The sequence below is a fragment of the uncultured Sphingomonas sp. genome (genome assembly GCF_937871615.1).
Classification (GTDB): domain Bacteria; phylum Pseudomonadota; class Alphaproteobacteria; order Sphingomonadales; family Sphingomonadaceae; genus Sphingomonas.
The window spans coordinates 278,052-331,387 of sequence record NZ_CALMPA010000046.1; the positions used below are offsets into that span (position 1 = coordinate 278,052).

66 protein-coding genes and 2 other RNA genes (2 of these 68 cut by a window edge) are annotated in these 53,336 nt (G+C 66.3%); 44 read left to right on the top strand and 24 right to left on the bottom strand.

Annotated features, from left to right (window positions below):
- Both truA and fmt read right to left on the bottom strand, forming a co-directional pair.
- Window positions 1-673, bottom strand: the 5' portion of a protein-coding gene (gene truA / locus Q0316_RS14300; protein WP_298673648.1) for a tRNA pseudouridine(38-40) synthase TruA. The gene continues 74 nt to the left of window position 1, outside the view; only the first 673 of its 747 coding nucleotides appear in the window; its start codon is at window positions 671-673; its stop codon lies beyond the left edge, outside the window.
- Window positions 670-1,575: a methionyl-tRNA formyltransferase gene (fmt, locus tag Q0316_RS14305; protein ID WP_298673649.1), complete on the bottom strand. Its 906-nt coding sequence runs from the start codon at window positions 1,573-1,575 to the stop codon at window positions 670-672. Before fmt ends, truA begins: the two co-directional genes overlap by 4 nt.
- Before the next feature lie 56 nt (window positions 1,576-1,631).
- Here fmt and recR point away from each other — a divergent pair, with 56 nt between their 5' ends.
- The 3 genes from recR to alaS all read left to right on the top strand — a co-directional run bounded on the left by recR (window position 1,632) and on the right by alaS (window position 5,526).
- Entirely contained in the window at window positions 1,632-2,228 is a 597-nt protein-coding gene (recR, locus tag Q0316_RS14310; RefSeq protein ID WP_298673651.1) for a recombination mediator RecR, read from the top strand.
- A 31-nt stretch (window positions 2,229-2,259) separates the two neighbouring features.
- A complete protein-coding gene (gene def, locus Q0316_RS14315; protein WP_298673652.1) occupies window positions 2,260-2,799 on the top strand; it encodes a peptide deformylase in 540 nt (179 codons plus the stop codon).
- A gap of 63 nt (window positions 2,800-2,862) precedes the next feature.
- On the top strand, window positions 2,863-5,526 hold the full coding sequence (gene alaS, locus Q0316_RS14320; RefSeq protein ID WP_298673653.1) for an alanine--tRNA ligase: 2,664 nt from the start codon (window positions 2,863-2,865) through the stop codon (window positions 5,524-5,526).
- 46 nt (window positions 5,527-5,572) lie between these two features.
- Here the strand turns inward: alaS and Q0316_RS14325 are convergent, their stop codons facing one another.
- Entirely contained in the window at window positions 5,573-6,109 is a 537-nt protein-coding gene (locus Q0316_RS14325) for a hypothetical protein (protein ID WP_298673655.1), read from the bottom strand.
- 160 nt (window positions 6,110-6,269) lie between these two features.
- Here Q0316_RS14325 and Q0316_RS14330 point away from each other — a divergent pair, with 160 nt between their 5' ends.
- The 6 genes from Q0316_RS14330 (at window position 6,270) to Q0316_RS14355 (ending at window position 11,597) form a co-directional block, all read left to right on the top strand.
- Complete coding sequence (locus Q0316_RS14330; protein WP_298673657.1) at window positions 6,270-6,974, top strand: glutathione S-transferase C-terminal domain-containing protein; 705 nt, start codon at window positions 6,270-6,272, stop codon at window positions 6,972-6,974.
- Window positions 6,975-7,101: 127 nt separating this feature from the next.
- Window positions 7,102-8,475 (top strand): DNA repair protein RadA, encoded by a 1,374-nt coding sequence (radA, locus tag Q0316_RS14335; RefSeq protein WP_298673659.1) that lies wholly within the window; start codon window positions 7,102-7,104, stop codon window positions 8,473-8,475.
- A 35-nt stretch (window positions 8,476-8,510) separates the two neighbouring features.
- Window positions 8,511-9,080 (top strand): CvpA family protein, encoded by a 570-nt coding sequence (locus tag Q0316_RS14340; RefSeq protein ID WP_298673661.1) that lies wholly within the window; start codon window positions 8,511-8,513, stop codon window positions 9,078-9,080.
- Entirely contained in the window at window positions 9,077-9,505 is a 429-nt protein-coding gene (locus tag Q0316_RS14345) for an iron-sulfur cluster assembly scaffold protein (protein WP_298673664.1), read from the top strand. The genes Q0316_RS14340 and Q0316_RS14345 overlap by 4 nt, the downstream gene beginning before the upstream one ends.
- Entirely contained in the window at window positions 9,502-11,268 is a 1,767-nt protein-coding gene (locus Q0316_RS14350) for a cation:proton antiporter (protein WP_298673666.1), read from the top strand. The genes Q0316_RS14345 and Q0316_RS14350 overlap by 4 nt, the downstream gene beginning before the upstream one ends.
- The gene (locus Q0316_RS14355; protein ID WP_298673669.1) at window positions 11,265-11,597 is read left to right on the top strand and encodes a DUF423 domain-containing protein; all 333 of its coding nucleotides are present in this window, start codon (window positions 11,265-11,267) and stop codon (window positions 11,595-11,597) included. The genes Q0316_RS14350 and Q0316_RS14355 overlap by 4 nt, the downstream gene beginning before the upstream one ends.
- 18 nt (window positions 11,598-11,615) lie before the next feature.
- Here the strand turns inward: Q0316_RS14355 and aroB are convergent, their stop codons facing one another.
- Both aroB and Q0316_RS14365 read right to left on the bottom strand, forming a co-directional pair.
- Window positions 11,616-12,710: a 3-dehydroquinate synthase gene (gene aroB, locus Q0316_RS14360; protein ID WP_298673671.1), complete on the bottom strand. Its 1,095-nt coding sequence runs from the start codon at window positions 12,708-12,710 to the stop codon at window positions 11,616-11,618.
- Window positions 12,707-13,249 (bottom strand): shikimate kinase, encoded by a 543-nt coding sequence (locus tag Q0316_RS14365; protein ID WP_298673674.1) that lies wholly within the window; start codon window positions 13,247-13,249, stop codon window positions 12,707-12,709. Before Q0316_RS14365 ends, aroB begins: the two co-directional genes overlap by 4 nt.
- An 80-nt stretch (window positions 13,250-13,329) precedes the next feature.
- Between Q0316_RS14365 and Q0316_RS14370 the strand changes: the two genes are divergently transcribed.
- From Q0316_RS14370 to Q0316_RS14390, 5 genes are read left to right on the top strand one after another with little or no spacing between them, the layout of a single operon-like run.
- Window positions 13,330-13,467, top strand: a complete 138-nt coding sequence (locus Q0316_RS14370; protein ID WP_298673676.1) for a hypothetical protein — start codon at window positions 13,330-13,332, stop codon at window positions 13,465-13,467.
- 16 nt (window positions 13,468-13,483) lie between these two features.
- Window positions 13,484-15,229 carry a hypothetical protein gene (locus tag Q0316_RS14375; protein WP_298673679.1) on the top strand — a complete coding sequence of 582 codons (1,746 nt, stop codon included), beginning with the start codon at window positions 13,484-13,486 and terminating at the stop codon, window positions 15,227-15,229.
- A gap of 11 nt (window positions 15,230-15,240) precedes the next feature.
- Window positions 15,241-16,140, top strand: a complete 900-nt coding sequence (locus Q0316_RS14380; protein ID WP_298673680.1) for a tyrosine recombinase — start codon at window positions 15,241-15,243, stop codon at window positions 16,138-16,140.
- 10 nt (window positions 16,141-16,150) lie between these two features.
- The gene (locus tag Q0316_RS14385; RefSeq protein WP_298673682.1) at window positions 16,151-17,101 is read left to right on the top strand and encodes an acetyl-CoA carboxylase carboxyltransferase subunit alpha; all 951 of its coding nucleotides are present in this window, start codon (window positions 16,151-16,153) and stop codon (window positions 17,099-17,101) included.
- Window positions 17,102-17,114: 13 nt separating this feature from the next.
- Window positions 17,115-17,303 (top strand): hypothetical protein, encoded by a 189-nt coding sequence (locus Q0316_RS14390; RefSeq protein WP_298673684.1) that lies wholly within the window; start codon window positions 17,115-17,117, stop codon window positions 17,301-17,303.
- A 40-nt stretch (window positions 17,304-17,343) separates the two neighbouring features.
- On the opposite strand, the gene Q0316_RS14395 is transcribed toward Q0316_RS14390, so the two are convergent.
- Window positions 17,344-18,000, bottom strand: a complete 657-nt coding sequence (locus tag Q0316_RS14395; protein ID WP_298673687.1) for an alpha/beta hydrolase — start codon at window positions 17,998-18,000, stop codon at window positions 17,344-17,346.
- Between the two features lie 97 nt (window positions 18,001-18,097).
- Between Q0316_RS14395 and Q0316_RS14400 the strand changes: the two genes are divergently transcribed.
- From Q0316_RS14400 to Q0316_RS14430, 7 genes are all read left to right on the top strand, one after another.
- Window positions 18,098-19,159: an aminotransferase class V-fold PLP-dependent enzyme gene (locus Q0316_RS14400; RefSeq protein WP_298673690.1), complete on the top strand. Its 1,062-nt coding sequence runs from the start codon at window positions 18,098-18,100 to the stop codon at window positions 19,157-19,159.
- Complete coding sequence (locus Q0316_RS14405; protein ID WP_298673968.1) at window positions 19,156-20,226, top strand: cysteine desulfurase family protein; 1,071 nt, start codon at window positions 19,156-19,158, stop codon at window positions 20,224-20,226. The genes Q0316_RS14400 and Q0316_RS14405 overlap by 4 nt, the downstream gene beginning before the upstream one ends.
- Window positions 20,223-20,558: a 2Fe-2S iron-sulfur cluster-binding protein gene (locus Q0316_RS14410; protein ID WP_298673692.1), complete on the top strand. Its 336-nt coding sequence runs from the start codon at window positions 20,223-20,225 to the stop codon at window positions 20,556-20,558. The genes Q0316_RS14405 and Q0316_RS14410 overlap by 4 nt, the downstream gene beginning before the upstream one ends.
- A 42-nt stretch (window positions 20,559-20,600) precedes the next feature.
- Window positions 20,601-20,867: a hypothetical protein gene (locus Q0316_RS14415; protein WP_298673695.1), complete on the top strand. Its 267-nt coding sequence runs from the start codon at window positions 20,601-20,603 to the stop codon at window positions 20,865-20,867.
- Window positions 20,868-20,905: 38 nt separating this feature from the next.
- Window positions 20,906-21,003, top strand: an RNA gene (gene ffs / locus Q0316_RS14420) — signal recognition particle sRNA small type.
- A 124-nt stretch (window positions 21,004-21,127) separates the two neighbouring features.
- Window positions 21,128-22,744: a DNA polymerase III subunit gamma/tau gene (locus Q0316_RS14425; protein WP_298673697.1), complete on the top strand. Its 1,617-nt coding sequence runs from the start codon at window positions 21,128-21,130 to the stop codon at window positions 22,742-22,744.
- Window positions 22,741-23,064 carry a YbaB/EbfC family nucleoid-associated protein gene (locus Q0316_RS14430; protein WP_298673699.1) on the top strand — a complete coding sequence of 108 codons (324 nt, stop codon included), beginning with the start codon at window positions 22,741-22,743 and terminating at the stop codon, window positions 23,062-23,064. The genes Q0316_RS14425 and Q0316_RS14430 overlap by 4 nt, the downstream gene beginning before the upstream one ends.
- Before the next feature lie 27 nt (window positions 23,065-23,091).
- Here Q0316_RS14430 and Q0316_RS14435 read toward each other — a convergent pair whose 3' ends face one another.
- The 4 genes from Q0316_RS14435 to Q0316_RS14450 form a co-directional block, all read right to left on the bottom strand.
- Window positions 23,092-23,631 (bottom strand): DUF3617 domain-containing protein, encoded by a 540-nt coding sequence (locus tag Q0316_RS14435; RefSeq protein ID WP_298673702.1) that lies wholly within the window; start codon window positions 23,629-23,631, stop codon window positions 23,092-23,094.
- A 102-nt stretch (window positions 23,632-23,733) separates the two neighbouring features.
- Window positions 23,734-24,411, bottom strand: coding sequence for a monofunctional biosynthetic peptidoglycan transglycosylase (mtgA, locus tag Q0316_RS14440; RefSeq protein WP_298673704.1), 678 nt, complete (start codon window positions 24,409-24,411; stop codon window positions 23,734-23,736).
- Window positions 24,412-24,469: 58 nt separating this feature from the next.
- Window positions 24,470-25,372 carry an RNA polymerase sigma factor RpoH gene (gene rpoH, locus Q0316_RS14445; RefSeq protein WP_298673707.1) on the bottom strand — a complete coding sequence of 301 codons (903 nt, stop codon included), beginning with the start codon at window positions 25,370-25,372 and terminating at the stop codon, window positions 24,470-24,472.
- Window positions 25,373-25,438: 66 nt separating this feature from the next.
- Window positions 25,439-26,386, bottom strand: coding sequence for an RluA family pseudouridine synthase (locus tag Q0316_RS14450; protein WP_298673708.1), 948 nt, complete (start codon window positions 26,384-26,386; stop codon window positions 25,439-25,441).
- A 10-nt stretch (window positions 26,387-26,396) separates the two neighbouring features.
- Here Q0316_RS14450 and Q0316_RS14455 point away from each other — a divergent pair, with 10 nt between their 5' ends.
- From Q0316_RS14455 to Q0316_RS14505, 11 genes are all read left to right on the top strand, one after another.
- Window positions 26,397-26,819 (top strand): Mov34/MPN/PAD-1 family protein, encoded by a 423-nt coding sequence (locus tag Q0316_RS14455; RefSeq protein WP_298673709.1) that lies wholly within the window; start codon window positions 26,397-26,399, stop codon window positions 26,817-26,819.
- Between the two features lie 61 nt (window positions 26,820-26,880).
- Complete coding sequence (locus Q0316_RS14460) at window positions 26,881-27,525, top strand: histidine phosphotransferase family protein (protein WP_298673710.1); 645 nt, start codon at window positions 26,881-26,883, stop codon at window positions 27,523-27,525.
- 39 nt (window positions 27,526-27,564) lie between these two features.
- A complete protein-coding gene (locus tag Q0316_RS14465; protein WP_298673711.1) occupies window positions 27,565-29,871 on the top strand; it encodes a chemotaxis protein CheW in 2,307 nt (768 codons plus the stop codon).
- Window positions 29,868-30,293, top strand: coding sequence for a chemotaxis protein CheW (locus Q0316_RS14470; RefSeq protein ID WP_298673712.1), 426 nt, complete (start codon window positions 29,868-29,870; stop codon window positions 30,291-30,293). The genes Q0316_RS14465 and Q0316_RS14470 overlap by 4 nt, the downstream gene beginning before the upstream one ends.
- A 64-nt stretch (window positions 30,294-30,357) precedes the next feature.
- Entirely contained in the window at window positions 30,358-30,723 is a 366-nt protein-coding gene (locus tag Q0316_RS14475) for a response regulator (protein ID WP_298673713.1), read from the top strand.
- A 55-nt stretch (window positions 30,724-30,778) separates the two neighbouring features.
- On the top strand, window positions 30,779-31,795 hold the full coding sequence (locus tag Q0316_RS14480; RefSeq protein WP_367179698.1) for a chemotaxis protein CheB: 1,017 nt from the start codon (window positions 30,779-30,781) through the stop codon (window positions 31,793-31,795).
- Window positions 31,792-32,658, top strand: coding sequence for a protein-glutamate O-methyltransferase CheR (locus Q0316_RS14485; protein ID WP_298673718.1), 867 nt, complete (start codon window positions 31,792-31,794; stop codon window positions 32,656-32,658). The genes Q0316_RS14480 and Q0316_RS14485 overlap by 4 nt, the downstream gene beginning before the upstream one ends.
- 47 nt (window positions 32,659-32,705) lie before the next feature.
- On the top strand, window positions 32,706-33,395 hold the full coding sequence (locus Q0316_RS14490) for an N-acetylmuramoyl-L-alanine amidase (protein ID WP_298673720.1): 690 nt from the start codon (window positions 32,706-32,708) through the stop codon (window positions 33,393-33,395).
- A gap of 12 nt (window positions 33,396-33,407) precedes the next feature.
- An RNA gene (gene rnpB, locus Q0316_RS14495) (RNase P RNA component class A) lies at window positions 33,408-33,784 on the top strand.
- A gap of 133 nt (window positions 33,785-33,917) precedes the next feature.
- Window positions 33,918-34,454 (top strand): J domain-containing protein, encoded by a 537-nt coding sequence (locus Q0316_RS14500; RefSeq protein WP_298673722.1) that lies wholly within the window; start codon window positions 33,918-33,920, stop codon window positions 34,452-34,454.
- Window positions 34,451-34,750 carry a (2Fe-2S) ferredoxin domain-containing protein gene (locus Q0316_RS14505; RefSeq protein WP_298673724.1) on the top strand — a complete coding sequence of 100 codons (300 nt, stop codon included), beginning with the start codon at window positions 34,451-34,453 and terminating at the stop codon, window positions 34,748-34,750. The genes Q0316_RS14500 and Q0316_RS14505 overlap by 4 nt, the downstream gene beginning before the upstream one ends.
- A 7-nt stretch (window positions 34,751-34,757) precedes the next feature.
- Here Q0316_RS14505 and Q0316_RS14510 read toward each other — a convergent pair whose 3' ends face one another.
- From Q0316_RS14510 to Q0316_RS14550, 9 genes are all read right to left on the bottom strand, one after another.
- Window positions 34,758-35,171 (bottom strand): SufE family protein, encoded by a 414-nt coding sequence (locus tag Q0316_RS14510; RefSeq protein WP_298673725.1) that lies wholly within the window; start codon window positions 35,169-35,171, stop codon window positions 34,758-34,760.
- A gap of 69 nt (window positions 35,172-35,240) precedes the next feature.
- A complete protein-coding gene (locus Q0316_RS14515; protein WP_298673728.1) occupies window positions 35,241-35,480 on the bottom strand; it encodes a hypothetical protein in 240 nt (79 codons plus the stop codon).
- Between the two features lie 15 nt (window positions 35,481-35,495).
- Window positions 35,496-35,741 carry a hypothetical protein gene (locus tag Q0316_RS14520; RefSeq protein WP_298673729.1) on the bottom strand — a complete coding sequence of 82 codons (246 nt, stop codon included), beginning with the start codon at window positions 35,739-35,741 and terminating at the stop codon, window positions 35,496-35,498.
- Between the two features lie 50 nt (window positions 35,742-35,791).
- A complete protein-coding gene (locus tag Q0316_RS14525) occupies window positions 35,792-36,127 on the bottom strand; it encodes a hypothetical protein (RefSeq protein ID WP_298673732.1) in 336 nt (111 codons plus the stop codon).
- Window positions 36,128-36,145: 18 nt separating this feature from the next.
- Window positions 36,146-36,448: a hypothetical protein gene (locus tag Q0316_RS14530; RefSeq protein WP_298673734.1), complete on the bottom strand. Its 303-nt coding sequence runs from the start codon at window positions 36,446-36,448 to the stop codon at window positions 36,146-36,148.
- A 32-nt stretch (window positions 36,449-36,480) separates the two neighbouring features.
- A complete protein-coding gene (gene pspC / locus Q0316_RS14535) occupies window positions 36,481-36,864 on the bottom strand; it encodes an envelope stress response membrane protein PspC (RefSeq protein ID WP_298673735.1) in 384 nt (127 codons plus the stop codon).
- Window positions 36,864-37,151 carry an envelope stress response membrane protein PspB gene (pspB, locus tag Q0316_RS14540; protein ID WP_298673738.1) on the bottom strand — a complete coding sequence of 96 codons (288 nt, stop codon included), beginning with the start codon at window positions 37,149-37,151 and terminating at the stop codon, window positions 36,864-36,866. Before pspB ends, pspC begins: the two co-directional genes overlap by 1 nt.
- Before the next feature lies 1 nt (window position 37,152).
- Window positions 37,153-37,833 carry a phage shock protein PspA gene (pspA, locus tag Q0316_RS14545; RefSeq protein ID WP_298673741.1) on the bottom strand — a complete coding sequence of 227 codons (681 nt, stop codon included), beginning with the start codon at window positions 37,831-37,833 and terminating at the stop codon, window positions 37,153-37,155.
- Between the two features lie 82 nt (window positions 37,834-37,915).
- Window positions 37,916-38,263: a hypothetical protein gene (locus Q0316_RS14550; RefSeq protein ID WP_298673743.1), complete on the bottom strand. Its 348-nt coding sequence runs from the start codon at window positions 38,261-38,263 to the stop codon at window positions 37,916-37,918.
- On the opposite strand from Q0316_RS14550, the gene pspF reads away from it, so the two are divergent.
- Window positions 38,234-39,283 carry a phage shock protein operon transcriptional activator gene (gene pspF, locus Q0316_RS14555; RefSeq protein WP_298673747.1) on the top strand — a complete coding sequence of 350 codons (1,050 nt, stop codon included), beginning with the start codon at window positions 38,234-38,236 and terminating at the stop codon, window positions 39,281-39,283. The two genes, Q0316_RS14550 and pspF, sit on opposite strands and share 30 nt — an antisense overlap.
- 62 nt (window positions 39,284-39,345) lie before the next feature.
- Entirely contained in the window at window positions 39,346-39,957 is a 612-nt protein-coding gene (locus tag Q0316_RS14560; protein ID WP_298673750.1) for a superoxide dismutase, read from the top strand.
- A gap of 65 nt (window positions 39,958-40,022) precedes the next feature.
- Here Q0316_RS14560 and Q0316_RS14565 read toward each other — a convergent pair whose 3' ends face one another.
- The 3 genes from Q0316_RS14565 to Q0316_RS14575 all read right to left on the bottom strand — a co-directional run bounded on the left by Q0316_RS14565 (window position 40,023) and on the right by Q0316_RS14575 (window position 42,832).
- Window positions 40,023-40,631 carry a septation protein A gene (locus Q0316_RS14565; protein ID WP_298673753.1) on the bottom strand — a complete coding sequence of 203 codons (609 nt, stop codon included), beginning with the start codon at window positions 40,629-40,631 and terminating at the stop codon, window positions 40,023-40,025.
- Between the two features lie 78 nt (window positions 40,632-40,709).
- Window positions 40,710-41,645 (bottom strand): signal recognition particle-docking protein FtsY, encoded by a 936-nt coding sequence (gene ftsY / locus Q0316_RS14570; protein WP_298673756.1) that lies wholly within the window; start codon window positions 41,643-41,645, stop codon window positions 40,710-40,712.
- Window positions 41,642-42,832 carry a MiaB/RimO family radical SAM methylthiotransferase gene (locus Q0316_RS14575; protein WP_298673758.1) on the bottom strand — a complete coding sequence of 397 codons (1,191 nt, stop codon included), beginning with the start codon at window positions 42,830-42,832 and terminating at the stop codon, window positions 41,642-41,644. The genes ftsY and Q0316_RS14575 overlap by 4 nt, the downstream gene beginning before the upstream one ends.
- A 16-nt stretch (window positions 42,833-42,848) precedes the next feature.
- On the opposite strand from Q0316_RS14575, the gene Q0316_RS14580 reads away from it, so the two are divergent.
- Window positions 42,849-43,406 (top strand): DUF924 family protein, encoded by a 558-nt coding sequence (locus Q0316_RS14580; RefSeq protein ID WP_298673761.1) that lies wholly within the window; start codon window positions 42,849-42,851, stop codon window positions 43,404-43,406.
- On the opposite strand, the gene Q0316_RS14585 is transcribed toward Q0316_RS14580, so the two are convergent.
- A complete protein-coding gene (locus Q0316_RS14585; RefSeq protein WP_298673764.1) occupies window positions 43,381-44,760 on the bottom strand; it encodes a GGDEF domain-containing phosphodiesterase in 1,380 nt (459 codons plus the stop codon). The two genes, Q0316_RS14580 and Q0316_RS14585, sit on opposite strands and share 26 nt — an antisense overlap.
- 255 nt (window positions 44,761-45,015) lie before the next feature.
- Here Q0316_RS14585 and ffh point away from each other — a divergent pair, with 255 nt between their 5' ends.
- The 9 genes from ffh to Q0316_RS14630 all read left to right on the top strand — a co-directional run bounded on the left by ffh (window position 45,016) and on the right by Q0316_RS14630 (window position 53,322).
- Window positions 45,016-46,500, top strand: a complete 1,485-nt coding sequence (gene ffh, locus Q0316_RS14590; RefSeq protein WP_298673768.1) for a signal recognition particle protein — start codon at window positions 45,016-45,018, stop codon at window positions 46,498-46,500.
- An 84-nt stretch (window positions 46,501-46,584) separates the two neighbouring features.
- Window positions 46,585-47,019: a 30S ribosomal protein S16 gene (gene rpsP / locus Q0316_RS14595; protein ID WP_298673769.1), complete on the top strand. Its 435-nt coding sequence runs from the start codon at window positions 46,585-46,587 to the stop codon at window positions 47,017-47,019.
- Window positions 47,020-47,076: 57 nt separating this feature from the next.
- Complete coding sequence (gene rimM, locus Q0316_RS14600) at window positions 47,077-47,571, top strand: ribosome maturation factor RimM (RefSeq protein ID WP_298673772.1); 495 nt, start codon at window positions 47,077-47,079, stop codon at window positions 47,569-47,571.
- Window positions 47,572-47,584: 13 nt separating this feature from the next.
- Window positions 47,585-48,304, top strand: coding sequence for a tRNA (guanosine(37)-N1)-methyltransferase TrmD (gene trmD, locus Q0316_RS14605; protein WP_298673774.1), 720 nt, complete (start codon window positions 47,585-47,587; stop codon window positions 48,302-48,304).
- A gap of 12 nt (window positions 48,305-48,316) precedes the next feature.
- Window positions 48,317-48,700 (top strand): 50S ribosomal protein L19, encoded by a 384-nt coding sequence (gene rplS / locus Q0316_RS14610; RefSeq protein ID WP_298673777.1) that lies wholly within the window; start codon window positions 48,317-48,319, stop codon window positions 48,698-48,700.
- Window positions 48,701-48,844: 144 nt separating this feature from the next.
- Window positions 48,845-51,070, top strand: coding sequence for a DPP IV N-terminal domain-containing protein (locus Q0316_RS14615; RefSeq protein ID WP_298673779.1), 2,226 nt, complete (start codon window positions 48,845-48,847; stop codon window positions 51,068-51,070).
- 10 nt (window positions 51,071-51,080) lie between these two features.
- Window positions 51,081-51,797 (top strand): MgtC/SapB family protein, encoded by a 717-nt coding sequence (locus tag Q0316_RS14620; protein WP_298673781.1) that lies wholly within the window; start codon window positions 51,081-51,083, stop codon window positions 51,795-51,797.
- A gap of 60 nt (window positions 51,798-51,857) precedes the next feature.
- Window positions 51,858-52,886, top strand: coding sequence for an aspartate-semialdehyde dehydrogenase (locus Q0316_RS14625; protein ID WP_298673782.1), 1,029 nt, complete (start codon window positions 51,858-51,860; stop codon window positions 52,884-52,886).
- A 1-nt stretch (window position 52,887) separates the two neighbouring features.
- A complete protein-coding gene (locus tag Q0316_RS14630; protein WP_298673783.1) occupies window positions 52,888-53,322 on the top strand; it encodes a GFA family protein in 435 nt (144 codons plus the stop codon).
- Window positions 53,323-53,333: 11 nt separating this feature from the next.
- Here Q0316_RS14630 and Q0316_RS14635 read toward each other — a convergent pair whose 3' ends face one another.
- On the bottom strand, window positions 53,334-53,336 hold the final stretch of the coding sequence (locus tag Q0316_RS14635) for a DHA2 family efflux MFS transporter permease subunit (protein WP_298673784.1). It continues 1,569 nt past the right edge of the window; 3 of the gene's 1,572 nt are visible here — the last part of the coding sequence; its start codon lies off the right edge, out of view; the stop codon is at window positions 53,334-53,336.

Below are 53,336 nucleotides of genomic sequence, written 5' to 3' on the forward strand. Positions count from 1 at the left end.
CGCGGGCCTCCAGCGCGGCGCTCACATCGTCGGCGGACCATTTGCCCTGACCGACCAGCGCGAGGCAGCCGACCATCGAGCGCACCTGATGATGAAGAAACGAGCGCGCGGAGGCGAATATGTCGATCCGGGTGCCGTCCGCCACCACGTCGAGCCGATCGAGCGTTCGAAGTGGGCTGTCCGCCTGGCAATGCGCCGAGCGAAAGGTGGTGAAGTCATGCCGCCCGATCAGCCGCTCCGCCCCGGCGCGCATAGCCGCGACATCCAGCGGCGGCGCTACCCGCCACGCCAGGCCATGCTCGAACGTGAGTTGGGCGCGCCGCATCGAAATGGCGTAGCGATAGTGGCGCGCGACGCAGGAGAAGCGCGCGTGCCAGTCGTCCGCCACCTGCTCCACCGCGAGCACCGCGACCGGCGCCGGGCGCACCCGCGCGTTGAGGGCCTCCATCAGCCGGAACGGGGTGATCGCTTTGCCAATATCGACATGCGCGCGCATCGCCGTGGCGTGGACGCCGGCATCGGTGCGACCAGCGGCGTGGACCACGGCCTGCTCGCCGGTGACCGCGAACACCGCTTCCTCCAGCGCCTGTTGAACACTGGGGCCGTGCGCCTGTCGCTGCCAGCCCATGAAGGGGCGGCCATCGAATTCGATCGTCAGCGCGAATCGCGTCACAATATCGTACCCGCCGGTATCGCGAAGCCGCGCAGCAGTTCCTCAGCGGTCATCACACCGCGACCGGCGCGCTGGACGAGCAACGGGCGTATCGCGCCGGTCGCGCAGGCGATGGTGAGGTTTTCGTCGAGAACGGTGCCGGGCGTGCCGGCCCGATCGTCTTCCGTCGTGGCCGCGAGCAACCGAACCCGTTCGCCGTTCACCTCGAACCACGCGCCGGGTGGATTGAACGCGCGCACCTGCCGCTCCACCGCCGCAGACTTTTGCGTGAAATCCAGTCGCGTCTCGTCCTTTGCGATTTTCGCGGCATAAGTGATACCGTCCTCCGGCTGCGCGACCGGCGGGTAAGCGCCCGGATCGGCAAGAACCTGCGCCATCAGCCGCGCGCCGAGCAGCGCCAGTTCGTCGGTCAACTCGCCCGTCGTCTTGCCATGGATCGGCGTGCGCCCCTCCAGCCGCACCGGGCCGGTATCGAGCCCGGCCTCCATCTGCATGATGCCGACCCCGGTTTCCGCGTCTCCGGCGAGGATCGCGCGCTGGATCGGCGCCGCGCCGCGCCAGCGCGGCAATAGCGAACCGTGGACGTTGAGGCAGCCGAGCCGCGGCGCATCGAGCACCGCGCGCGGCAGGATCAGCCCATAGGCCGCGACCACCGCCACATCCGCATCGAGCGCGGCAAATGCAGTCTGTTCATCCGGCGATTTCAGGCTGACCGGCGTGCGCACCGGAATCCCCCGCTCCTCCGCCCGCCGCTGGACAGGCGAGGGGATCAGTTCACGCCCGCGCCGCCCGCCGGGGCGCGGCGGCTGGCTATAGGCGGCGACGATTTCGTGGCCCGCATCGGCCAGCGCATCGAGCGTCGGCACCGCGAAGGCTGGCGTTCCCATGAAGATGATCCGCATGGGCTTGCTCTCGACACGCTGGCGGCGCGGCGCGCAACCCCCTATCTGTTCCGCTTATGGCATCGCAGGAGATCGAGGCGCTGACGAGCGCACTGGCGCGGCTTCCCGGATTGGGGCCGCGATCGGCGCGCCGCGCGGTGCTGCATCTGGTGAAGAAACGCGAGACGGCGCTGGTGCCGCTGCTCGCCGCGCTGACGCGGGTGGAGGAGCGGCTGGCGACCTGCTCGGTCTGCGGCAATGTTGATACGACCGATCCGTGCGCGATCTGCGCCGATCCGCGCCGCGATCCGCGCGCGCTGTGCGTGGTGGAGGAAGTGGCGGACCTGTGGGCGCTGGATCGCTCGCGGCTGTTTCCGGGGCGGTTCCACGTGCTCGGCGGCCGGCTCTCCGCGCTGGAAGGGGTGCGGCCGGAGGATCTGGCGATCGATTCGCTGATTCGCCGGATCGAGGCCGGGGGAATCGACGAGGTGGTGCTGGCGATGAACGCGACGTTGGAGGGCCAGACGACGGCGCATTATCTCGCCGAGCGAATCGAGCGTTTCCCGGTGCGGGTGACGCAGCTTGCCCATGGCCTGCCGGTCGGCGGCGAACTCGATTATCTCGATGAGGGTACGCTGGCGCAGGCGCTGCGCGCGCGGCGCCCGGTTGCTTGACGATCGCGCCCGGCGCTCCTAGCTCACACCTATGTCCGTATTGCCCATCGTAGAGATTCCCGATCCCCGCCTGCGCCTGGTTTGCGAGCCAGTGGAGGCGGTGGACGATGGCGTTCGCGCGCTCGTCGCCGATATGTTCGACACGATGTATGCCGCGCATGGCATCGGCCTCGCCGCCAGCCAGGTCGGGGTGATCCGCCGCGTGATGGTGGTCGATCTTCAGGAACGCGAGACCGAGGAAGAAGACGCCAAACCCGAGGCGAAGCGCGATCCGCGCGTTTTCATCAACCCGGAAATCCTGTCGGTCAGCGATGAAATGTCGACCTACAGCGAGGGATGCCTCTCGATTCCCGAGCAATATGCCGAGGTGGAGCGCCCCGCGCGCTGCCGCGTGAAATGGCTCGACGAAAATGGCGCCGCGCATGAGGACGAATTCTCCGGCCTGATGGCGACATGCGTGCAGCACGAGATCGACCATCTGAACGGCGTGCTGTTCATCGACCATATCTCGCGCCTGAAGCGCCAGATGCTGGTCAAGAAACTCGATAAGGCGCGCAAGGCAGCCGCCTGAATCCTTTGCAGCGGCGTATTTGTCTCACTTGAGCGTTCTGCCGTGCTCGCCTAAGTCGCGGGCATGACATCGACCAACGACATCCGCCGCGCGTTTCTCGACTATTTCGGCAGCAACGGTCATCAGATCGTGCCATCCGCGCCGCTCGTGCCCCAGAATGATCCGACGTTGATGTTCGTCAACGCCGGGATGGTGCCGTTCAAGAACGTGTTCACCGGGCTGGAAACGCGGCCTTATTCCACGGCGACCTCCTCACAGAAATGCGTGCGTGCTGGCGGCAAGCACAATGATCTCGATAATGTCGGCTATACCGCGCGGCACCATACGTTCTTTGAAATGCTGGGGAATTTTTCCTTCGGCGATTATTTCAAGGAACAGGCGATCACCCATGCGTGGACGTTGCTGACGAAGGATTTCGCGATCCCCGCCGATCGGCTGCTGGTCACGGTCTATCACACCGACGATCAGGCGTTCGATCTGTGGAAGAAGATCGCGGGCCTGCCCGACAACAAGATCATCCGCATCCCGACCAAGGATAATTTCTGGGCGATGGGCTCGGATGGCCCGTGCGGCCCGTGCTCGGAGATTTTCTACGATCACGGCGATCATATCCCCGGCGGCCCGCCCGGATCGCCCGACGAGGATGGCGATCGCTTCGTCGAAATCTGGAACCTCGTGTTCATGCAGCATCTGCAGGAGGCCGATCAGATCATCGGCGATCTGCCCAAGCCCTCGATCGACACCGGCATGGGGCTGGAGCGGATCGCGGCGGTGTTGCAGGGCGTCCACGACAATTACGATACCGATACGTTCAAGGCGCTGATCGCCGCCTCCGGCGCGCTGACGCATACGCCGACCGATGGCGAGATGAAGGCGAGCCATCGCGTGATCGCCGATCACCTGCGCTGTTCGGGCTTCCTCGTTGCCGATGGCGTGTTGCCCGCGAACGAGGGGCGCGGTTATGTGCTCCGCCGCATCATGCGGCGCGCGATGCGCCATGCGCATCTGCTCGGCGCGAAAGATCCGCTGATGCACCGGCTGGTGCCGGCGCTGGTGGCGGAGATGGGCGCGGCCTATCCCGAACTGGTTCGCGCGCAGCCGCTGATCGAGGCGACCTTGCAGCAGGAGGAAACGCGTTTCCGCCAGACGCTCGACAAGGGACTGAAGCTGCTCGACGAGGCGACCGCGGGGATGAAGGCCGGCGACGTGCTGTCGGGCGAAACCGCGTTCCGGCTCTATGACACTTATGGCTTTCCCTACGACCTCACCGAAGATGCGCTGCGCGCGCAGGATCTGTCGGTCGATCGCGCCGGTTTCGACAGCGCGATGGCGGAGCAGAAGCGCGCGGCGCGCGCGGCGTGGAAGGGTTCGGGGGCGAAGGCGTCGGATGAATTGTGGTTCGATCTCACCGAGGAACTGGGCGCGACCGAGTTCACTGGTTATGCGAACGATACCGGCGAAGGTATTGTTCTCGCGCTGGTAAAGGATGGCGCCAAGGTCGAGCGCGCCGGCGCGGGTGATGCGGTGGACATCATCGTCAACCAGACGCCTTTCTACGGCGAAAGCGGCGGGCAGGTTGGCGATACCGGCAGCATCACCGGCGATCATGGCTTCGCGGCGAGCGTTTCGGATACGTCGAAGCAACTCGGCAAATTGTTCGTCCACCATGCCACGGTCGGCGCGGGTGACGTGAAGGTGGGCGATCCGGTGCGCCTTGCGATCGACGTGAAGCGGCGTGATGCGATTCGCGCCAATCACTCCGCCACCCATTTGCTCCACGAGGCGCTGCGCCAGCGGCTCGGCACGCATGTCGCGCAAAAGGGATCGCTGGTCGCGCCCGATCGCCTGCGCTTCGACGTGTCGCACCCGGTGGCGATGACGGCGGCCGAGATCGCCGATACGGAAGCCGCGGTGAACGCGATGGTGCGCCAGAACGGATCGGTCACCACGCGCGTGATGACGCCCGACGAGGCGATCGAAATGGGCGCGATGGCGCTGTTCGGCGAGAAATACGGCGACGAGGTCCGCGTCGTGTCGATGGGCACCGAAAATGGTGACAAGATCTATTCGCTCGAATTGTGCGGCGGCACCCATGTCAACGCGCTGGGCGATATCGGGCTGTTCAAGGTGGTGAGCGAAGGGGCGGTTTCCTCGGGCGTGCGCCGCGTGGAGGCGCTGACCGGGGAAGCCGCGCGTGCATGGTTCGTCCAGCGCGACGAGAAATTGCGCGAGGCGGCATCGGCGCTCAAGACGACGCCCGATGAAGTGCCGGCGCGCGTCGCGGCGCTGCTTGAGGAGCGCAAGCGGCTGGAACGCGAACTGGCCGAGGCGAAGAAGGCGCTCGCCATGGGCGGCGGTGGCGGCGCCGCGCCGGTGCAGGCCGAACAGGCCGGCGGCGTGGCGTTCATCGGTCAGGTGCTCGACGGTTTCGAGGCGAAGGGCCTGCGCGGCGCGGTGGACGAGACGAAGCAGCGGCTCGGCTCGGGCGTGGCGGTGCTGGTGGCGATCAACGATGGCCGCGCGTCGGTCGCGGTGGGCGTGACGGACGATCTGGTCGCGCGGTTCAGCGCGGTGGAACTGGTGAAAAGCGCGGTCGCCGCGCTCGGCGGGCAGGGCGGTGGTGGCCGTCCCGATATGGCACAGGGCGGCGGGCCGGACGCCGCGAAAGCGCAGGATGCCGTCGCCGCGGTGCGAGCGTCGCTTGAGGCGGCGCGCGCGGACGCCTGAACCAGGGTGACGCCCCGGCGCGCTGCCGGGGCGATTTGCGTGGCGATTACTTCTGCGGCGCGGCGCCCTTGATCGCCGCCTCCAGTTGCTGGGCGGTGAGGCCGATCGTGATGCCGTTCGTTCCGGGGCCGAAACCGGCGATCGGCAGGCGGGCGTCGCCATGCGGCGTGGTGAGCGTGATGAACTGGGCGTCGGCTTCCTTGATCTTGCCGATTTCCGTGCCCCCGCTTCCGTAAACCGCCGCGCCCGGCACCAGCTTGGCCCTGAATTCGGCTGAGTTCGGTTGCTGCTGCGATGCGGCGGCGTCCAGTTGCGCCTTGGTCATGCCCAGCGTCGGGCCTTTCGGGCTCGTGCCGAACGCGCTGAGCGCGAGCGCGGCCTTCACGGTGCCGGTGTCGACCACGGCGTTGGTGCCGTCGGTCGATACGATCGTGCCGACAACGTCGCCCTGCGCGTCATATACAATTGCCCCGGCGGCCACGCCGTGCGCGGCGCTGGCGGCAGGGGCCGGTGCGGCGGTTTGCGCAACGGCGGGGTTGGCAAGCATCGCGCTCGCCGCGATCAGAAACGCCTTTCGATACATGGTCACTCCTCGGTTCTGTCTTAGGACAACGATCCTGTCTGAAGCCTGACCCGCAAGCCTTGGGCGACGGATCGAGCCGGGGAGGGGACGAAAAGCCGGTTGAACCGCGCAATCGCGCACCTAATTGCAAATGGTCCCCAATTTGCCGGAGCAACCCCAGATGCGTGACCTTTCCGCCTTTCCGATCACCCGGCGTTGGCCGGCGACCCACCCGGATCGCATCCAGCTCTATTCGCTGCCGACGCCCAATGGCGTGAAAGTTTCGATCATGCTGGAAGAAACCGGCCTGCCTTATGAACCGCATCTGATAGATTTCGGCAAAAGCGATCAGAAAACATCTGAATTCCTGTCGCTAAATCCGAACGGAAAAATTCCGGCGATCATCGATCCCGATGGCCCAGGCGGGCAGGCGCTGGGCCTGTTCGAGAGCGGCGCGATCCTGCTCTATCTCGCCGACAAGACGGGCCGGTTCATCCCCGCGGACCCGGCCGCGCGCTGGCAAGCGGTGCAGTGGGTGATTTTTCAGATGGGAGGCATCGGGCCGATGTTCGGGCAATTGGGCTTCTTCAACAAATTCGCGGGCAGCGAATGGGAGGACAAGCGCCCGCTCCAGCGCTACACGGACGAGGCGAAGCGTCTGCTCGGCGTTATGAACGGCGCGCTGAGCGGCAAAAGCTGGTTCCTCGGCGACGAATATACGATCGCGGATATTTCGATGCTTGGCTGGGTGCGCAATCTCATCACATTCTATGAGGCGCGCGAACTGGTGGGGTTCGACGATTACCCCAATGTGGCGGCGTGGCTGGAGCGCGGACTGGCGCGCCCGGCGGTGCAGCGCGGACTCACGATACCCGCACGCGAATGACGCTTGGCAGCCGCGCCTGGTCGCGACGTTTCTTCGCGGCGATGGAGCGGCACGGGGCGATTGCCCGCAAGGTTAACGGTTCGTCACCGCTGTTCCCCTATCGTTCCGGCAATGCTACCGATGCGCGATGGCCAAGATCCAGAAGCGTTTCGTCTGCCAGTCCTGCGGCTCCGTCACCTCGCGATGGCAGGGGCAGTGCCTCGATTGTTCGGAATGGAACACGCTGGTCGAGGAAACGCCCGTGATCGTCACGCCGTTTCAGGCGAAGCATAATCTGCAAGGCGGCGGGCGCGCGATCACATTGGTGGGGCTGGATGCCGAGGTTGCGCTGCCCGCCCGGCTGGCGAGCGGAATCGCGGAGCTTGATCGCGCGCTGGGCGGCGGCTTCGTCGAGGGCTCCGCCACGCTGATCGGCGGCGATCCGGGGATCGGCAAGTCGACACTCCTGTTGCAGGCGGCGGCGAAGATGGCGCTTGCCGGCGCACGCGTGGCTTATGTTTCCGGGGAGGAGGCGGCGGATCAGGTGCGGCTGCGCGCGCGGCGACTCGGGCTGGGCAATGCGCCGGTGCAACTCGCCGCCGCCACCTCCGTCCGCGATATCCTGACGACCCTGGGGCAGGAGCGCCCGCCCGCCCTGCTCATCATCGATTCGATCCAGACGATGCATTCCGACCTGATCGAGGGCGCGCCGGGCACGGTCAGCCAGGTGCGCGCCTCCGCGCAGGAACTGATCCGTTTCGCAAAGGAACGCGGCACCGCGTTGGTGCTGGTCGGCCATGTCACCAAGGACGGCACGATCGCCGGCCCGCGCGTGCTTGAGCATATGGTCGATACCGTGCTCGCCTTCGAGGGTGAGCGCAGCCATCAATATCGCATCCTGCGCGCGATCAAGAACCGTTTCGGCGGCACCGACGAGATCGGCGTGTTCGCGATGCAGACGGAAGGGCTGGCCGAAGTTTCGAACCCGTCCGCCCTGTTCCTGACGCAGCGCGAACAGGGCGTGACCGGCACCACCGTCTTCCCAGCACTTGAAGGGACGCGCCCCGTGCTGGTCGAGATACAGGCGCTGGTCGTGCGGCTGGCGAGCGGGGCGACACCGCGCCGCGCCGTGGTCGGCTGGGATTCGGGGCGCCTCGCGATGATCCTTGCCGTGCTGGAGGCACGATGCGGGCTGAGTTTCTCCTCGGCGGAAGTCTATCTGAACATCGCGGGCGGCTATCGCGTGCAGGATCCCGCGGCTGATCTGGCGGTGGCGGCGGCGCTCGTTTCCGCGCTGAGCGAAAGGCCGGTGCCGGCGGAGGCGGTGGCGTTCGGCGAGATCGCGCTGTCAGGCGAGGTTCGCGCCGTCGCTCATGCCGGGCTACGCCTCAAGGAGGCGGGTAAACTGGGGTTCGAACGCGCGCTCGTGCCGGTGGCGATCGCGCGGGAGAAAAGCGAGTTGCAGCTTGCGGGCTTCCGCACGCTCGGCCAGTTCGTTGACCATATGCTGGGGCGCGGGTAGCGGCTGATGCACACCTTATTCTCGAAGCGGACCCGATGAACCTTAACGGCGTTGATATCCTCGTTCTGATCGCGGTGGGAGGAAGCGCCCTGCTCGGCATCAAGCGCGGCTTTGTGACGGAGGTTCTGGCGCTGTTCGCCTGGGTGGCGATGGTTTTCGCGCTGAAACTCTTTCACCTTCCGCTCGCCAAAGCGATGACCGGGCTGATCGGCACCGAATCGGGGGCGGCGGTGCTGGCGTTCGCGGTGCTGGCCGGGCTCACCTATTTTCTTGGCCGCGTCGTCGCCAATGCGATCGGCGCACGGGTGCGGACTTCGGCGATCGGCCCGATCGACCGTGCGCTAGGCTTTGGCTTTGGCGCACTCAAGGGGCTGATCCTGTCCAGCCTCGCGTTTCTCCTGATCGTGCTGGTGCTCGATACGATCAGCGGCGGCCCGGCGCATCGCCCGGCCTGGCTGGCGAAGGCGCGCACTTATCCGTTGCTCAACGCGACAAGCGCCGGGATCGCCGATTTCGTCGAGCGGCGCAGGCGTGGGGAGGCGGTGTTCGGCGATTTGCTTCCGGCGACAGGGAATGGAAGCGCGGCCAAGGACGGGAGCCTTTGAACGCCCCGCTATACAATGACGCTATTCTCCGGCTGACCACCCAGGTGCCGGATCGCCGGCTCGATGCGCCGATGGCATCGAGCGAAAAGCGTTCGCCGATCTGCGGCAGCCGCGTGACGGTGGATATCAATCTGGGATCGGACGGTCGGGTCAGCGAGATTGGAATGCTGGTGCGGGCCTGTGCGCTGGGGCAGGCTTCATCGGCGCTGCTCGCCGCCAGTATTATCGGTCGATCTCCGCACGAACTTCGCACCGCGCGCGATGAACTGGCCGCATGGCTGGCGGGCGCGGGCGCTCAGCCGGGTTGGCCCGGCATTGAGGTATTCCTCCCCGCGCTGGCTTATCATGCCCGCCATCCGTCGATCCGTCTCGCCTTCGAGGCGGCGGCTGAGGCGGCTGAGCGGGCGGGAGAAGTGCCGCGATGAGCGATCCCGGCGCGGCCACCTCGCTGCTGCGCGATGGCTTCATCCTGCTGGGTGCCGGGCTTGGCTTCGTGCTGCTTTTCCGTCGGTTGCGGCTGGGCGCGACGCTGGGCTTTCTCGTCGCGGGCGCGGTGGTCGGGCCGCAGATGCTCGGGCTGGTCGGGGATGCCGAATCGCGGCTGGGGATCGCTGAACTTGGCATCACGCTGCTGCTGTTCATCGTCGGGCTGGAGTTGAACCCGGCGCGGCTGTGGCGGATGAAGCAGGATATCTTCGGGCTGGGGCTGATCCAGGTCGCGGTGTGCGGGATCGCGATCAGCGCGATCATCGCGATATTCGCGCATTTCTCCATCCCGGCGGCGCTGGCGCTGGGGCTGCCGCTCGCGCTTTCGTCGACCGCGCAGGTGCTGCCGATGCTGCAATCGGCCGGGCGGCTGCGCACGCCGTTCGGTGAACGCGCCTTCTCGATCCTGTTGTTTCAGGATCTGTCGATCATCCCGCTCATCACGATCATCGCCGCGATGAGCCGTAATCCGGCGGATACCGGCGGCCCGCCGGGCTGGGTGCTGGTGATCTATACCATCGCGGCGATCGTCGGCCTGATCGCGGCGGGGCGTTTCGTGCTGCGGCCGTTGTTCCGGGGCATCGGCAATCTGGGTGAGCGCGAGATGTTCGTGTTCGCCGCTTTGTTCACCGTGATCGCCAGCGCGGCGCTGATGGAGGCGCTGGGCCTTTCCACCGCGCTGGGCGCGTTCGTCGCGGGGGTGATGCTGGCGGACAGCCCGTATCGCCATGAGCTGGAGGCGGATGTCGAGCCGTTCCGCTCGATCCTGCTTGGCCTGTTCTTCCTCACGATCGGGATGATGCTCAACCTGCACGCGATCGCCGAGCGCCCGCTGTTCGTGGCGGCGATGGCGGCGGCGCTGATCGCGACGAAGACGTTGGTGATCTTCCTCATCGCGCTCGCCTTCCGCATGAACTGGCGCGGCGCGCTGGCGCTTGGCGTGCTGCTCAGCCAGGGCGGCGAATTCGGCTTCGTGCTGTTCGCGCAGGCGACCAACGCCTATCTCATCGCGCCCGATGCGGCTTCGCTGTTCGGCGCGATCATCACTTTGTCGATGGCGACCACGCCGTTCCTGATGATGGCGACGCGGCGGCTGCGCGAGCAGCCCGCCCGCGCTGATGAGGAGCGCGAGGGGCCGAGCGCGGACGGCGCCAACGCGCTGGTGGTGGGTTATGGCCGGTTCGGCCAGACGGTCGGGCAGATTCTGTTGGCGAGCGAGATCCCGGTGACGCTGATCGACACCGATATCGAGATGATCGACGTTGCCGCGGAATTCGGCGCCAAGGTCTATTACGGCGACGGCACCCGGCTGGACGTGTTGCGACAGGCGGGCGCGGCGGACGCGGAACTGATCCTGTTCTGCATCGACGGGGACCAGATTTCGCCCGATATCATGGAGGGCGTGCACAAGGCGTTTCCCGATGCCGCCATCTATGTTCGTGCTTACGATCGCCGCGCGCTGGTGAAGCTCAAAGGCGGGCCGGCCAAACTGGTGGTCCGCGAGGTGCTCGAATCCGCGGTGACGATGGCCCGGCGCGCGCTGGGCGAGCTGGGCGTCGCCAATGAGGAGATCGACCGCGCCGAGGCGATGTATCGCGCGCGTGACAAGGAGCGGCTGCGTATCCAGATCGAAGCCGGTGACATTCGCGCGGCGCGCACGCTTACCGCGCAGCAGGTGCCATGGGGGAGCAACGATAAATGAATCTGCTGATGATCCTCGCTGCGCTGTCCGGCGCGATGGCGGTTGCCGCCGGTGCGTTCGGCGCGCATGGCGCGAGCGGCGCGGCGGCGGAATGGCTCAAGACGGGCGCGCATTATCAACTCATCCACGCGGTGGCCGCGCTTGTCGCGCTGCGGCTTGATCTGCGCGGGCCGGCATGGCTGTTCATCGCGGGCGGCGGATTGTTCGCCGCCACGCTCTATTTGATGGCGATCGGCGCGCCGCGCTGGTTCGGCGCGATCACGCCGATCGGCGGCGCATTGCTGATCGGCGCGTGGCTGTGGCTCGCGTGGAGCGGTCTGCGCGGTTGAAATCGCGCTGAGCCGCCGTCAACCCGCCGCGAGGAACGCCTCGACCGCGCCGAGATCGACATCGCGATCAAGATAGGTCTGGCCGATCCCGCGCGCGAGCAGGAACGGGATGCGCCCCGCGCTCGCTTTCTTATCATGGCGCATATGCTCGATCAGCCGCGCCGCTGGCGCGTTGATTCCAGCGGCGGCCAAGCCATCGGGCAGCCCGCTCGCCCGCCAATGCGCCGCGACGCGTTCGGCGTCCTCCCTCGTGCACAGCCCCTGCGCGGCGGAAAAGCCGAACGCCAGCGCGCAGCCCGCTGCCACACCCTCGCCGTGCAGCAGCCGCTCCGAAAAGCCGGTTTCCGCCTCCAGAGCATGGCCGAAGGTATGGCCGAGGTTGAGCAGCGCGCGGCGCCCGGATGTCTCGAACTCGTCGTCGCCCACGATCCGCGCCTTGGCCGCGACGGCGTGGGAAATCGCATAGGTCCGCGCTTCCGCATCCCCGGCGAGCAGCTTCGCGCCATTCGCCTCGCACCAGGCGAAGAAACCGGCGTCGTCGATCAGCCCGTATTTCACCACTTCGGCATAGCCGGCGCGAACCTGCCGCGCGGGCAGGGTATCGAGCACGTCGGGGTCGATCAGCACCATTTTCGGCTGGTGGAAGGCGCCGATCAGATTCTTGCCCGCGCGCGTGTTGATCCCGGTCTTGCCGCCGACCGACGAATCGACCTGCGCGAGCAAGGTGGTCGGCACCTGCACGAAGCCGCAGCCGCGCTTCAGGATCGCGGTGGCGAAGCCGACGAGATCGCCGATCACCCCGCCGCCAAGTGCTATGACATGATCGCCGCGCTCCACGCCGAGATCGAGCAGCCGGTCGGTGAGCGCCTCCAGCGTCGCCCAGCTTTTCGAGCCTTCGCCGGCGGGCAGGACGATCGCTTCGCTGCGCAGCCCCGCGGCATCGAGCGAGCCGCGCAGCACCGCGAGATGGCGCGCGACATTCTCGTCCGCCACGATCACGATCGGGCGTCCGCGCGCGATCGGCGAAAGATGCTCGCCCGCGCGGGCCAGCAGCCCGGATTCGATCGTCACGGGATAGCTGCGCGCACCCAGTTCCACCTTCACCACGCTCACTTGCCGATCGCCTCCAATATCGCCCGCACGGTCACATCATGCGGCACATTGTTGCTCGGCACGCGGACGGGCGCCTGCGCGTAGAGCGGGTTGCGGAGCGCGGCCAGTTCCCGCAGCACCTTTTCGGGGTCTTTCCCGGTCAAGAGCGGGCGATGGTCGCGCTTGCGCACCCGCTCCACCAGCACCTCGATCGAGGCATCGAGCCAGATCGCAAGCGCCTCCGCCAGGATCAGCGCGCGCGTCTCATCGTTGACGAACGCGCCGCCGCCGGTCGCGATCACCTTTGGCGCACCGTCCATCAGCCGCGCGATCACGCGGCGCTCCCCGGCGCGGAAATATTGCTCGCCATATCGCGCGAACATCTCGGCGATGGTCATGCCCGCCGCCTGTTCGATCTCGTTATCCGCATCGACGAAGGGCAAGCCGAGCCGGATCGCCAGCCGCCGCCCGACGGTGGATTTGCCCGCGCCCATCAGCCCCACCAGCACGATCGGCTGGCCGGTCCATATCGGTGAAGCGGGGGCGGGGCTTTGCAACATCGTCAGCGCGGCTATACAGCGCAGCGACGCGTAGGCCATAGTCGAGTGGTCGGGTTCTCGCGTCGGACAGGATGGGTTTGATGTCTCGGTTGATCGTCTCGCTGGTGGTGCTGCTGCTGATCGTGATCGGCGCGCTATACTTCTTCGCCGGTCGAGCGGGTGAAAAGCCGATGACGCGGATCGAAAAGGCGGTCGAGCTTGGCAATCTCGCGGGTTAAGGCCGCCGCGGCCGCGTTGACGGCCGCCACGCTCGCCGCCGCTGCGGTCGCCCAGAACAACAAATCCCCCGAATCGCTGCTGCCGCCGGGCTTCGGTGAGCCGGTGGCGCAACCGACCGCCGCGCCGCCGCCGAGCGCGCCGCCGCCTGCCGCAGGGGCGCCGGTGTCCGCCGCGCAACAGACGCCGATCGGGCTTCCCGACAACGGCATCGCGCCAGCGCCAACCCCGATCGCGATCCCATCGCCCGACGCGGCGACACTGGCGCAATATGAGATGCCCGCCTTCGCGCGCCGTTCGCTCGCGCTGGTCGGACCGACTGGCACCGCCGAGGGCGGTTTCGCGCGGAACGCGTGGGGCAATGCCGACGGTCGTTTCCTGGAAGTGCTGATGCGGCGGCTTTCCGCGCCGCTCCCGTCGCGCTGGTTGTCGATCGCGCTCCGTCGTGCGCTGGTTTCGCAGGTCGATACGCCATATGGGCTGAACGGCGCCGATTTCGCGGCGGAGCGCGCATGGTTGTTGCTGCGCATGGGCGAATCGGTTTCCGCGCGCGCGCTGGTTCAGTCGGTCGATATTCGCAACGCCACGCCCAAGCTGCGCGACGTGTGGATGCAGGCGGCGCTGGCGACGGCCGATCCAGGCGCGCTTTGCCCGCTGACGGATGCTGCGCTGCGCAATGACAATCAGCCGGGATGGATGCTGGCGCAAGCGATGTGCGCCGCGCTGGTCGGCGAACCGGGCGCCGCGCAGCCGCTGATCGCACAGGCACGCCGCGCCCGCGTGGCGAGCGGTATTGATCTGCGGCTGGCGCAGAAGGTGATCGGCGCTGGCGCGGATAGCCGAGAGGCGATCACGATCGAATGGGGGCCTGTTGTCCAGCTCAACGCATGGCGCTTCGGCCTCGCCACCGCGACCGGCATCGCGGTGCCCGATTCGCTGTACGAAACGGTCGGGCCGCAAGTCACCGGCTGGCGCGCGCTTACGCCCGCGATCCCGCTCGCCGATCGCGCCGCACCCGCCGAACGCGCGGCGGCGATGGGGGTGTTGTCGAACCTCGCGCTGGTCGATCTTTACGGAGCGATCGACGCGGCGGACGACATGCCGGCGGCGCTTTCCGCCACCGCATCCGATCTGCGCAGCGCATATGCCGGCGCGGACGTGCCGACCCGGCTCGGCGCGCTGCGGCAATTGTGGGAAGGTGCGACGACGAGGCAGGGCGAATATGCCCGGCTGATCCTCACCGCGCGCGCCGCCGCCCGCGTCCGCCCCGGCGACGGCAAAAGCGAGGCGGATCGCATCGTCGCCGCGATGCTTTCGGCGGGCATGGATCGCACCGCGATGCGCTGGCGCGACACCGTGGCGCAGGGTAGCGATGGCTGGGCGATGCTGATGCTCGCCGATCCCGATGGCGCCACGCGGCTCGGCTACGGGCAGGTTTCTGGCTATGCCAGCGCGCGCAAGCAGCAATTGTTCTTCGCCGGCCTTGCCGGGCTGGGGCGCCTTTCGCCCGGCGATATCGAACGCGGCGCGCAGGAATTCAACGTCACGATCGGCGCGGACAACCCGTGGACGCGCGCGCTCGATCGCGCCACCCGCGATCGTCAGCCGGCGACCGTGCTGCTGCTCGCCGCGATCGGGATGCAGACCGGGGACTGGCGCGGGGTGCCGCCGGACATGCTCTATCGCATCATCACCGCGCTGCGCGTCGTCGGGCTGGGCGGCGAGGCACGGATGATCGCGGTTGAAGCGTTGACCCGCGCCTGACGCGCGCCGCGATGGCATCCGATCGCGCCCTGATCGACCGATTTCTGGAGATGATGGCCGCGCAGGCGGGGGCCGCGCGCAATACCATCGCCGCCTATCGCAGCGATCTGCTGCTCGCCTCGGAGGTGCTGGGTGGCGAACTGGCGCGCGCCGACGAAGCTGCGCTCGCGCGCCTGGGGGAAAGCTGGCTGCCGCTTTCGCGGGCGAGCGTGGCGCGCAAATCGGCTGCCTTGCGCCGCTTCTACGCCTTTCTTGTCGATGAAGGGATGCGCGGCGACGATCCCGGCATTGCGCTGCCGCGCCCCGGCGCCCGTCGCGCGTTGCCGAAGACGCTGTCGCACGCCGATATCGAGCGGCTGTTCCGGGCACTCGCCGCGCGATTGGCGCGCGACCCGCCCGATCCCAGCGACAGCCGGATGGAGGCGCTGCTTGAGCTGCTCTACGGCTCCGGCCTGCGTGCGACCGAACTGGTTTCGCTGCCGCGCAACGCGATCCAGCCCGATCGCCCGTTCCTGATCCTGCGCGGCAAGGGCGGGCGTGAGCGGCTGGTGCCGGTTTCCGATCGCGCGCGCGCGGCGGTCGCGCGGTGGCGGGAGCATGTCGCTGCGGATCGGCCGTTCCTGTTTCCTTCGGGCAAGGGGCATTTGTCGCGCGTTCGCCTCTATCAGTTGATTCGCGCGCTGGCCGCGGATGCCGGCATTCCGCCCGATCGCATCAGCCCGCATGTGCTGCGCCACGCCTTTGCCACGCACCTGCTGGAAGGCGGCGCGGATTTGCGCGCGCTCCAGTCGATGCTGGGCCATGCAGACATCGCCACGACCGAAATTTACACCCATGTCGACAGTCGGCGGCTGGTAGAACTGGTCAACGAATACCATCCGCTCGTTGACGTGGCGAAGCGCGCGCCCTAGCGCCCATACCATGCCGACTTTCCTCGATTTCGAGAAGCCGATCGCCGAACTGCAAGCGCGAATCGACGAACTACGCGAAACTGGCGCCGATGGCGGCGTCAACATCGACGCGGAGGTCGCCAAATTGCAGGCGAAATCCGATAAGCTGCTGCGCGACACGTTCGCGAAGCTGACCGCCTGGCAGAAGACGCAGATCGCGCGCCATCCCGAACGGCCGCATTTCAAGGATTATGTCGCCGGGCTGTTCGATGAATTCGTTCCCCTTGCCGGCGATCGCGGCTTTGCCGACGATCAGGCTATCCTTGGCGGCTTTGCCACTTTCCGTGGCCGCCGCGTGCTCGTGCTTGGCCATGAGAAGGGCGACGATACCGCGTCGCGCCTGCGTCACAATTTCGGGATGGGTAAGCCCGAAGGCTATCGCAAGGCGGTGCGCCTGATGGAACTCGCCGATCGCTTCGCGCTGCCGGTGGTAACCTTGGTCGATACGTCGGGCGCCTTCCCCGGCCTTCAGGCCGAGGAGCGCGGGCAGGCGGAAGCGATCGCGCGTTCAACCGAGACAAGTCTCGCGCTTGGCGTGCCGATGGTTGCGGCGGTGGTGGGCGAGGGCGGCTCGGGCGGCGCGGTCGCGCTGGCCTGCGGCAATCGGGTGCTGATGTTCGAGCACGCCGTCTATTCGGTGATCTCGCCGGAGGGTTGCGCCTCGATCCTGTGGCGCACCGCCGACAAGGCGGCAGAGGCGGCAGAGGCGATGAAGGTGACGGCGCAGGATCTGAAATCGCTCGGCGTGATCGACGCGATCGTGCCCGAGCCGGTTGGCGGCGCGCATCGTGATCGCGCGGCGGCGATCGCTGTGCTCGGCGACGCGATCGAGCGTTCGCTCAACGAACTGGCCTCGCTCTCGCCGGAGGCGCTGCGCAAGGATCGCCGCGTGAAATTCCTGGCGATGGGGCGGGTGAACTGATCCGCCGCCGGCCATGAACGACGCGCTGCTCGGCATCGCTCAGGCCGCGCCGTCGATCGGGATGATCGCCGCCTTCGCGTGTCTGATCGGCGGGCTGTATCTGGTGAGCAAGGGGCGGGATCGGCGCAAGGGCGTGCTGCTGCTCGTCATGTCGGCGGTGCTGATCGCCAACGTCCTGATCTGGACGCTTCCTTCGGCCTGAAGAAGAAGGGGCGCCCATTTCGGAGCGCCCCTTTTGCCATTCAGCGGATCGGCGAATCCGGCGCGAGCCGCATATCGAGATAATTATCGACCGACTTCATCAGGTCGTCCATCTCATGCTCGAAGAAATGGTTGGCGCGCGGGATCACGTCATGGTGGATCGTGATGTGGCGCTGCGTGCGGAGCTTATCCACCAGCTTCTGCGTCGCACCGGGCGTCGCCACCTCGTCCTGCTCGCCCTGGATGATGATGCCGGACGACGGGCAGGGCGCGAGGAAGGTGAAATCATAAAGGTTCGCCGGCGGCGCGATCGAGATGAAGCCGCGAATCTCCGGACGGCGCATCAGCAATTGCATCCCGATCCACGCGCCGAACGAGAAGCCGGCGATCCAGGTGGTGGATGCTTCCGGGTGGAAGCTCTGCACCCAGTCGAGCGCGCTCGCGGCATCCGAAAGCTCGCCGATGCCGTTGTCGAACGTGCCCTGGCTTTTGCCGACGCCGCGGAAATTGAAACGCAGCGTGGCGAAGCCGCGTCGCTGGAACGTCTTGTACAGCGCCTGCACGATATGATTGTTCATCGTGCCGCCCGCATTGGGATGCGGATGCAGGATCATCGCAACGGGTGCGCGCGGCTTGGGAGCGGGGACGAAACGCCCCTCAAGGCGGCCTTCGGGGCCGGGGAAGATCACTTCAGGCATTGTTTCTCGTTCTTTGGGGGCGCGGGTGTAGCGCCGGGCGATGCGCGCTATATAGGGCACGTCAGCGGATTTGGAACGAGTTTTGCCGGAACAAGCTGTGCAGTCGCGTCTATATCTCGATCATGCCGCCACCACGCCGATGACGGCGGGGGCGATCGCCGCCGTCGCGCGGGGGCAGGGAATGTGGGCGAACCCGTCTTCCCCCCATGCGGAGGGGCGCGCCGCGCGCGCCGCGCTGGAGGAGGCGCGCGCCGCGATCGCCGCCGCTTATGGCTGGCGATACGAGACCTTGCTGACGAGCGGCGCGAGCGAATCGCTTGAGATCGCGCTCGGGCGATCCCTGGTCGAGCGGCGGATCGTGTCGGCGGTGGAGCATGATGCGGCGATCCGCGCGGGCGGATTGGCGCTCTCGGCGGCGGTGAAAGCGGATGGCGTGATCGACCTAGACGCGCTGTCGGCAGCGGTTTCGGGCGCGCCTGCACTCGTCTGCCTGCAATGGTGCAACAGCGAAACCGGGGTGCGCCAGCCGATCGCGGCGGCGGGGAGAATCGTTCATGCCGCTGGCGGGCTGCTGCTGGTCGATGCGGCGCAAATGCCCGCGTCCGGCGAGCTTGCGGAGCACGCGGATTTCGTGGCGCTTTCCGCGCACAAGCGCGGCGGGCCGCCGGGGATCGGCGCGCTCTTGGTGCGCGATTTCGCCACGCTCCGGCCCACCGGCGGGCAGGAGCGCGGCTATCGTCCGGGGACGGAAAACCTGCCCGCGGCGCTCGGCTATGCCGCCGCGCTGGCGGAGCCGGAGCCGGATCATTCGGCGTTGCGCGCGCGGCTCGACGATGCGATTCGCCGCTCCGGTGGGATAGTCGTGGGGGAACAAGCGGCGCGCCACCCGGCGATCGGCAGTTATCGCCTTCCCGGCCTTGCCGCGACCGCGCAACTGATCCGCTTCGATCTTGCTGGCATCGCGGTTTCCGCGGGCAGCGCCTGCGCCAGCGGCAGCATGAAGCCGAGCCATGTGCTCCGCGCGATGGGGTGGAGCGAGGAGGAGACCCGCGAAGTGGTGCGCGTGAGCTTCGGGCGCGGCACGACGGGCGAGGATGTCGATCGCTTCATCGCCGCATGGCGCGATGTGGCGCGGCACGCGCGGCGGCTCGCGGCATGATCTATCTCGATTATCAGGCGACCACGCCGCTCGCGCCCGAGGTGTTCGAGGCGATGGTGCCATGGCTGCGCGACGATCACGCCAATCCGCACTCGGCCCATTCCGCCGGGCGCAAGGCGAAAGCGGCGATAGAAGTGGCGCGCGCGCAGATCGCCGCGCTCTTGCCGGCTGGCGGTCGCGTGGTCTTCACCTCGGGCGCGACAGAGGCGCTTAACTGGGCGATCAAGGGCGTCGGCGGCCCGATCGCAACGATCGCGACCGAACATGCGGCGGTGCTCGATACCGCGCGGGCGGCTGGCGAAGCGCGGATCGTTCCCGTCGACCGCGATGGGCTGGTCGATCGCGCCGCGCTGGCCGGGGCGCTCGGGGGGACAGCGCTGGTCGCCACCATGCTGGTCAACAACGAGATCGGCGTGATCCAGCCGATCGCGGAGGTTGCCGCCCAGGCCCATGCCGCCGGCGCGCTGATGCTGTGCGACGCGGTGCAGGGCTATGGCCGGGTCGCCATTCCCGATGGTTGTGATCTGATCGCGCTTTCCGCGCACAAGATCCACGGGCCGAAAGGCGTCGGCGCGCTATGGATTCGCGATGGCGTTACGCTGGCACCGCTGCTCCATGGCGGCGATCAGGAGGGCGGGCGCTCGGGAACGCTCAGCCCCGCGCTGTGCGTCGGCTTCGGGGTCGCTGCGCGGCTGATGGCGGCGCGCGCGGAGCGGGATCGCGCGCATGTCGAGCGATTATGGTCACTGGCGACCGATCGGCTCGCCGGGTGGACGATCAATGGCGCGCTGGCCGGGCGCTATCACGGCAATCTCAACGTGCGCCGGGCGGGCGTGGACGTGAACCGGCTGATGTCCGATTGCCGCGATATCGCCTTTTCCGCCGGATCGGCCTGCGCCAGCGGCTCTGGGCGGCCCAGCCATGTGCTCAAGGCGATTGGCCTGAGCGATGTGGAGGCGCGCACGTCGATCAGGCTTGGTTTCGGGCGCTATACGACTGAGCAGGAACTGGAGACGGCACTCGCCCGCATCATCGCGGCGGCGGACGCGCAAAGGATCGCGGCATGACGATGAAAGTGCGATTCGTGGCGATTGACGGCACGGTGAGCGAGGTCTCCGCCGCCGCCGGGGAAAGTCTCCTCGAAGTCGGGCAGCGTAATGGTCAGCCGCTGGAGGGGACGTGCGAGGGCCAGATGGCCTGCGCCACCTGCCACGTCATCGTCGACGCGACCGATTTCGATCGCCTTCCTCCCGCGACCGAGGATGAGGAGGACATGCTCGATCTCGCCTATGACGCGACCCGCACCAGCCGCCTGTCGTGCCAGATCGTCCTTTCCGAGGCGCTCGACGGCCTGACTGTGAGATTACCAAAAGGTTCACGGAACATGCAGGGCCGGTAAGCCAGAATCCGGCTCATGTGGAAAAGGTTAGGAGTGAGCCACATGAACAGGATGATCCTTGGCCTTGCCGGTATGATGGCGGCGGGCGCTTTCCTCCCCGCGGCCGCGCAGGCGCAGGACTGGCGTGGTGACGGCTATTACCAGAACCACGATCGCCACTGGCGCGGTGACAATGGCCGCCATCGCGGATGGGATCGTGGATGGGACCGCGGCCACGGCTGGAATCGCGGGCCGAAATGGCGCCGCATTTGCGAATGGCGCGGGCACTATCGCCCTCGTCGCGTCTGTTATCGCGTTCGCGGCTGGTAACATGGCTTGAACCCGCCGCCCGGCTCCGCCATATGGCGCGCGGGAGTCGGGCGGACGTGGTCGTCGCCAACCTGGTCAGATCCTGACGGAAGCAGCCACAACGATTTCGCCGCGGGTCGTTCCGGCTCCCACCGCGCGTTGCGCAAGCGATGGCGAAACTATCGCGAAGATCGGCAATGCGCGATGAATGCGGCTGACGAATGTGATCGCAGGGTCTATCTAACCGCGGTGACCCAGTTCGATCTCCCCCGCGCCAGCCGATGAGCGATTCACTCGGCCTCGACGAACCGCCCCAGCCGCAGCGCGGTGGCGATGCCTATCGCGTGCTCGCGCGGAAATATCGGCCGCAGACCTTCCCCGCGCTGATCGGGCAGGAGGCGATGGTGCGCACGCTGGAAAATGCGATCCGGCGCGATCGCATCGCCCATGCCTTTCTGCTCACCGGCGTGCGCGGGGTGGGGAAAACCTCCACCGCGCGGCTTATCGCCAAGGCGCTCAACTGCGTCGGCGAGGATGGGCAGGGCGGCCCCACGATTGATCCGTGCGGCAAATGCGAGCCTTGCCGCGCGATCGCGGAGGGGCGCCATATCGACGTGATCGAGATGGACGCCGCCAGCCACACCGGCATCGACGATATCCGCGAGATCATCGAGGCATCGCGCTACGCCGCCGTCTCCGCGCGATACAAGATCTACATCATCGACGAAGTCCACATGTTGTCCAAGGCCGCCTTCAACGGACTGCTCAAGACGCTGGAGGAGCCGCCGGCACATGTGAAATTCCTGTTCGCCACGACAGAGGTGAACAAGGTGCCGGTCACCGTGCTGTCGCGCTGCCAGCGTTTCGATCTGCGCCGCATTCCGGCAGAGAAACTCGCGGATCATTTCGCCTGGGTCTGCGCCGAGGAAGCGGTCGAGGCCCAGCCGGAAGCACTGGCGCTGATCGCCCGCGCGGCGGAAGGATCGGCGCGTGACGGGCTGTCGATCCTCGATCAGGCGATCGCCCATGCGGACCTGGAGGGCGGCGGCGTATCCGCTGCGGCGGTGCGCGATATGCTCGGGCTTTCCGATCGTGGCGCGGTGCGCGATCTGCTCGGGCTGTTGCTTGCCGGGGATGCGCCGGGGGCGCTCGTGGCGCTGCGGCGGCAATATGATCTGGGCGTCGATCCGCAATCGGTGTTCCGCGCGCTGCTGGAGGCGGTCCATGGCGTAACATTGGTCAAGGTCGGCACGGCGGCGGACCCGGCACAGCCGGAGGATGAGCGCGGCGCTTATGGCGAATGGGCGGGGCGGCTTTCCTTCGCGATGCTTCATCGGCTGTGGCAATTGCTGCTGAAGGGGCATGACGAGGTCGCGCGCGCCGCGATGCCGATCGAAACGGCGGAGATGGCGCTGCTGCGCGTCGTTCATGCCTCGACGCTCCCCGATCCGGGGGAACTCGCCCGGCAGATCGCCAGTGGCGGCATCACGGTGAACGGCCCGGCGGTGGCCGCACCTGCCAGAAGCGAGCGCCCGGCGAGCGAGTTCGCCAGCCTGATGGCGCTGCTCCCGGAGCGCGGCCATCACGCGCTTTATCATCGCCTGCGCAGCAACGCCCGGCTGGTAAGGATCGCGCCGGGGGAGATCGCATTCAGCGGCTCCCGCCCGGTTTCCGCCGATACGCTGACTGAATTCGCGCAGGTGTTGAAGGCAGAAACCGGGCGCGCGTGGAAGATCGCGATGGTCGACGAACCGGGCGAGCCAAGCATGAAGGAGGCTGATGACGCGGCCGATGAAGCGGCGCGTCAGGCGATCCTCGATTCCCCGATCGTGGCGGCGGCGCGTGCCGCATTCCCCGACGCAGAGCTTATTGATTGGCCCAAACGGAGCGTATTGTGAAAGACTTGAACGATATTCTTGCCATGGCTCAGAACGTGCAGAACGAACTGACCAAGGCGCAGGACAATCTCGACACGATCGAGGTGGAAGGGGCTGCCGGTGGCGGGCTCGTCAAGGTGAAGGCATCCGCCAAGGGCCGCATCATCGCGGTGTCGATCGACGAATCGCTGCTTCAGCCATCCGAAAAGCAGATGGTCGAGGATCTCGTTGCCGCCGCGCTCAACGATGCGCGTGCCAAGGCCGATGCGGCCTCCTCCGCCGAAATGGCGAAGATGACCAGCGGCCTGCAATTGCCGCCGGGCTTCAAGCTGCCGTTCTGAAGCGGCGCGTCGCGGCGGGAGGGAGGATTACCCCTCCGTCCCGTCACATGCGCCGATCCGGGCGCCCCTGATCTTCGTTCTGGTGGTGATGCCCTGGCCGCTCATATCCACCTTGGCAATGCCGACCAGATCATAGCCGCTGCCGCTGAAATCACCCGATATCGTGTTGTGGATCGTGCCGGATCCGGATGCGCCGCCTTGGCAGGTCATCGCGGCGTCGAGCTTCCCGTTCCTGATCTCGAACCTGTCGTAACGACATGATTTCGTGCCATTGCCGCCGAGCAGTTCCTCCGGCGGTCGTTCGGCCTGCGCGCTGGTCACACATGTCTCGACGGTCTGTTTGCCGGCGTGCCTTTTCATCATATCGGCGGCGGGCGGCGGCACATTCGCGATATCGACCGAATCGACCGATATTTCGGTCCGCCATTTGCCCGGTTCCATCCGCATCGCCTTGCTGGCGGCGACGGCCACCTGCGCGACGGAGGCGTTTTCGGCTTTCACCTCGGGCTTGTTGCCGCAGCCGGCGAGGGCGAGCGGAACGAGCGCCGCCGCGTAAAACCGTTTCATCCCATCCTTCTCCCTGTTCGGATCGAGAGGCAACGTCCGCGAACGGCGGTTGTATCCCGCGACGATCTCAAAGGGAGCGGGCGTGTTGCCCTGGGTGAACGGTTATTTCAGGCAGGCGTCGAGCCCATCGCGCTTCACGATGCCGACATAGCGCGCGAGCGCATTGCCATGGCGCCGCACGAAGCCGTTCGGGTCCACCGCCTCGCGCTTCTTGGGTAGCGGCAGCACCGCCGCGATGCGCGCGGCCTCCAGCGGCGTAAGGTGCGCTGCCGAATGGTTGAAATAGCGCATCGCGCCGGCTTCGGCGCCATAGGTGCCGATCCCGGTCTCCGCGACGTTCAGATACATTTCCATGATCCGCCGCTTGCCCCAGATCGCTTCGATAAGCATCGTGAACCACGCCTCGAACGCCTTGCGGACATAGCCGCCGCCCTGAAACAGGAAGACATTCTTCGCCGTCTGCTGGCTGATGGTGGAGCCGCCGCGGATGCGTTTCCCCTCCGCGTTGCGATAGGCCGCGCCCGCGATCGCCTTGAAATCAAAGCCGTGGTGCGAGCAGAAGCGCGCATCTTCGCCCGCGATCGCCGCGCGCGCCATATTGGGGTCGATCTCGCTCAGCGGTCGCCATTGCTTGGTGATCGAATGCCCGGAAAGCATATCGCCCAGCATGGTGAAGGTGAACGGCGTCGGCACGAAGCGCAGGATCGCGACCCACAGCACCGACAGCCCGACGAACCACAAGGCGGCCTTGCCGCAGATACGAAGCAGACGAGCGATCATTCGTCAGCGTTAGCCGAGCAACATGATCGCCAGCAATGCTCCGTCGTGCGCCGCCAGATCAGGCCGCCAGCAGCCGCTTTTCGCCCGCAAGGCGCATCATCGCCTTTTGCAGCTTCTCGAACGCGCGCACCTCGATCTGGCGAACGCGTTCGCGGCTGACGCCATAGACCTGCGAAAGCTCCTCCAGCGTCTTGGGGTCGTCGGTCAGGCGGCGCTCGGTCAGGATGTGCTTCTCGCGATCGTTCAGATCATCCATCGCGGAGACGAGCATTTCATGGCGCACATCGGCTTCCTGCGCGTCTGCCACCACCGCATCCTGCAATGGTGCGTCATCCGCCAGCCAATCCTGCCACTGGCCTTCGCCATCCTCGCGCATCGGCACGTTGAGGCTGGTGTCGCCGCCCATCGCCATGCGGCGATTCATGCTGACGACATCCGCCTCGGTCACGCCGAGATCGGTCGCGATCTTCTGCACGTCCTCGGGGCGAAGGTCGCCGTCCTCGAACGCGTCGAGCCGGGCCTTCATGCGGCGCAGATTGAAGAACAATTTCTTCTGCGCCGCGGTGGTACCCATCTTCACGAGGCTCCACGAACGCAGGATGAACTCCTGGATCGAGGCCCTGATCCACCACATCGCATAAGTGGCGAGGCGGAAGCCGCGATCGGGCTCGAATTTCTTCACGCCCTGCATCAGGCCGATATTGCCTTCGGAAATCAGCTCGCTGACCGGCAGGCCATAGCCGCGATAACCCATCGCGATCTTGGCGACGAGCCGGAGGTGCGAGGTGACGAGCTGCGCCGCAGCCTCGGTATCGCCGTGCTCCTGAAAACGCTTCGCGAGCATATATTCCTGCTCGGGCGCCAGGATGGGGAACTTCTTGATCTCGGCGAGATAGCGGTTGAGACTCTGCTCTCCGCCGAGCGCAGGGATCGTCGCGGGGACGTTGCTGCGGTTTGCCATGATCCTACCCTTTCCCTTTCCCGGAAAGTTCGCGGCCCCAACGGGGCGCCGCGTCGCTTCCCTGATCTATACGTTGAGCTGAATGAACAGTTCCTGCATGTCAGCAGGCATCGCGCTTTCGAATGATAAAGCACTTTTTGTTATAGGATGAATGAACCCCAGCCGCGCGGCGTGCAAGGCCTGTCGCTTGAAACCGAGCGTTTCGAGAATCTGACGATGCGCCTGCTTCGTCCGGCCATAGACCGGATCGCCGAGCAGCGGATGGCCGATCGAGGCCATATGCACGCGCACCTGATGCGTCCGCCCGGTTTCGAGCCGGCATTCCACCAGCGCGGCGGCGCGCAGCCGCTCCACCGTGCGATAATGCGTCACCGCGCGTTTGCCGGTGCGGACGATCGCGATCTTCTTGCGGTTCTGCGGGCTGCGCGCGAGCGGCGCGTCGACGCTGCCCGCCGGCGGCATCGGATGCCCCGAAACGATCGCCAGATAGCGCCGGTCGATCGAATGATCGGCGAACTGCTTTGCCAGCCCCTCGTGCGCGCGATCGGTTTTCGCCGCCACCATCAGCCCGGAAGTATCCTTGTCGATCCGGTGGACGATGCCGGGCCGCGCGACCCCGCCGATGCCCGAAAGCGATCCCTGGCAATGATGCAGCAGCGCGTTGACCAAAGTGCCGTCGAGGTTGCCCGCCGCCGGATGGACGACCAGCCCGGCGGGCTTGTCGACGACGATCAGATGCTCATCCTCGAACGCGATGACGAGCGGGATATCCTGTGCCTCGTTATGCGCGGGCACCGGATCGGGGACGGACACCGCGAAAATCTCGCCGGCGCTTGCCTTTCGCGCCGGTTCGCGGACGAGTTGCCCGTCGCGCACGACCTTGCCGCCCGCGATCAGCACCTTCAGCCGTTCCCGCGAAAGCGTGGGGACGGCATCCGCAAGCGCGCGATCGAGCCGCCAGCCATCGGCGCCCGCGGCGATCGTCGCTTGAATGACAGTGATCCCCCGGTCCATTGTGTCTTAGATGGATAGGACGCCCCCGATTTCAAGATCGTTGCTCGAACGGCTCATCGCAGACGCGGCGGCGAGCCGGAACGAGATATGCGGCCTGCTGCTGCGCGCGCGCGATGGCCGCATCCGGGCGCAGGCGTGCGGCAATGTTCACCCCACGCCGGCGATCCGCTTCGAGATTGATCCGGCTGCCCTGCTCGCCGCCCACCGCGCGGCGCGCGGCGGGGGCGGCGCGGTGATCGGCAACTATCATTCCCATCCGTCGGGTGACGCCATGCCGTCTGTCACCGATGCGGCGCGGGCCGCCGCCGATGGCGCATTGTGGCTGATCGTGGGCGGCGACGGCGAGGTTCGGGCGTGGCGCGCCGTCAGCGACGGGGCGATGCACGGTCGCTTCGATCCGTTGAATATCGTGGTGGACGAGGCTTGCGCGTGACTCCGCGCTTCGCCACAACGCCGGCCACTTCGGCGCCCGTCGAAGCCGGAAAGGGACGAATATGACGATCAGCCCGGTCGATTTTGCCAGCCTGCTGTGTTCGCGGCTGTGTCACGACCTGCTGTCCCCCGTGGGCGCGCTGAACAACGGGCTGGAGTTGCTTGCCGACGAAACCGATCCGGCGATGCGCGATCGCTGCCTCGAATTGCTGAACGACAGCGCGCGCGCCTCCGCCAACAAGCTGAAATTCTTCCGCCTCGCCTTCGGCGCCGGCGGCGGCTTTGGTGACCAGGTGGACACCCGTGAGGCGCAGGTCGCGATCGAAGGGCTGCTTGGCGATAACAAGCGCCTCGAATTGCAGTGGCTGGTCGAGGAGCCGGCGTTTCCCAAGACCGCGATCAAGGTGCTGCTGAACCTTGCGATGATCGCGGGCGACGCGCTGGTGCGCGGCGGCACGCTGGCGATCGGCGGCGAGGATAATGGCGGGGTGATCGAGATCGTGCTGAAGGCGGAAGGCCCGCGCGTCATCCTTGACGACGAACTGCGGCTTGCGCTGATCGCGGGCGCGGATGGACGCGAAGTGACGCCGCGCAGCGCCGCGGCCTATCTCGTCCATTCGCTCGCGGCGGAAACGGGCGGCTCGGTGCAGGTAAGCGCGCCCGCCGATAACGTGCTGCTGTTCGGCGCGACGCTCCATGCGCGGTAAACACTGCCTTAACCGTCGCCGGTGCAGGATCGGCGCGCCATGGATGATTTGCTGCCGGAATTCATCGCCGAAACCCGTGAATCGCTAGAAGCGATCGCGGGCGAGATCGTCGCCTGGGAAGCCGATCCGGCCGATGGCGCGCGGCTGGATGCGATCTTTCGCTTCGTCCATACGGTGAAGGGAAGTTGCGGCTTTCTGGATTTGCCGCGCGTCGGACGGCTCAGCCACGCCGCGGAGGATGTTCTGGCGGCGGTTCGCTCGGGCGAGCGCCTGCCCGATAGCGCGCTGGTCAACGCGGTGCTGTCGATCGTCGACCGGATCGGAGAGATCGTCGAGGCGATCGACGCCGGCGTGTCGCTCGACGACAGCGGTGAGGATGCGCTGATCGCCGCGCTCGATTCGCAATATGCCGGGCCGGGCGAGGGGGACGACGGCGACGGCGACGGCATCGCGCTGATCGCGCAGACCGGCTCGCCCAGCGCGCGCGGGCAGACGCGCAGCATCCGGCTGTCGGTCGATCTGCTCGATCGCATGATGAACGGCGTTTCGGAAATGGTGCTGGCGCGCAATGAACTGGCGCGGCGGCTGCGCGACAATGAGGAGCTTTCGATCGGCGCGACGCTCGATCGGCTTTCGCACACCGTGGCCGAACTGCGCGATACGGTGACCCGCACGCGGATGCAGACGGTCGACGCGCTGTTCTCGGCGCTTCCGCGCGTTGTGCGCGATACGGCTGCGGCACTGGGCAAACAGGTTGCCCTCACGATAGACGGCGGCGCCGTGGAGCTTGATCGCGAGATGATCGAGCTTCTGCGCGATCCGCTGATCCACATGGTGCGCAATGCGATAGATCACGGGATCGAAAGCCCGGCGCAGCGCCGCTCGGCTGGCAAGCGGGAATCCGGGCGGCTCACCGTTTCGGCGCGCCAATCGGGCAATCGCATCCTTGTCGAGATCGCGGACGACGGGCGCGGGATCGACGCCGATCTGCTCGTCGCGCGCGCGCTGGCGATGGACCCGACGCGCGACGCGGAACTTCGCCGGATGAGCGAACGTGCCCGGCTGGAACTGATCTTCGAGCCGGGGCTGACAAGCCGCGATATCGTCACCGATACATCGGGGCGCGGTGTCGGGATGGACGTGGTGCGCACCAATGTCGAGCAGATCGGCGGGCGCATCTCGATCGCCAACCGGCCAGGGCGCGGCCTCAGCATCACGCTGGAAGTGCCGCTGACGCTGGCGATCCTCTCGGCAGTGATCGTCGAGGCGCGCGGCCAGGCGTTCGCGCTGCCGCGACAGGCGGTGGATGAGATCGTTTCGACCCGCGCCGAAATCGTGCGGATTGATATGATCGGGGATGCCCGGATCGCCACGATCCGCGATCGCCGGTTGCCGGTTGTCGAGCTTGACGCGGTGCTCGGTCTGCCACGCGACCTGCCGTCGCTGCTGATCGTGCTGGATGGTCCGGGCGGGAGCTACGCGCTGGCGGTGGATGCGGTGCTCGACACCGAGGAACTGGTCATCAAGCCAGCCGCCCCGGCGGTGATGCGCGCGGGCGTCTATGCCGGGCAGACACTGCCCGATAGCGGCAGGCCGATGCTGCTTCTCGATGTCGCCGGGCTTGCCAGTGTGGCGGGCCTGCAATTCTCCGCCATCGAGCGCGAGGATGAGGCCCTGGTTCAGGCGCCGGTGGAGGAGGGCGTCAAGGCGCTGCTGTTCGACGATATCGATGGTCGCCGTCGTGCGCTCGCGCTCGCGGCGGTCAATCGCATCGAGCCTTTGCCCGTTGAAGCTGTCCATGAAGGCGCCGGCCAATGGTGGATGACGAGCGGGGAGCAGGCGATCCGGCTGGTCTGCGCCGCCGCCCCGCGCGCGCCGGAACGTGGCTGGTCGGTATTGCGGCTGGACGACGAGCTTGGCGCGCTGGCCTATCCGGTGCGCGAGGCGATCGAGATCGTCTCCCTTCCGCCCGAGATATCGCCTGCCGCCGTCCATGGCGTGGTCGCGGGCATCGCGATGATCGGGGGCGAGCCGGTCGAAGTGATTGATCCGCTGATGTTGACCGAGGCGGCATCGCGTGCTCGCGGCGCTCCGCTCTGCCTGCTTTGCGGCGCGGAAGCGGGATGGATGGAGATATTCCTCAAGCCTTCGATCGAAGCGGCTGGATATCGCGTGGTCCGGCGCCTGGGCGTGGGCGAGGTGGCCGATGTGATGCTCGCGATGGATGATGAGGATGAGGTCGGGGCCGGTGAGGCTCGGGTGATCCGGCTTGGCCGCACACCTGCCGATCCATTGTATCGCTATGATCGTGTCGCGCTGGTCGATGCGCTGGGGAATGCGGCATGAGCGACGGTGAACTGCATCTGATCGGCTATCTCGGCGGGCGGGGGGTGCTGTTCAACGCCGCGCAGGTGGAGGCGGTGGTGGATGTCGATGATGTCGTGCCCGCGCCCGGCGCGGCCCCGGCGGTGCGCGGCTTGACCGCGCTGCGCAGCCGGGTCGTCACGGTGATTGATAGCTGGCGGATACTCGGCCTCTCCGCGCCGGCGGGCGGGCGCCATCGTGCGGTTATCACGGCAGTAGATGGCCAGCTTTACGCGGTTTTGCTCGACAATATGGAGGATGTGGCGCCGATGGAGGTCATGCCTCTCACATCGGGCATCGCGATCGGCGATCGCTGGGCCGCCGTGGCGGCTGGGTCCGCGCTGCGCGATGGAGAGCCGATGCTGGTGCTCGATCTTCCCCGGCTGGTTTCCTGCGCGGCATGATTAACCTTGCCGTTACCGCTCTCTGCGATGAGTGCGCGATATTGCGCTCCAACAGGATTGCATCATGAAATCGTGCCTCGTCGTCGATGATTCCAAGGTAATCCGCAAGGTCGCCCGCCATATTCTGGAGGGGATGGATTTCGCGGTGGCGGAAGCCGCCGACGGGCGCGAGGCGCTGGAGCATTGCGTCGCCACACCGCCCGATGTGATCCTGCTCGATTGGAACATGCCGGTGATGAGCGGCATGGAATTTCTCCGCGCGCTGCACGAAACCGCGCTGGCGTCGCGGCCGAAGGTGGTGTTCTGCACCACCGAGAACGGCACCGCGCATATTCGCGCGGCGATCGAGGCGGGGGCCGACGAATATGTCATGAAACCGTTTGATCGGGAAACGCTCGAAAGCAAGCTTCAGATCGTCGGCATCGTCTGATCGGGCGCAGCCGATGCACGGATCGCACCGTCAATCCCGGAAAATCGCGCGACATGTGCCGCGCGTATTGATCGTCGACGATTCAGCCGTCGCGCGCGCGGTGTTGGCGCGGATGACGCGTGAAGGGGGGCAATTCGTGCTCGCGGGGGCTGTGGCGGATATTCCCGCCGCGCTCGCCTTTCTCGCTGGCGAGCGGGTCGATCTCATCCTGCTCGATCTCGAAATGCCGGGGGTCGATGGGTTGACCGGGCTTCCCGATCTGGTTGCGGTGGGGGACGGTGCCAGAATTCTCGTGGTCTCGTCGAATTGCGAGCAGGGCGCGGCGGCGACCGTCCAGGCGCTGGCGCTGGGTGCGGCGGATACGCTGGTGAAGCCGGGCGGGGCGGGCTTCGTCGGGCCGTTCGCGGAAGTGTTGCGCGATCGGATGATGCGGCTCACCGAACGCACGATGCCGCAGGAATGCCTTCCGCTCGCGCCGCATCCCGCGAACGCTCCCTTCGATGTCGTGGCGATCGGCGCCTCCACCGGGGGAATCCATGCACTTTCCGGCGTATTGCGCGCCGTGCCGAAGGCGTTCGATCGCCCGATCCTGATTACGCAGCATCTGCCGGCATCCTTCTCGCCCTATTTCGCCGCGCAGATGGCGGTGCTCGGCAATCGCCCGTGCGAAGTGGCGACTGATCGGCTGCGGCTGATGCCGGGGCGGATCGTCGTTGCGCCGGGCGATGCGCATATCGTCGCGGTTTCGATCGGGGAGAGCGGCTGCGCGGTGCGCTTGTCGGAGGAGCCGGTGCCCAATGGCAACATGCCGTCCGTTGATCCGATGCTCTCCTCGCTCGCGCAGGTTTACGGGCCGAGGATGCTTGCGATCATATTGAGCGGCATGGGGCGCGACGGGCTGGAAGGCGCGATCGCGGTGCGCCGGGCGGGCGGCACGGTGGTGGTGCAGGACGAGGCATCCTCGGTCGTCTGGGGGATGCCGGGCGCCGTCGCCGGGGCGGGCTATGCCGATGCGGTGATGGCGCCTGACGCGATTGGCGAGTTGATCGCGGCGCAGGTGCAGCGCCGATGAACAATCTGCCTGAGCCGGTGAAGGTAAGCGATGAGGCGATCGCGGCGCTCGCCACATTGCTGGAGCAGCGCACCGGGCAATCGCTTTCGTCCTCGCGCACCTGGCGGGTCGATGTCGCGCTGAAGCCGCTGGTCGCCGATTATCGCCTTGCCTCGATCGAGCAACTCGTTCGCCAGTGGCGCGTCGGCGGCGACGCCGCGATGGGCGAGCGGATCGTCGATGCGCTGCTCAATCAGGAGACATCGTTCTTCCGCGATTCCGGCCTCATTGATGCGTTCGCCGATGCGGTGCGGGAGAGCGGGGCCGATCGCCCGCGCCTGTGGTCGGCTGGGTGCGCGTTCGGGCAGGAGCCGTTGTCGCTCGCCATCGCCTTTGCCGAACGCGGGATCGCGGCCGAGGTGCTGGCGAGCGACGTATCGCAAAGCGCGCTGATCCGCGCCCGCGCCGCGCGCTACAGCCAGTTCGAGATACAGCGCGGCTTGCCCGTCACCCGGATGTTGCGCTGGTTCGAGCAGGCGGGGAACGACTGGATCGCGATCCCCGCGCTTCGTTCGGCGATATCCTATCGCCGCCACAATCTCGTCGCGGACGCGCCGCCGGCCGGGCGGTTCGACGCGATCCTGTGCCGCAATGTGCTGTTCTATCTGACGCCGGCATTGCGCGCCCGCGTGCTGAGCCGGCTTGCCGATGCGATGCGTCCCGGCGGGCTGCTCATGCTGGGCGCGGGGGAGACGGTGATCGGCCTGTCGGATCGGTTCGTGCCGAGCAAGCGCTTCCGCGGTTTTTACGAACTCGTGGCGGAAGCGGCGGATAAGCACGTTCGCCATGCGGCCCCCCTTGGTTCCGTGGCCGCATCGGGCTAGCCATGGTCGCGGGGGGCGGTTCGCGCCGTCCGGCACGGGGAAAGGCAATGAAGGTCATCGAGGCGCCGTCGCCCAATTTCGACGAACGCTCGCTGCCGATCACGATGATCGTGCTTCACTATACCGGAATGCAGGATGGCGAATCGGCGATCGCCCGGCTGCGCGATCCGGCGGCGAAGGTTTCGTCGCATTATGTCGTGGCGGAGGACGGCACTGTCCTGCGGCTGGTGGCGGATGAAAAGCGCGCCTGGCACGCCGGGGCTTCGCACTGGCGCGAGATCGATGACGTGAATTCCGCCTCGCTCGGGATCGAGATCGTCAATCCCGGCCATGAATTCGGCTATCGTCCGTTTCCTGATGAACAGATGGATGCGGTGATCCGGCTGGTTCATGATCTGAAGGATCGTTACGCGATCACGCGCGGCAATATCGTCGGCCATTCCGATATCGCGCCCGCGCGCAAGCGCGATCCGGGCGAGTTGTTCCCCTGGGGGAAGCTGGCGCGCTTGCGGCTCGCGCTGCCGCGCCCGACCAGAAATCTGATGGACCCGATGTGGAGCCAGTCCGGCTTCCTGCTCGCGCTGGAGCGTTTCGGCTATGATGTGAGCGATGCCATGGCGGCGATCGTGGCGTTCCAGCGCCGTTTTCGCCCCGAGTTGATCGACGGGGAGATTGATGCCGAATGTCGCATGATCCTGCTCGCGCTGCTTCTTCCCAAGCCGCAGGGAGATGAGTAATAGGGCGTCGCGCCAGAGGGCCGGGCGGCCGCGGCCTCCCGCAAGGGAGGGCGAGGAAAGTCCGGGCTCCATGGAACGACGGTGGCGGGTAACGCCCGCCGGGGGTGACCCCAGGGAAAGTGCCACAGAGAGCAGACCGCCAAACGCCCGGCAATGGGCGCGGCAAGGGTGAAAGGGTGCGGTAAAAGCGCACCGCGCGGCTGGTAACAGCGGCGGCATGGCAAACCCCACCGGGAGCAAGACCGAATAGGGGCGGCATATCGGCGTGTTCCCGCCGGTCGCCCGGGTTGGTTGCTTGAGCCTGTCGGTAACGGCAGGCCTAGAGGAATGGTCGCCCAATCCCGGTTCGCCGGGATGGACAAAACCCGGCTTACAGGCCCTCTGGCGCGCTTAATGCATTGAAAATAGTTATATAAAACCGCCGGTGGTGTTGGCGAAGATGGGCGCCCCATGGCATTTCTTGCGACACGGCACGCTGTCTTGCGGTTGCGTCGCGTCGCGATCGCCTTATGTCGCTTGCCTATGGCGCGATCGAGCAGAACCAATGATTGGGGCTTTCCCCGCTGGCGTGGCTATGGCGCCGGGCGTGAGGCGCAGCAGGTGCGGATCTGCGATCGTCACGGCTGTGACGAGCCGGGCGACTGCCCCGCGCCGAAATCCCCGAACAGCCCCGATCGCTGGTATTTCTGCGAGCGTCACGCGGCGGAATACAATCGCGGATGGAATTATTTCGAGGGGCTGGATGCGGAAGAAGCCGCCGAGCGCGAGGCGGCGGAGCGGCGCACCTCATCCGGCTTCGAGCAGGCGCGCCATTATAGCTGGGGCGGGCCGGGGGACGGCACGCGATCGCGCGACGAGATGCGCGCGCTTGAGGTGCTGGAACTCGAATCGGATGCGGATTTCGAGGCGGTGCGCGGCGCATGGCGGCGGCTTGCCAAAATCTATCATCCCGATCTGCGCCCCGGTGACGCCGAGGCCGCAACCCGTTTCCAGGCGATCCAGGCGGCCTATGAAGTGTTGCGCGTCGCGGAAGAAGCCAAGAGCTGGCGCCCGGCGTGAAGCAGGCGCGAGCGGGATGGCATGGCGTGGCGCTGGTTTGCGGCAAATGCTCGCGCAAGCTGGACGGCGGCTTTGGCCGCAAGGGCCGCACCCCGCTGGCGAAAGTGCTGCGCAAAGCGCCGGGATTGGGCAAAGGCCGCAAGGCGACGATCGGTGTCGTCGAGACGAAATGCCTCGGGCTTTGTCCCAAAAACGCGGTGACGGTGATTGATACGCGCCGCCCTGGCGAATGGCTGGTGGTGGATCGCGGCGAAGACGTAAGCGCGCTCGCCGCCCGCCTCCTGCTCCGCGTCTGAAATGAGGTCAGCCGAGCCGGTTCGCGGTATCGCGGATCAGCGCGATCATGTTCGGGATGCCCTGCGTCCGGTTGGAACTGAGCTGTGCTTTCAGCTCGAACGGGGCCAGCGCCGCTTCGATATCCGTCGATCTTACCTCAGCCGGGCTGCGATCCTGCACCGTCGCCAGCACCAGCGCGATGATCCCCTTGGTGATCGCCGCGTTGCTGTCTGCGAGGAAATGGAGCGTGCCGTCATCGCGTTGCTGCGGATAGACCCACACCGCCGCCGAGCAGCCGCGCACCAGCGTCGCATCCGTCTTGAGCGCATCCGGCATCGGCTCCAGCGCGCGGCCCAGATCAATCAGCAGGCGATAACGGTCGTCGGCGTCGAGGAAATCATATTCGGCGTAAAGCTCGGCAAGATTGGTGCGGTCGGCCATCACCGGCCCGCCTAGAACTTCGCACCCGCCGCCGCAACCGCATGGCGGCAAGCGACGGCGCGATGCGGTTTACAGATCGACGCCGGCAGCGATCGCTTCGAGTTTGCGGATGCGTTCCTTCAGGTCGGCGATCTCGATCCGCGCGGTGGCGCCGGGCGTGCCGGGCGAGCGCATTTCGCTATCAATAACCATCTGCTGCTGCTTGAGCTGGAGCCAGCCGCGCCAGCCCGAATGCGCCGCGGCGGTCAGGATCGCGAGGCCCGCCAGCCCGGCGGATGCCATGGTGAGATAGAAGCTCGGGTCGGTCATTGCTCGACTCCTCGTTCAACGGTCGCGCAGTTCATCAATCTGACGGCTCAGATCGTGGCTGCCGTGATTGTCGGTGATGACACGCTCAAGAACGGCGACGCGCTCCTTGAGCTGGCGGATCTCGTCGCGCGCCGCGATCAGATCGGCCGGGGGCACGATCTGTCCCTGCTGTTCGCGCCCGAGCGCCTTGTAGCGTTCCGAAAAAATCTTGCCCAGTGTCGCGATCAGCACGATCGCCACCACCATCGAAAACGGACCCATCGTCCAGGCTCCCTTGCCTAATCGTTTCTATTCGCGCCGTTCTTGCGGCGTCAGTTCAGTTCGCGATCGTCGCGCAGCCGCTCGATCTCGTGGCTCAGCATGTTGCCGCTGTCGGTCACGATGCGTTCGACGTTCGCCAGCCGGTCCTTGATCGCGCCCAGTTCCGCGCGAAGCTGGCCGTTCTCCTGCGTCAGCAGCCTCACCCGCTCGACCGTCTCGTCATCGCGCTTCGGATAGAGCGCCTGTCCCCATTGCCCGTCGAGCGGATAACCGTTGCGGACCCGCAGCCATGTGTTGAGAACCCAGCCGATCACGCCCGCCACGCCGATGATCGTGATGATCGGGGCGATGCTGGTGATAAGCTCGATCTTGTCGGCGCCGTTCATTCGTTCTTCCCCTCGTATTCAGTGGTCGCGCAGCGCTTCGATCTCGGCGGCGGTGCGGGTCGCGGGATCGGTGGCGATCCGCTCCAGCACGGCGAGCCGCTCCTCAAGCCGTCCGATCTGCCCTGTGAGCTTCTCGTTCTCGTTCGACAGCAGCATGATCTGCCGCTGATCGTCGAGGGAGGCGGCGGCGCGGTTGCGGCGACCCCGGCGATGATCGTCCAGCGGATAGCCGTGCTTCGCCTGCACCCAGGTGCGGAAGGCGCGGCTGCCGAAGACGATCCCGACGATCGCGATCGGCACCAGAAAACCGAATTCGTGCATGGCGTTTCTCTCCGTGCGCCGCGCCCGCTTTTTCAGCGCAGGCTGTCGATCTCTTTGGCGAGTTGCGTATTGCGGCTGGTATAGTGCAGCTCGATGTCGGCCAGCCGGCGATCGAGTTCGCGGAATTTGGAACGGACCTCGGCGGTGGTGCGCTTCGGATTGGAGCGCACGCCCTGCCAGAATTTCTCCTCGTCGCGGTTGTTGTAGAGGCCGATCGGCTTCCTCGGCGTCACCCAGGCCACCACCATATAGGCGATGATGATCCACCATTGCTGCGCGATGAAGACCATCGCGGCGGTGCCAAGGCGCACCCAGAGCGGGTCGATCCCGGTATAGTCCGCGATCCCGGCGCAGACGCCTTTCCATTTCGCGTTCTGCTTATCGAGATAGAATCTCGTGGGGCTGTCCTCGGCCATCAGTTCCTCCTCTGATGCTGGTCTTCCAGCCGATAGTCGCGGTCGCGCGCATAATCGGTGAGTCCAGGGCGGAAATCGGGGTTGTCGGCGGCGACCAGCCGCTCGACGGTGTTCACGCGGTCCTCAAGCCGGCGGGCGAGCGAGTGAAGCTCGTCGAGCAATTGCTCGTCCTCGGTCGTCATCGCGCCGGGGGCCTGCTTCCACTTGGTGACATAATGCATGATGAGCCAGGGCAATCCGATGAACAGGATGCCGCAGACGAACACCGGGACGATCACGTCCTCCATCTCAATTCCCCCCATTCTGTTGGGCGTTCAGCCGGGCTTTCAGCGCGGCCAGCTCGGCATCAATCTTGTCGGCGGATTTCAGCTCGGCGATTTCTTCGTCGAGCGTCTTGGGATGCGCGCCCAGGCCCATCGCGTCGGCGCGCCCCTCGGCCTCGTCCACGCGGCGCTCCAGCATGTCGAAGCGGCTGAACGCCTCGTGCGTCCGCGGGCCGTTCCACATCTCGCGCAGCCGGGTGCGGTTGTTGGCGCTTTCCAGCCGGGTGGCGATATTGTTCTGCTTGGCGCGTGCCTCGCGCAGCTTGTTCTGGAGCTTGGCGATATCCTCCTCCGAGGAGCGAAGCGCATCATCGAGCACCTTCACTTCGGCGCGAAGCTGATCGGCCATGCCGGTGGCGCGCTGGCGCTCGACCAGCGCGGCCTTGGCGAGATCCTCGCGATCCTTGGAAAGGGCGAGTTCGGCCTTCTCCGTCCAGTTCGCCTCCAGCGACTCCAGCTTGGCGATGTGCCGGCGCATTTCCTTGCTGTCGGCGATCGTGCGGGCGGCTGAAGCGCGGACCTCGACCAGCGTTTCCTCCATTTCGAGGATTATCATGCGGATCATCTTCGCCGGGTCTTCCGCCTTGTCGAGCAGCTCGGCCATGTTCGCGGCAAAGATGTCGCGGGTGCGGGAAAAGATGCCCATTCACGAAACTCCAGGATTGCCCCGTTGATATAAACATTCCGCCGGGGCTGGGCGAGGGGGAGCGCGCCCCGGCGGTGGCGATTTACGCGATCGAACGGGCGATCGCGCTCGCCTCGGCGGCGGTTCCCTGGCTTGCCGGGCCGACCGCCATGAACAGCATCGACGCGCTGGCGAGAGCGGTGAGGGCGATGGCGGCGAAGGTGCGGCCGAGGGTGCTGAAGCTGGTCATATATTCCTCCACGATTACGATCTGCGGTTCCGCCATGCGGCGGTTGCCCAGTACGTAGCATATGGCGTGCCAATTCTGTTTTTGGCGGATTTCCAGGACTTTTGGCCAGGCGCGCGAAAAAGTCGCGGCGTCATGCTTGCCAAGCGTTGGGAAATTGCGCCAGATGTTGGCATGGAACGGACCACGCAGGTTATCGGGCAATCGGGCGCATTCCTCGATGCGCTGGAGCGTGCCAGCCGCGCGGCGGCGCTCGATCGCCCGGTGCTCGTCATCGGCGAACGCGGGACCGGCAAGGAACTCGTCGCCGAGCGTCTTCATCGCCTGAGCCCGCGCTGGGATCAGCCGCTGGTGGTGATGAATTGCGCGGCGCTGCCCGAAACGCTGATCGAGGCGGAACTGTTCGGGCATGAAGCGGGCGCCTTTACCGGGGCGGCCAAGGCGCGGGCGGGGCGGTTCGAGGAGGCGCATGGCGGCACCTTGTTCCTCGATGAACTGGGCACGCTTTCGATGGCGGCGCAGGAGCGCCTTTTGCGCGCGGTCGAATATGGCGAGGTGACGCGGATCGGCGCGTCGCGCCCGATGCAGGTGGATGTGCGGATCGTCGCGGCAACGAACGAGCATCTGCCCGGCAAGGTGGAGCGGAACGAGTTTCGCGCCGACTTGCTCGATCGGCTGTCGTTCGAGGTGGTGACCCTCCCGCCGCTCCGCGCGCGGCGTGGCGATATCGCGGTGCTGGCCGATTTCTTCGGGCGGCGCATGGCGGCGGAACTGGGGTGGGAATCCTGGACGGGCTTCGGCCCGGCGGCGCTCGATGCGATGCTCGAATATCGCTGGCCGGGAAATGTGCGCGAATTGCGCAACGTGGTGGAGCGCGCGGTTTATCGCTGGGATTTGACCGATCCGGTCGACGCGATCGAATTCGATCCGTTTGTTTCGCCCTACAGCCCCGGCTCGCCCGGCATGAGCGCGCCGCCGCCCCCCGCCGCACCGCGCCAGGCGGACCGTCCACTACCCGCCGGAGACGAGGAGGAGATCGCGCTCCGCGAGATTGGTCCATCCGATTTCAAGAGCCGGGTGGCGCGGTTCGAAAAGGAATTGCTCACGCGCGCGCTGGCCGAAAATCGCTTCAACCAGCGCGCCACCGCCGATGCGCTGGGGCTGAGCTATGACCAGCTTCGCCACGCGCTTCGTCGTCACGATATGGTCGGAGCGGTTGCGTAACGAGGCCGGGGGAGCCATTTGGGCCGCGTCGCGTTTGCCAACGCGAGACCAAGGAGGATTCAATGGCTTTCGAACTGCCGCCGCTGCCCTATGCCTATGATGCGCTGGAGCCTGTCATCTCCAAGGAGACGATGACGTTCCACCACGACAAGCATCATGCCGCTTATACCGCGAAGCTGAACGAGGCCGTCGCCGCCGACGCCAAGCTCGCGGGCAAGACCATCGAGCAGATTTTCGGCATGATGTCCCAGCTTCCCGCGCCCGTCCGCAATAACGGCGGGGGGTATTGGAACCATGATTTCTTCTGGAAGATCATGGCGCCGAAGGGCTCGACCCAGCCGTCGGGCAAGCTCAAGGCGGCGATCGACGCTTATGGCGGGCTGGACAAGCTGAAGGAAGATTTCAACGGCAAGGGCGCGGGCCAGTTCGGTTCGGGCTGGGCATGGGTGATCGCCGATTCGTCCGGCGCGCTGAAGGTCACCTCCACCCCCAATCAGGACAATCCCCTGATGGACGACGCCAAGGAGCCGGGCACCCCGATCCTCGGCAACGACGTGTGGGAACACGCTTATTACCTCACCTACATGAACGATCGCCCCGGCTATCTGAAGGCGTGGTGGGATGTGGTGAACTGGGACGAGGCCGGTCGCCGCTATGACGCCGCGGTCGCCTGATCGCTGAATCGGCAAGATCAAATCGCGGGGCGGTGCCTGATGCGCCGCCCCGTTTTTTTTGGGGTTCAGCCCTCGGGCGGAATGGTGTCCGGCGCGTTTTCCATCTGTAGGCCGTGCTTCAGCAGCATCGGCACGTTGGCGAACGCGAACAGCAAGGTCAGCGGGATCGCGCCCCACAGCTTGAAGCCGACCCAGAAGTCGGTCGAGCTATGGCGCCACACCGCTTCGTTGAGCACCGCCATGAAGACGAAGAAGATCGTCCAGTTGCGCGTCAGCTTGCGCCAGCCATCCTCGCTCAGCCCCGGATAGGCGGTTTCGAGCAGGCTCTGGAGCAAGGGCCGGCCAGTCGCGAGGCCGAAGCCCAGAACGGCGGCGAAAATGGCGTAAACGAAGGTCGGCTTCATCTTGATGAAGCGTTCGTCGTGGAAATAGATCGTCAGCCCGCCGAACACGAGCACCAGCACGGCCGAGATCAGCAGCATCGGCGACAGCCGCCGTGTCTTGATCCACGACAGGATGAGTGCCACCACCATCGCGACCATGAAGGCGGCGGTGGCGGCGATGATCCGCATGATCGCGGCGCCCGGCGTCAGGAAATTGACCGCAAAGAAAACGAGCAGCGGCCCATAATCGAGCGCCAGTCGGAAACCGGCGGAGGGGGATTTCGTCGTCACGTCAACTCCGTTCGCGCGGCACCTGCCGATGCGCCATAATATGTTCCGGTCGCCCGAGAAACATGCCCGTTGCGGCTGCTATTTTCGCCTGTCATCCACCCCGGCGATGATCCGGCTGACCTCATTGGCGTCGAACGGGCGCAGGTCCGTCATGCCTTCGCCCACGCCGATCGCGTGGATCGGCAGCCCGTATCGCTCCGCCGCCGCCACCAGCACGCCGCCGCGCGCGGTGCCGTCCAGTTTGGTCATCACCAGCCCGGTGACGCCCGCCACCTCCTTGAACACTTCGATCTGAGACAGCGCGTTCTGCCCGGTGGTGGCATCGAGTACGAGCACCACGTCGTGCGGCGCGGCTGGATTGAGGCGGCCCAGCACGCGGCGGATCTTCGCCAGTTCGTCCATCAGCTCGCGCTTGTTCTGAAGCCGTCCGGCGGTATCGACGATCAGCACGTCGATGCCGGTCGCGGTCGCCTGTTTCACCGCGTCCCACACCACGCCCGCCGCGTCGCCGCCCTCCGGCCCGGTGACGATCGGCACGCCGATCCGCTCCGCCCATGTGGCGAGCTGCCCGATCGCCGCGGCGCGAAATGTGTCGCCGGCGGCCAACATCACACCATAATCCTGTTCGAGGAACAGATGCGCGAGCTTGGCAATGGTCGTCGTCTTGCCCGATCCGTTCACCCCGATGACGAGGATCACCTGCGGGCGGGGAAAAGCATCCACTTCCATCGGCCTGGCGACCTCGGCCAGCACCTTTTCCACCTCCTCGGCAACGACGAGGCGGATGCCGAGATCCTCCATATCGCGCTCGAAGCTTCCGGCGGCCAGCCGTGCGCGAATCCTGCCCGCCGTTTCCGGCCCAAGGTCCGAGGCGATCAGCGCCTCCTCCACCTCATCGAGCGTCGCGCTGTCGAGCGGCGCCGTGCCGAGGCCGGTCAGATTGCCGATCAGCCGATCCGAAGTGCGGCGGAATCCGCCGAGCAGCTTTTCATGCCAAGAGGGGGTGGAGTTCATATCGTCGTTCCGATGAGATGGTCGTCGGTCGCGCCGGTGACGCGCAGGGACAGGATTTGCCCGATCGCGGGGGAGGCGAGCGGGTCCGCCACGCGAAGCTCGGCGAAGCCGGGCGTGTGCCCGCGATCGCCGGGTTTTTCCAGCACGATCGCTTGTTGCGAACCGATCATGCCGGCGAGCCAGGCGCGCTTCTGCCGCTGGGCGGCCTCGCGCAACCGGGCGGCGCGCTCGCGCGCAAGTGCTGGCGTCACCTGCGGCATACGCGCCGCCGGGGTGTTGGCGCGCGGCGAATAAGGGAAAACATGCGCATGGACGATCGCGCAATCATGGATCAGCGCCAGCGTATTGGCGAACATCGCCTCATCCTCGGTCGGGAAGCCCGCGATCAGATCGGCGCCGATCGCGATATCGCGCTTCGCCTTCAATCGCTCGATCATCCGGATCGCGTCGGCGCGCAGATGGCGCCGCTTCATCCGCTTGAGCACCAGATCGTCGCCAGCCTGAAGCGACAGGTGCAGATGCGGCATGACACGCGGCTCGCCGGTGACGAGATCGAACAGCTTGTCGTCGATTTCGATCGTATCGAGCGACGAAAGGCGCAGCCGAGGCAGCGCGGGCACGGCGCGCAGGATATGCTCGACCAGCCCGCCCAAAGTCACCGCGCCATCGGCATAGCTGGTGAGATCGACCCCGGTGAGCACCACCTCCTGCGTCCCGGCATCCACCAGCGCGGCGATCCGCGCGACCACCGCGCCCACGGGATCGCTGCGGCTCGGCCCGCGCCCGGCGGGGATCGCGCAGAAGGTGCAGGAATGATCGCAGCCGTTCTGCACGCCGACGAAGGCGCGCGCGTGGCGGCGGGCGGGCGGGCGATTGGGAAATGCGCCCCAGGTGGCGGGCAGCAGCTTGGCCGCGTTGCCGATCACCCGCGTTACCCCCGGCAGTTCGGCGAAACCGGCGGAATCCATCTGCGCCGCGCAGCCGGTCGCGACGATCTCCGCCGCCGGGCGATCGCGATGCGCGCGGCGGATCGCGGCGCGGCTTTGCTTGACGGCCTCGTTGGTTACGCCGCAGGTGTTGACCACAACCATGTCGCGCGATCCGATCAGGCCGCGGATCGTTTCGCTTTCGGCAAGGTTCAGGCGACACCCCAGGGTCACGACATCGGGTCGGGGCAGGGCGGTCATGCGGGGCGATCTAGGGATGTGTGAAGGCGAAGTCCACGAAAAGGCCGGCGCGGTGCTCGGCTTCTGGTTCGGGCTGGCCCCGGAAAAGCATTTCGCGAAGGATGCCGCGCTCGATCGGGAGATAGCGGATCGCTTCGGTGCGCTGCGCGATCAGGTGCTCGCGTCAGGCGCCGCCGGATGGGATGGCGCGCCGGAAAGCCTGCTTGCCGCGATCATCCTGCTCGATCAATTCTCGCGCAATATCCATCGCGGCTCGGCGCAGGCCTATGCGGGCGATCCGCTGGCGCTGTCTTTGGTCTTGTCGGCGATCGAGCGCGGATGGGATGCGCGCTACACCAGCGAGGAGCGCGCGTTCCTCTATATTCCGCTGATGCACGCTGAAAGCGCGGCGATGCAGGCGCTGAGCGTGGAGAAATACACCGCATTGGGACTGGCGTCGCAATTGCGCTTCGCCCGCGATCATGCCGCGGTGATCGCGCGGTTCGGTCGCTATCCCAGCCGCAACGCCGCTTTGGGGCGGGATTCCACGCCCGAGGAAAAGGAATATCTCAGCCAGCCAGGCGCCGGGTGGTGACGGCGGAGGGGATCAGGCGCTGCTCGGCCAGCATCCGGCGGGTCTGCATCAGGTTCATCGGCTGGCCGAACAGATAGCCCTGGCCGATCGAACATCCCATCGCGCGCATCCGATCCGCGTTCTGCGCGGTTTCGATGCCTTCCGCGATGATCGGCAGGTTGAGGCTTTCGCCAAGCCGCAGGATCGCCGCCGCGATCGAGGCGCGGGCCGGGTCTTCCATCACCCTGGTGACGATCGAATGGTCGATCTTGATCCGGTCGAACGGCAGCGCGCGCAGATGCGTGAGGCTCGATACGCCGGTGCCGAAATCGTCGAGCGCGACGCGCACGCCCTGCGCCTTCAGGCTTTCGACGATCGAGCCGGCGATGCCGTGCGGGTCCATCAGCGCGCCTTCGGTCAGCTCGATTTCAAGCCGGGCCGGCGGATAGCCAAGCTCCGTCAGCAGGCGGATGACCTTTTGCGCCAGCCACGGATCGCGCAATTGCGATACCGCGAAATTCACCGCCAGGATCAGCCGCCCGTCCCAATCACGCGCGGCGAGCAGCGCCTGGCGCATGACCGACAGGGTGAGATCGGAAATCGCGCTGCTTTCGCGGGCGATATCAAGGAAATGCGCGGGGGTGATGAGGCCATGGACCGGATGCTCCCACCGCGCCAGCACCTCGAACCCGAGCAATTCCCCGCTATGAAGGTCGATGACCGGCTCGAAATAGGGTGCGATCGCCCCGCTTTCGATCGCGTCGGGAAGGCTGTGCGCGATCGTATCACGCGCACGCTGCCGCGCGGCCATTTCCTGCGCGAACCACAGCGAGCGGATGCCATCCGATCGCGCGACCCCGGCGGCGGTCGCCGCGGCTTCCACCAGCCCGTCGAGCGAGCCGCCGTCGCGATCCGATCGTGCCAGCCCGATCGTCGCGCCGCGCGCCGCGCTATCGTCATGCTGGCCGAGCAGCGATACGATCCGCCCGGCGACCCGGTCCGCCGCCTCGGGCGAATAGGGATCGAGCATCACGATGCAGGCGAATTGCGTCGGCTGGATCATGCCGGTCGGCATTTCAGCCGGCAGCGCCGCCGCGATCGCCGGCGCGATATCGCCCATCCTGCCGAGCGGCGCCTCCGGCCCGATGTCGACAAGGACGATCGCAACCGCGCGCTCCCCCGCGTGCGCAAGCAATTGCTGCCCGCGCTCAAGAAAGCCCTGCCGATTGGACAGGCCCGTGGCCGCATCGCGCGGCAGCGCGCGGTGGATGCGGGCCGCCGGGGTAGCGGCGCGGTGCCGCGCGCGGCGCCAGAGCAGGAAGACGCCCGCGAACACGAAAACGCTCGACAGCGCTGTAACGACGAGCATTTTCATCAACCGTCCATTCCCTCCCGTATCGCGGGTCTCGCATCTGGCATGACAGGGTGTAGAAGCGGTTAAGCGCGGGCGACTTGCCTCCGGGCGGGCTTTCCTTTAGGAGCCGCGCCACGTTCCGACGTTGAACGCTGAAGAAAAGCGCTCAAGTGCGCACGCTGGCCGGCGAGTTTTCGCCCGCCGGCGCTTTTTCGTTTGGGGTCGGGGCTCCGTTGCGGCTGTTGCCGTTGGCGGGCAAAAAGAATTGGATAGTGGATGTTCGACAGCCTCAGTGATCGTCTTGGTGGCGTATTCGATCGGTTGCGTGGCCGTGGCGCGCTGACCGATGCGGATGTGCGCCAGGCGATGCGCGAGGTGCGTATCGCGCTGCTTGAGGCGGATGTGGCGCTGCCCGTCGCGCGGCAGTTCGTCGATGAGGTGACCGAGAAGGCCGTCGGGCAGAATGTGCTCCGCTCGATCACGCCGGGGCAGCAGGTCGTCAAGATCGTCAATGACGCGCTGGTCGAGATGCTGGGCGGCGCGAATGCGCAGGCCGCCGAACTGGAGCTGAACGTCGCGCCGCCCGCCGTGGTGATGATGGTCGGCCTGCAAGGCTCGGGCAAGACGACGACCACCGCGAAGATCGCCAAGCGGCTTGCGGGCAAGGAGCGCAAGAAGGTGCTGATGGCGTCGCTCGACGTCAATCGCCCCGCCGCGCAGGAGCAGCTTGCGACGCTCGGCACGCAGATCGAGGTGCAGACGCTGCCGATCGTCGCCGGCCAGCAGCCGGTCGATATCGCGCGGCGCGCGCTTCAGGCGGCGAAGCTCCAGGGCTTCGATGTGGTGATGCTCGATACGGCGGGCCGCCTTCACGTCGATCAGGCGCTGATGGACGAGATGAAGGCCGTCGCGGAAATCGCCCGGCCGCAGGAAATCCTGCTCGTCGTCGATTCGCTGACCGGGCAGGACGCGGTCAACGTCGCGCAGAGCTTTTCCGAACAGGTGCCGCTGACCGGCGTGGTGCTGACCCGGATGGACGGCGATGCGCGCGGCGGCGCGGCGCTGTCGATGCGCGCCGTCACCGGCAAGCCGATCAAATTCGCTGGCGTCGGCGAGAAGCTCGACGCGCTTGAGCCGTTTCATCCGGAGCGTGTCGCCGGGCGCATCCTCGGCATGGGCGACGTGGTGTCGCTGGTCGAGCGCGCGGCGGAGGCGATCCAGCAGGAAGATGCCGAGCGGATGACCGCGCGGCTCGCCAAGGGCCAGTTCGATATGAACGATCTGCGCGGCCAGCTTGCGCAGATGCGGCGGATGGGTGGTCTTGGCGCGCTTGCCGGGATGATCCCCGGCATGAAGAAGGCGCAGGCCGCGATGGCCTCCGGCGCGGTCGACGAGAAAATCCTGCTGCGCATGGACGCGATGATTACCTCGATGACGCCCAAGGAGCGCGCCAAGCCCGAGCTGATTAACGCCAAGCGCAAGATACGCATCGCCAAGGGCAGCGGCACGACCGTGCAGGACATCAACAAGCTGTTGAAGATGCATCAGGAAATGTCCTCCGCGATGAAGCGCATCAAGAAGATGGGCGGCCTCAAGGGGATGATGGCGATGCTCGGCAAGGGCGGCATGGGCGGGCTGGGCAATGCGCTCGGCGGGCCTGATCTCGGCGACATGCTGGGCAAGGCCGGCGGCAGTCTGCCGGGCCTGCCGGGTGGCGCTGGCGGGTTGCCGCCGGGGTTCGGCAAGTTCGGAAAGAAGTGATCCCTCGCCATCCCGGCGGGGAATTGAACGACAACCAGAAAGTCCCGGCGCCAGGCCGGGATGACGTTTGAAGGAAAGACCAAGATGGCTCTCAGCATTCGCCTTTCGCGCGGCGGTTCCAAGAAGCGCCCCTATTACCGCATCGTCGTTGCGGACGCGCGCAGCCCGCGTGACGGCAAGTTCATCGAGAAGATCGGCAACTACAATCCGCTGCTCAAGAAGGACGACGAGAAGCGCGTCGTGCTCGATGCCGATCGCGCCAAGCATTGGCTGGGCGTCGGCGCGCAGCCGACCGATCGCGTCGCTCGCTTCCTCGATGCGGCGGGCGTGCGTGAGCGCGCGGCGCGCAACAACCCGAAGAAGGCTGAGCCGGGCGAGAAGGCCAAGGAGCGCGCCGAGGAGCGTGCCGAGAAGCTGAAGGCAGCGCAGGAAGCCGCCGAGGCGCCCGCCGCTGAGGCCGCTGAGGCCGCTGAGGCCGCTGAGGCCGAGCCGGCCGCCGAGGCGACCGCAGAGCAGTAAGATCGAAAAGGGGGCGTGGGCCATGCGGCGCGCGTTCCCCTTTTTTGACCGCTGACGATGAGCGAGCGCCCGAAAACCGCCGATCCCGCTGTCGTGCTGGCCGTAATCATCGGCGCGCATGGCGTGACGGGAGAAGTGCGCCTCAAGGTGTTCGCCGAGGAACTTGGCGCGCACCACAGCTTCAACGGCGGCACGCTGACGTTGAAGTCGTTGCGCCACGGGTCGAATGGCGCGATCGCGCGTTTTGCCGAGATCGCCGATCGCAATCGCGCCGAAGCGCTGCGCGGGACGGAATTGTCCGTGCCGCGTTCGGCGCTGCCGCCGCTGGGTGAGGGCGAATATTATCATTGCGATCTGATCGGGCTGGCTGCGGTTTCCGCCGGTGGCGAGCCGCTCGGGCGCGTCGTGACGGTCGAGAATTTCGGCGCGGGCGACGTGATCGAGATCGAGCGCGATAACGGCAAGACCTTCATGGTGCCGATGCGGCCCGATGCCGTGTCCTCCTGGGATGCCGAACGGCTGGTGATCGAGCCGGCGTTCGTCGAAGGCTGACGGCGGCCCGCCGATGACCTTCGCCGCCACCGTTCTGACGCTGTATCCGGAAATGTTTCCGGGGCCGCTCGGCCTGTCGCTCGCCGGGCGCGCGCTGGCGGAGGCGCGCTGGTCGCTTGATGCGCGCAACATCCGCGATTTCGCGACCGACAGGCATCGCTCGGTCGATGATACGCCGGCAGGGGGCGGCGCGGGCATGGTATTGCGCGCGGATGTGGTGGCGCGCGCGGTGGATCATGTCGCGGATGATCGCCCGCTGCTGGCGATGACGCCGCGCGGCAGGCCGTTGACGCAGGATCGGGTGCGTTCGCTCGCCGCCAGGCCGGGCGTGGTCATCCTGTGCGGCCGGTTCGAGGGCTTCGACGAGCGATTGTTCGAGGCGCGCGCGATCGAGGAAGTCTCGATCGGCGATTATGTGCTGTCGGGTGGGGAGATGGGCGCGCTCGTCCTGCTCGATGCTTGCGTTCGGCTGCTTCCCGGCGTAATGGGCGCGGCTTCCAGTGGAGACGAGGAAAGCTTCGAAAGCGGCCTTCTTGAATATCCGCATTATACCCGACCTTATGAATGGGAAGGGCGCACGATCCCCGAAGTGCTGCGATCGGGGGATCATGCGAGGATCGCCGCCTGGCGGAAACAACGGGCGGAGGATGATACACGGCTAAGGCGGCCGGACCTTTGGGAACGCCATACCGGCGTTCGGGTCAGCCGCCCTCTGGCGCGCGGCGAGGACTGAGGAAGTCACGAGATGAACCTGATCCAGCAGCTCGAAGCCGAGCAGATCGAGAAGCTGACCGCGAAGCGCGCGATCCCCGAATTCCGCCCCGGCGATACGCTGAAGGTCGGCGTGAAGGTGATCGAAGGCGAGCGCACCCGCGTCCAGAATTACGAAGGCGTGTGCATCGCGCGTTCGAACAAGGGCATGGGTTCGAGCTTCACCGTCCGCAAGCTTTCGTTCGGTGAGGGCGTGGAGCGCGTGTTCCCGCTGTATTCGCCGAATATCGATTCGATCGAGGTGGTGCGCAAGGGCGCGGTCCGTCGTGCCAAGCTGTATTACCTGCGTGGTCGTACCGGCAAGGCGGCGCGTATCGCCGAGCGTCGCGACAATCGCCCGGCCGCCGCGGCCGAGTGATCGCCGCTCAGCGCTGATGCGTCAGGGGCGCGGACGGGATGCCGTCCGCGCCCCTTTCCTTTGCCACGCCCTGTGCTTTTTGCGATCGCGGCTTGTCTTTTCCGGCACGAGCGGCTTTCCCGTTGTGGCTCGACGGAGAAAGAAATGCGCGCATGGTTGCCAGCGATTGCCCTTGCCTGTTCCACCGCCATGGCCGCGATCCCCGCCGTGGCTGAGCGCGCGCCCAAAACGACCACGCTGACGCTTGATCGCGTCTTCGCCAGCCCCGATCTGGCCGGGCCGCAACCGCAGGCGCTGCGCCTTTCCCCCGACGGCAGCCTGCTCACATTGGTGCGCAACCGCGCCGATGAGCGGACCCGTTTCGACCTGTGGGCGATCGACACGCGCACCGGAGCGGAGCGGATGCTGGTGGATTCGCGCAAGATCGGCAGCGGCGCGGCGCTGACCGAAGCCGAGAAGATGCAGCGCGAGCGCGATCGTTCCAAGACCGGCAAGACCGGCGTGCTCGATTATGACTGGGCGCCCGACGGCCGCTCGCTGCTGGTGCCGATCGACGGCGAATTGTTCCTCGCCGGGCTGGACGGCAACGCGCGGCGGATCGAGGGCACGAAGGGCGCGCTCAATCCGGTGATCTCGCCAAGTGGCGGGTTCCTGAGCTTCGTGCGCGATCAGAATCTGTGGGTGCAGCCGCTTGCCGGCGGTGCCGCGCGCGCGGTGACGAACGGCGGCGGCGGCACGGTTCATTTCGGCGAGGCGGAGTTCGTCGCGCAGGAGGAGATGGATCGCCGCACCGGCTATTGGTGGTCGCCCGATGACAGCCGGATCGCGGTGGAGCGGTTCGACGAGGCGCCGGTCAGGGTCTTCACCCGCGCCGCGATCGGTGCTGCGGGCACGAATATCTATCAGCAACGCTATCCCGCCGCCGGCACGCCCAACGTGCTGGTCGAATTGTGGGTGATGCGCGCCGATGGCTCGGGGCAAGTGAAGGTCGATCTGGGCGATAATCCGGACATTTATCTCGCCCGCGTCAATTGGTTGCCGGATGGCTCCGCGCTGCTCGTCCAGCGCGAAAGCCGGGATCAGCGCACGCTCGATATGCTCCGCGTCGATCCCGTCACCGGCAAGGCCGTGGTGATATTCACCGAAAAGGCGGGCGAAAGGAGCTGGATCAACCTCACCAACGCCTATCGCGCGATGCCCGACGGCAGCCTGATCTGGCGTTCCGAACGCAGCGGGTTCGCGCATCTCTATCGCTGGAAGGCGGGGAAATGGACCCAGCTTACCAGCGGCGATTGGGTGGTGAACGGGCTGGTCGGGGTGGATGACGCCGCGGGGCGGATTTTCTTCACCGGCAATCGCGATGGCGTGCTTGAGCAGCATCTCTACGCGCTCGATGCGAAAACCCATCATATCACGCGGCTGACGGAGGCCGGCTGGTGGAATTCTGCCAGCGCCGATGCGCGCGGCTCGCGTTTCATCATCACGCGCTCCAATGCCGATCAGCCGCCGCAGACCTATCTCGCGGATGCGAACGGCAAGCGGCTGGCCTGGATCAACGAGAATGCGGTTGCATCCGCGCACCCCTATGCGCCCTATCTGGCGGCGCAGCGCCCGACCGAGTTCGGCACGCTGAAGGCGGCGGACGGCACGATCCTGCACTGGAAGATGATCGCCCCACGAATCGAGCCGGGGCGGAAATATCCCGTGTTCTTCCAGCATTATGGCGGGCCGGGCAGCCAGACGGTATCGCGGGCGTGGAATCCGCCGCTGCTGCAATATCTCGCGCAGCAGGGGTGGATCGTCTTCCAGCTCGACAATCGCGGCTCGCCGGGGCGCGGCAAGCAGTTCGAGGATGCGATCTGGCACGCGATGGGCAGCGTGGAGGTTGAGGATCAACTCGCCGGCGCGCGCTATCTCAAATCGCTGCCGTTCGTCGATGGCGCGAAGATCGCGACTTATGGCTGGTCCTATGGCGGCTATATGTCGCTGAAGATGCTGGAGAAGAACCCCGGCGTTTATGCCGCCGCCGTCGCCGGCGCGCCGGTTACGGATTGGTCGCTCTACGATACGCATTATACCGAGCGTTACATGGGCGATCCGACGAAGGACGCCGCCGGCTATGCCGCCGCCAGCGCGTTGCCGGATGCGACAGGCATCCGCGATCCGCTGCTCATCATGCACGGCATGGCGGACGATAACGTGTTTCTCGACAATACCACCTCCTTCGTCGCGAAGCTTCAGGCGGCGGATATGAAGTTCGAGATGATGCTCTATCCCGGCAAGGCGCATGGCGCGGTGCGCGAGATACATCCGTGGACGACGATACTCGACTTTCTGGATCGCACGGTGAAGAACAAGCCCGCGCAGTGAAAGGCCGGCGATGAGCTTTCTGACGACCTTTCATCCATGGCCGTTCCTCGACACGCTGGTCAGCTATGTCGCCGCGTTCGTTCTCGGCACGCTGATCGGGGCGGAGCGGCAATATCGCCAGCGCACCGCCGGGCTGCGCACCAACGCGCTGGTGGCGATCGGCGCGGCGGCGTTCACCGATCTGGGGCAGCGCCTGGGCGGCGATGTCGAATCGATCCGCGTCATCGCCTATGTCGTATCCGGCATCGGCTTCCTCGGCGCGGGCGTCATCATGAAGGAGGGGATGAACGTTCGCGGCCTCAATACCGCCGCGACGCTCTGGTGCTCCGCCGCAGTCGGCGCGATCGCGGGCAGCGACATGCTGGCGGAGGCGGCCCTGCTCACCACGCTGGTGATCGTCGCCAACACGCTGCTGCGCCCGCTGGTCGATGCGATCAACCGCATCCCGCTGGAGGGCCGCAGCCTTGAGGCGCATTATTCGGTGACGATCACCACCGCGACGGGCCAGTCCGGCCCGCTCGGCGATCTGCTGGTCGAGCATCTGGAGGCCAAATCCCTGCCGGTCGCCGAACTTGATGTGGAACAGCGCGGCGAGGGCAGGGTGGATATTGTCGCCACGCTCGTCAGCACCAATGTTCCTTCGAAGGAACTGGACGATATCGTCGATCACCTCGCGAGCGTCCACGGAATCGCGCACGCGACATGGCAGGCGCGGACGCACGATTAGAATAAGGTTGATGCGGCCCGCGCAATGACTGTAATGCCGCATTGCAGCAAGGAGTGAGTCATGGGTTATCGGGTGGTGGTCGCCGGTGCGACGGGCAATGTCGGGCGCGAGATGCTGAACATTCTCGCCGAGCGCGAATTCCCGGCGGACGAGATCGCGGTCGTCGCCAGCGCACGGTCGACTGGCGATCAGGTCGAATATGGCGAGACGGGCCGGAAGCTCACCGTCAAGAATATCGAGCATTTCGATCCCGCCGGCTGGGATATCGCGCTGTTCGCGATCGGCAGCGAGGCGACCAAAATCTATGCCCCGAAATTCGCCGCCGCCGGCTGCACGGTGATCGACAATTCGTCGCTCTACCGCATGGATCCCGATGTGCCGCTGATCGTGCCGGAGGTGAACCCGGAAGCGGTGGACGGCTATACCCGGAAGAACATCATCGCGAATCCGAATTGCTCGACCGCGCAGATGGTCGTCGCGCTGAAGCCGCTGCATGATGCCGCCACGATCAAGCGTGTCGTCGTCGCCACCTATCAGTCGGTTTCCGGCGCGGGCAAGCAGGGCATGGACGAACTGTTCGAGCAGAGCCGCAACATCTTCGTCGGTGACCAGGCCGAGCCGAAGAAGTTCACCAAGCAGATCGCGTTCAACGTGATCCCGCATATCGACAGCTTCCTGGAGGATGGCTCCACCAAGGAAGAATGGAAGATGGTCGCCGAGACGAAGAAGATCCTCGATCCGAAGATCAAGGTGACGGCAACCTGCGTGCGCGTGCCGGTGTTCGTTGGCCATTCCGAGGCGATCAATATCGAGTTCGAGCGCGAATTGTCCGCCGAACAGGCGCAGAAGATTCTGCGCGAGGCGCCCGGCGTGATGCTGGTCGATAAGCGCGAGGATGGCGGATATGTCACCCCGGTCGAATGCGTCGGCGATTATGCGACCTTCATCAGCCGCGTGCGCGATGATTCGACGGTCGATAACGGCCTGTCGCTGTGGTGCGTCAGCGACAATCTGCGCAAGGGTGCTGCGCTCAACGCGGTGCAGATCGCCGAACTGCTTGGCCGCCGACATCTGAAGAAAGCGGCGTGAGATGACGATCACCGGCGGCTGTCGCTGCGGTGCCTGCCGTTACGAGCTGGCACTTGATGCGCTGCCGCCGGTTTATGCCTGCCATTGCCATATCTGCCAGCGCGCTTCGGGCAGCGCGTTCAGCGTTCAGGCGCTGGTCGGCGAGGAACAGCTCACGGTGACCGGGCCGGTCATCGTTCACGAAATCACCACCGCGGATCGCACCTCGGTCCAGCGTTTCTGCGGCATATGCCATGCGCGGATTTACAATACGAACACGCGCCGTCCGGGCGTCGCGGTGATCCGCGCGGGCACGCTCGATCGCTCCGAGGAGCTTGAGTGCCGCGCGCATATCTTCACCGATTACCGGCAGCGGTGGGTGGATATTCCCGAAGGCGTGCCGCAATGGCCGGAAATGGCCCCGATGGCGGAATTCGTCGCGGCGCTTTCAGGCTGACGCGCGGCACGTCA

Coding starts and splice junctions, on each gene's coding strand:
- Q0316_RS14500 (WP_298673722.1), top strand. CDS start 33,918: ATGGCGCGATCGAGCAGAACCAATGATTGGGGCTTTCCCCGCTGGCGT.
- Q0316_RS14625 (WP_298673782.1), top strand. CDS start 51,858: ATGGGTTATCGGGTGGTGGTCGCCGGTGCGACGGGCAATGTCGGGCGC.
- Q0316_RS14580 (WP_298673761.1), top strand. CDS start 42,849: ATGTGTGAAGGCGAAGTCCACGAAAAGGCCGGCGCGGTGCTCGGCTTC.
- Q0316_RS14460 (WP_298673710.1), top strand. CDS start 26,881: ATGACGATCAGCCCGGTCGATTTTGCCAGCCTGCTGTGTTCGCGGCTG.
- Q0316_RS14560 (WP_298673750.1), top strand. CDS start 39,346: ATGGCTTTCGAACTGCCGCCGCTGCCCTATGCCTATGATGCGCTGGAG.
- Q0316_RS14475 (WP_298673713.1), top strand. CDS start 30,358: ATGAAATCGTGCCTCGTCGTCGATGATTCCAAGGTAATCCGCAAGGTC.
- Q0316_RS14630 (WP_298673783.1), top strand. CDS start 52,888: ATGACGATCACCGGCGGCTGTCGCTGCGGTGCCTGCCGTTACGAGCTG.
- Q0316_RS14435 (WP_298673702.1), bottom strand. CDS start 23,631: ATGAAACGGTTTTACGCGGCGGCGCTCGTTCCGCTCGCCCTCGCCGGC.
- Q0316_RS14530 (WP_298673734.1), bottom strand. CDS start 36,448: ATGCACGAATTCGGTTTTCTGGTGCCGATCGCGATCGTCGGGATCGTC.
- rimM (WP_298673772.1), top strand. CDS start 47,077: ATGAGCGAGCGCCCGAAAACCGCCGATCCCGCTGTCGTGCTGGCCGTA.
- Q0316_RS14585 (WP_298673764.1), bottom strand. CDS start 44,760: ATGAAAATGCTCGTCGTTACAGCGCTGTCGAGCGTTTTCGTGTTCGCG.
- Q0316_RS14390 (WP_298673684.1), top strand. CDS start 17,115: ATGAACGACGCGCTGCTCGGCATCGCTCAGGCCGCGCCGTCGATCGGG.
- ftsY (WP_298673756.1), bottom strand. CDS start 41,645: ATGAACTCCACCCCCTCTTGGCATGAAAAGCTGCTCGGCGGATTCCGC.
- Q0316_RS14450 (WP_298673708.1), bottom strand. CDS start 26,386: ATGGACCGGGGGATCACTGTCATTCAAGCGACGATCGCCGCGGGCGCC.
- Q0316_RS14380 (WP_298673680.1), top strand. CDS start 15,241: ATGGCATCCGATCGCGCCCTGATCGACCGATTTCTGGAGATGATGGCC.
- mtgA (WP_298673704.1), bottom strand. CDS start 24,411: ATGATCGCTCGTCTGCTTCGTATCTGCGGCAAGGCCGCCTTGTGGTTC.
- Q0316_RS14615 (WP_298673779.1), top strand. CDS start 48,845: ATGCGCGCATGGTTGCCAGCGATTGCCCTTGCCTGTTCCACCGCCATG.
- Q0316_RS14470 (WP_298673712.1), top strand. CDS start 29,868: ATGAGCGACGGTGAACTGCATCTGATCGGCTATCTCGGCGGGCGGGGG.
- Q0316_RS14620 (WP_298673781.1), top strand. CDS start 51,081: ATGAGCTTTCTGACGACCTTTCATCCATGGCCGTTCCTCGACACGCTG.
- Q0316_RS14490 (WP_298673720.1), top strand. CDS start 32,706: ATGAAGGTCATCGAGGCGCCGTCGCCCAATTTCGACGAACGCTCGCTG.
- Q0316_RS14485 (WP_298673718.1), top strand. CDS start 31,792: ATGAACAATCTGCCTGAGCCGGTGAAGGTAAGCGATGAGGCGATCGCG.
- fmt (WP_298673649.1), bottom strand. CDS start 1,575: ATGCGGATCATCTTCATGGGAACGCCAGCCTTCGCGGTGCCGACGCTC.
- Q0316_RS14515 (WP_298673728.1), bottom strand. CDS start 35,480: ATGACCGACCCGAGCTTCTATCTCACCATGGCATCCGCCGGGCTGGCG.
- pspC (WP_298673735.1), bottom strand. CDS start 36,864: ATGGCCGAGGACAGCCCCACGAGATTCTATCTCGATAAGCAGAACGCG.
- Q0316_RS14525 (WP_298673732.1), bottom strand. CDS start 36,127: ATGAACGGCGCCGACAAGATCGAGCTTATCACCAGCATCGCCCCGATC.
- Q0316_RS14520 (WP_298673729.1), bottom strand. CDS start 35,741: ATGGGTCCGTTTTCGATGGTGGTGGCGATCGTGCTGATCGCGACACTG.
- rpoH (WP_298673707.1), bottom strand. CDS start 25,372: ATGGCAAACCGCAGCAACGTCCCCGCGACGATCCCTGCGCTCGGCGGA.
- rplS (WP_298673777.1), top strand. CDS start 48,317: ATGAACCTGATCCAGCAGCTCGAAGCCGAGCAGATCGAGAAGCTGACC.
- Q0316_RS14355 (WP_298673669.1), top strand. CDS start 11,265: ATGAATCTGCTGATGATCCTCGCTGCGCTGTCCGGCGCGATGGCGGTT.
- Q0316_RS14370 (WP_298673676.1), top strand. CDS start 13,330: ATGTCTCGGTTGATCGTCTCGCTGGTGGTGCTGCTGCTGATCGTGATC.
- Q0316_RS14405 (WP_298673968.1), top strand. CDS start 19,156: ATGATCTATCTCGATTATCAGGCGACCACGCCGCTCGCGCCCGAGGTG.
- pspF (WP_298673747.1), top strand. CDS start 38,234: ATGGAACGGACCACGCAGGTTATCGGGCAATCGGGCGCATTCCTCGAT.
- rpsP (WP_298673769.1), top strand. CDS start 46,585: ATGGCTCTCAGCATTCGCCTTTCGCGCGGCGGTTCCAAGAAGCGCCCC.
- Q0316_RS14365 (WP_298673674.1), bottom strand. CDS start 13,249: ATGTTGCAAAGCCCCGCCCCCGCTTCACCGATATGGACCGGCCAGCCG.
- Q0316_RS14350 (WP_298673666.1), top strand. CDS start 9,502: ATGAGCGATCCCGGCGCGGCCACCTCGCTGCTGCGCGATGGCTTCATC.
- trmD (WP_298673774.1), top strand. CDS start 47,585: ATGACCTTCGCCGCCACCGTTCTGACGCTGTATCCGGAAATGTTTCCG.
- pspA (WP_298673741.1), bottom strand. CDS start 37,833: ATGGGCATCTTTTCCCGCACCCGCGACATCTTTGCCGCGAACATGGCC.
- Q0316_RS14425 (WP_298673697.1), top strand. CDS start 21,128: ATGAGCGATTCACTCGGCCTCGACGAACCGCCCCAGCCGCAGCGCGGT.
- def (WP_298673652.1), top strand. CDS start 2,260: ATGTCCGTATTGCCCATCGTAGAGATTCCCGATCCCCGCCTGCGCCTG.
- pspB (WP_298673738.1), bottom strand. CDS start 37,151: ATGGAGGACGTGATCGTCCCGGTGTTCGTCTGCGGCATCCTGTTCATC.
- Q0316_RS14455 (WP_298673709.1), top strand. CDS start 26,397: ATGGATAGGACGCCCCCGATTTCAAGATCGTTGCTCGAACGGCTCATC.
- alaS (WP_298673653.1), top strand. CDS start 2,863: ATGACATCGACCAACGACATCCGCCGCGCGTTTCTCGACTATTTCGGC.
- Q0316_RS14575 (WP_298673758.1), bottom strand. CDS start 42,832: ATGACCGCCCTGCCCCGACCCGATGTCGTGACCCTGGGGTGTCGCCTG.
- Q0316_RS14510 (WP_298673725.1), bottom strand. CDS start 35,171: ATGGCCGACCGCACCAATCTTGCCGAGCTTTACGCCGAATATGATTTC.
- Q0316_RS14330 (WP_298673657.1), top strand. CDS start 6,270: ATGCGTGACCTTTCCGCCTTTCCGATCACCCGGCGTTGGCCGGCGACC.
- ffh (WP_298673768.1), top strand. CDS start 45,016: ATGTTCGACAGCCTCAGTGATCGTCTTGGTGGCGTATTCGATCGGTTG.
- Q0316_RS14465 (WP_298673711.1), top strand. CDS start 27,565: ATGGATGATTTGCTGCCGGAATTCATCGCCGAAACCCGTGAATCGCTA.
- Q0316_RS14415 (WP_298673695.1), top strand. CDS start 20,601: ATGAACAGGATGATCCTTGGCCTTGCCGGTATGATGGCGGCGGGCGCT.
- Q0316_RS14340 (WP_298673661.1), top strand. CDS start 8,511: ATGAACCTTAACGGCGTTGATATCCTCGTTCTGATCGCGGTGGGAGGA.
- radA (WP_298673659.1), top strand. CDS start 7,102: ATGGCCAAGATCCAGAAGCGTTTCGTCTGCCAGTCCTGCGGCTCCGTC.
- Q0316_RS14325 (WP_298673655.1), bottom strand. CDS start 6,109: ATGTATCGAAAGGCGTTTCTGATCGCGGCGAGCGCGATGCTTGCCAAC.
- Q0316_RS14385 (WP_298673682.1), top strand. CDS start 16,151: ATGCCGACTTTCCTCGATTTCGAGAAGCCGATCGCCGAACTGCAAGCG.
- Q0316_RS14395 (WP_298673687.1), bottom strand. CDS start 18,000: ATGCCTGAAGTGATCTTCCCCGGCCCCGAAGGCCGCCTTGAGGGGCGT.
- Q0316_RS14410 (WP_298673692.1), top strand. CDS start 20,223: ATGACGATGAAAGTGCGATTCGTGGCGATTGACGGCACGGTGAGCGAG.
- recR (WP_298673651.1), top strand. CDS start 1,632: ATGGCATCGCAGGAGATCGAGGCGCTGACGAGCGCACTGGCGCGGCTT.